Source organism: Clostridium sp. Ade.TY (assembly GCF_000498355.1).
Taxonomy (GTDB): domain Bacteria; phylum Bacillota; class Clostridia; order Clostridiales; family Clostridiaceae; genus Clostridium.
Genome location: NZ_AVSV01000003.1, coordinates 288,358 through 346,028, shown reverse-complemented (window position 1 = coordinate 346,028; position 57,671 = coordinate 288,358). Strand labels below are relative to the sequence as shown.

Sequence of the window (57,671 nt, the reverse complement as noted above, 5' to 3'; positions counted from 1 at the left end):
TTAATTATATAACACAATAGTCCAATATGCATATAATATATTTTTATGCATATTTTTCACGTTTTTTTGCTGTTTTTTAAATTTTTATGTAAAAATAATTGCATAATTATGCATTAGAGTATATAATGCTATTATATTTACTTAAATATAAGGGGGCAATTTATTATGAAAAAATATAAAAAGGTAGTTTTAGCATATTCAGGTGGGCTTGATACTTCTATAATTATTCCATGGTTAAAAGAAACTTATGGATCTGAAGAAGTCATTGCAGTTGTTGGGGATGTTGGACAAGAAGATGAACTTTATGGATTAAAAGAAAAAGCTTTAAATACTGGGGCATCAAAAATATATATTGAAGATTTAAAAGATGAATTTGTAAATGAATTTGTAATTCCAACTATACAAGCTGGGGCAATTTATGAAGGAAAATACTTACTTGGAACTGCTTTTGCAAGACCTATTATAGGCAAAAAATTAATAGAAATAGCAAAAAAAGAAGGGGCTGATGCTATTTGCCATGGATGTACTGGTAAAGGAAATGATCAAGTAAGATTTGAACTTGCAATAAAAGCATTTGATCCTAATATGCCAGTTATAGCACCTTGGAGAATATGGGATATAAAATCTCGTGAAGAAGAAATTGAATATGCTTTAAATAAAAATATTCCTATAAACATAACTTATGAAACGAACTATAGTAAAGATAAAAATCTTTGGCATTTAAGTCATGAAGGCTTAGATTTAGAAAATCCTTCAAATGAGCCTAACTATGAAAAAATATTAGAACTTTCAAACACATTAGAATCTGCACCAGATTATTCAACTTATATAACTATTAATTTTGAAAAAGGTATTCCTACAAAACTTAATGGTAAATCTTTAAATCCAATTGAATTAATAAAACAGTTAAATAAAATCGGTGGAGAAAATGCTATTGGAATAATAGATATGGTGGAAAATCGTTTAGTTGGAATGAAGTCTAGAGGTGTATATGAAACACCTGGAGGAACCATATTAAGCTTTGCACATAAAGAGCTTGAATCAATTTGTTTAGATAAAGAAACATCTCATTATAAAGAGATAATTTCATTGAAATTTGCTGACATTGTTTATAATGGTCAATGGTATACTCCTCTTAGAGAAGCTCTTTACGAGTTTGTAAAAAAAACTCAAGAAGATGTAACTGGAGAAGTAAAATTAAAATTATACAAAGGAAATATAGTAACTGCTGGAATTAGTTCTCCATATTCTTTATATAGTGAGGAATTTGCAACATTTGGTGAAGATTCTGTATATAACCAAAACGACTCTGCTGGATTTATTAATTTATTTGGCTTACCTATAACAGTTAAAGCTAAACTTAATAACTCTAAGGAGGAAATTATATGAAGCTTTGGGGAGGAAGGTTTAAAGAAAGTACTAATACATTAGTAAATGATTTTAATTCATCAATAAAAATTGATAATAGATTAATAAAAGAAGATATATTAGGAAGCTTAGCTCATGTAAAAATGTTAAAAAAACAAGAAATAATTTCAAAAGATGCTTGTGAAAAAATTGAGCTTGGCTTAAATGATATTTTAAATAAGTTAGAAAATAATCTAATTAATATTGATGAAAATTCTGAAGACATACATAGTTTTATAGAAGGTTTATTAACTTATAATATTGGACCATTTGGTAAAATGCTTCATACAGGAAGGAGCAGAAATGACCAAGTAACTCTTGATTTAAAACTTTATTTAAAATCCTATGTACCATTACTTATAAAAGATATTATTGATTTTTTACAAGTACTTTATAATAAAGCAAATGAACATATAGATACTATAATGCCAGGATATACACATATGCAAAAAGCTCAACCAATTACCTTCTCTCATCATGTTTTAGCTTATTGTGAAATGTTTAAGCGCGATATATTAAGACTTAAAGATTTTTTAGTTAGATTAGATGAAATGCCACTTGGAAGTGGAGCTTTAGCTACATCAACCTATCCTATTGATAGAGATTTTGTTGCAAGTAATCTTGGATTTTCAAAAATAACTTTAAATAGTTTAGATTCAGTTTCTGATAGAGACTATGTTTTAGAACTTTTATCTGCTTTATCAATTATAATGATGCACCTTTCTAGATTTTCAGAAGAAATTATTATTTGGTGCACAAATGAATTTAATTTTATAGAACTATCTGATGAATATAGTACCGGAAGCAGTATAATGCCTCAGAAAAAAAATCCTGATGTTGCAGAGCTTGTTCGCGGTAAAACTGGAAGAGTATATGGAGATTTAATTACATTACTTACTGTTATGAAAGGTTTACCTTTAGCTTATAATAAAGATATGCAAGAAGATAAAGAAGCCTTATTTGATGCACTAGATACTGTCTGTTTATCTCTTAATACTTTTAAAGGTATGATAGATACTATGAAAATAAATAAGGATATTATGGAATATGGAGCACTTAAAGGCTTTACTAATGCGACTGATCTTGCAGATTATTTAGTAAAAAAAGGACTACCTTTTAGAGATGCTCATGAAATTGTTGGTGAAACCGTTCTTTATTGCATAAAAAAAAATAAGGGACTTTCTGATTTATCATTATCAGAACTAAAAATATTTTCTAACATTTTTGAAAAAGATGTTTATAAATCTATAGATCTCTTAACTTGCATTAATGAAAGAAATATTATTGGAGGACCTGCTAGAGAATCTATAAAAATTCAACTTAAATATTTAAATCAATTTATTGAAGATAATAAATAATACTATTATAAGTAGCTAATAAATATTTTTATTAGCTATTTTATTTTATAAAAATATTTTCGATTTTCCATTTTTAAATATTATTATATAATTTCATGACTATAAGTGTTAAAATATTAAAGTATGTCATGAGACAAACTAAAGATAACGATGAAAATATAAAATATTTAAAACACAAAATGTAATCTTATATTAAATTTTGTCAAAACTAATACTTAAATTAGAAAATATAATTTGATACATAATTACAAAACTTAAATAAATTATATTCTTATCTAAGAAAGACGGTGTTAGTTTTGAAATTAAACTTTTTTATGCCAAAATATATGGTTGACTTTAAATGTGTAGGTCCAAACTGTCCTGATACTTGTTGTGCTGGTTGGGATATAAATATAGATGAATGTACTTTCAATAAATATGAAAATAGTAATGATGAACTAAAAGATCTAGTTCAAAATAAATATATAAAAAATATTAAAGATAATGATTATTTTAATTACGGGTTCATGATTATAAAAAATACTAATAAATGTCCTTTTTTAAATGATAACATGTTATGTGATATACATGGTAATTGTGGTGAAGAAAATTTATCTATAACTTGTAGAAGATACCCTAGAGTATTTAATATAGTTGATGATATATATGAAAAAAGTGGCCTTCCTTCTTGTAGAGAAATTTGTATGAAGGCATTTTTAAATAAGAAAAAAATGGAATTTATAGAAACATCTGAAGTTTTAGATGAATCTTCTGTTGAAATAAGAAGAATGATAGATAGTGAAGCTTTTGTTGGAACTGATAGTTTACTTCAATATTTTTGGGATATTAGAGTTATATCTATAAATATTATGCAAAATAGAAATTTTAATATTGAAGAAAGACTTAATATTCTTAGAAGTTTTTATTCTAAACTTGAACTTTTTAGAGATACTGATGATTTTGATAATATAGAATTACTTATTGACGACTTAAATAGTGAAGATTTTAGTTTTGACCCTCTTAAAGGTAATGAATTTATTGAAAATAACTCTTTTTATAATTCAATTTTAGGGGATAATATATTTAATAATGTAATTGGAGTTAAAATCAAATCATTTTTAAAAGATTTAAGAAATGACATATTAAACATAGAGACGGATTTTAAAAGTATACATTTAAATAAATTAAATTTAAATAATTATGACTATATTTTTGAAAATTACTTAGTAAATCAAATTTTTAAAGATATAATCCCTTTTAATAAAGGAAATAGTTTAAATAATAGTATAACTTTTCTTATAAATACTTATAGAGTAATTAAAGCTTATATTTTATGTTCATGCACATATTCTAAAAAAGCTTTAACAGAAACTCATATAATAAAAATTATTCAAGCATTAAGCAAAGATACAGAACACAATAAAGTTTTTAAAGAAATTTTAGAAAATAGCTAAAAAAATGGTTTTATCATATTATTTTATTTTCTTTTTTGATTTTAAAATTTTATAAATTAAGAATATAAAAATTTATACTATATTAATTTTATACTTTCATATACATAAAAAAGAGTAAATACTAAGTATTTACTCTAATTTTTTAAACTAATTCTTTTGCTCTATCATTTATTGATTTATTATAATTAATAACCATATGGTCATATTCTTCGTTCATATATTTAGATGTTATCATAAAATCTGCTGTAGCTTGATTGTTAGCTATTGGAATATCATATAAAACTGCTATTCTAAGTAAAGCTCTAACATCTGGATCATGTGGTTGTGCTTCTAATGGATCACAGAAAAATATTACAAGGTTTATATCTCCTTCTACAATTTTTGCTCCAATTTGTTGATCTCCACCTAATGGTCCACTACTATATCCCTTAACATTAAGTCCTGTTTTATCTGAAATTATTTTAGCTGTTGTACCTGTTCCACATAAATTATGTTCTTTTAAAATATCTTTATTTTTCATGGCCCAATTTAATAATTCATTCTTTTTATTATCATGTGCAATTAATGCTATATTCTTTTTCTTTCCAATTATACTATTAATTAAATTATCATTTAACATAATATCACTCCAATCTTAGTTATATTATAATTGTTTAAAAGCTTTATAGTAAAACAAATAATCTTTGAATAATATTATTTCTTTTTAATAATATAAGGAATTTTATTTTCATTCATATAATTTAAATTAATTTCATCTCCAATTTCACTATAAAAACAAATAGATATTTTACCTAGATTATATTTTTTTAAAAATGGAGTTGTAATAAATTTTACAGCTTGTATATCTTTTTTATCTAATAAATACTTTATTTTTAAAAATCCTCCACTTACTGCTTTTATTTTATCTTTTTCAATTTTTAAATTTAAATTTTTGCCTTTAAGTATTGAATTTGGAATAGTAAAAACTAAAAGCAAATTTAATAAAAATACATATGGAGTTTTAAAAATAAAATAAGCTATAAAAGATATTAAAATTATTATAATTAAAGGTTTTAACACTAACATAACCTTTCCCTTTTTTATTCCTTCTCCACTACCTTCTATTGCGAATTTAGGTAATATTTCTTTTAGTATGTTAAAAAGTTCAGCTTCTGTTCCTATTGGATATATAATTATTTTTTCATTTCTACTATCATTGTATCCTTTTACATTTACAGTCATTTCATATGATTTAATAATTTGTCTAAAAATATTTGCTTTTAATTTTACATTTTTTACATTATTACAATCAAATGAAAATTCTCTACTATTTATAAGCCCATATTTAACCTTTATATTATCTCCATCTTTTAAAATTGTGAAATCATAATATTTAATTATGTAATAAATAATAGCCATAATTTTAAGTAAAATAATTAAAACTATAATTCCAGCTATACCCATTACTAAATTAAATCTTTCTGTTAAATATACAGTAGAGCTTGATATAAGGTCATTTATAGTGCCATCTATAATTATATTTTCTAAAACTGAATAACCTTTCATAATTACAACTATTATTATTATTATATTAAAACTAGTTATTCCATACTTAAATAATTCTTTAGTTTTTACTTTTTTTACATATACATTTTCTAATCTATTTACATCTTCTTTTCCATTTTCATCTAAAGTTATATATTCTTTGTTTATACTTTCTTCATTACACCCACTATTAAAAGCAAAGTTTTTAAGTTTATCTATATCTTTATTTGATAAATATAATTTTATTTGATCTAAATCTGCTCCTTTTACTGGACTTTCAATTTTTACACTACTATACCTTAAAATTCTTTCTAAAATACTTATAGATATATCCATAGACTTTATATTTTTTTTAGGAATTATCATAGTATTTTTAGAAAAAATCCCATAATGGTATCTTGCTTCATTATCTAAAAGTAATATATATTCATTAATCCATGATAAAAAAATATAAATTAAATCAAAAATTATCATTAACGAAATTGTTATAAAAGACCACTCTTTTAAAAATATAACCATAGGAATTATTATTGCAATATTGCTTATAATTTTTGAAACAAACTTATATAAAATACTCTTTATATTATTTCTAATTTTAACTGCATTATTTAAGGAGTTTGCCTCGTTATTTTTGTTATTTTCCATAATTAAGATAACAACTCCTCTTTAACATTTTCATTAATCTTTTTTCTTAAAAATTCAATTATTTTTTCTACTTCACTTTTATTAAGATTAGGAATTTCAAATTCTCCCCCAGCAGTTCCAATTTTAACAGATGCTAGATTAAACATTCTATTTATTGGGCCTTCTTTTAATTTTATGTTTTGTATTCTAACTATTGGTATAGTTACACTTCTAATAAAAAACACTCCTTCTTTAAAGAATATTTCTTCTTCATTAATTCTATAGCTCCACTGTTTATACTCAAAAAAAGGCTCTATGTAAGCACCACTAATTAATAATAATATTATTATTATGAAAATTATGTTTATAATTTTTATGTTATTATCCAAAAAATTATTAAACCAAAGAATATTAAATTTAGGTGCTAAAAATATTAATCCCCAATAAATAATTAACACCACAAATAAACCTATAGTTCTTGAAATCATCCAAGATTTAATCGCATTATTACTTAATTTATTTTCTTTATTCATTTCTTTCCCCCTTTTGTTTACTATATTAAAGCATATATACCATTTTATTGTATAATATAAAATAATACCAATTATTTATTAAAAATTCCTTAAACTATGACAAAAATATTATGTTTCTTTAGTTATTCAAAATAAAAGTACTTTTTTTAAAATTACTTATCAATAATTAGTCTATAAATTTCAAATGACTACCTCGTTTACATTAATTTTACATTTTTCTAAAATTAGCTTATCTCTAACTTATCATTTAATTTACAGAATACTTTGACTATTTTTTAACAATTATTTATTGTAATAATAAGTTATGCCTTGTACAATTTTCCTTGTAAATATAAGTTAAATATAGTTAGTATACTTTAATGTAACTAAACCTTTAAAATATTTATCTTATATATAAAAACTTTCAACTTATATCCAGTTTGGAATGAGAATGGAGGAGATTGATTTGGAAAAATCACAATTAAAAAAATCTACTAAAGTAAAACATTTAACTATTACAAGTATGTTATCAGCATTACTGATAGTCCTTGGTATAACTGGTCTTGGTTACATACCAATCCCACCTTTTGACACCACAATTATGCATATTCCTGTAATTATAGGCTCTATTTTAGAAGGGCCAATAGTAGGAGGAATCTTAGGATTTATATTTGGATTAACTAGTATGTTTCAAGCTATAAAATCACCTACACCTGTATCCTTTATATTTTTAAACCCATTAGTTTCAATATTACCAAGAATACTAATAGGTATAACCCCTTGGCTTATTATGAAATTTTTTAAATTTTTAAAAAGAGATTCTTTTAAAATAAGTACAGCTGCATTTATAGGATCTTTTACTAATACTATAGGTGTTCTTTCTATGATATACATATTATACTTTCATGAATATATTAAAATTCTTGGTGTTAGTGAATTTTCTGCAAATTCTACCTTTATTGCACTAGGATTAAATGGATTTATATCAGCTGGGGTCTCTATAGCAATTTCATTACCAGTTGTATTATCTATAAAAAAATATAAACATAATCATTCCTTATAAAGTTAATAAACTTTTTTAATTTTAAAACTATCTTTTAGCTAAAACTTAATTTATATCACTATTTATAAAATTTTTATTATATATAGGTTCATTTTATGGTAAATTGATTATATATAATTATTTATTTTATATTTCTAAGAGGTGATAATATGACACTTACAGACTTTACTATAAGAATATTAGTCGCTATAGTTTTAGGATTTGTTATAGGTTTAGAAAGACAATATAGACAAACACTTGCTGGAGGCATAAGAACAAATGTATTAGTATGTGTTGGTGCTTGTATTTTTGTAATGTATTCTTATATAGCTACAGGTGATAATAGTCCTCGTATTGCAGGTCAAGTAGTAACTGGAGTAGGATTCCTAGGTGGGGGTGTTATTTTAAGAGATGGTTTTAATGTTAGAGGTTTAAATACAGCGGCCACACTTTGGTGTACAGCAGCTGTTGGTATACTTACAAGTACAGGTAACCTAACATATGCTATTGTTGCAGCCATTGCAATAGTTTTATCTAATATAATTTTAAGACCAATTGCTAAAAAAATGTATCATGTAAAAAATTCTAATACTGATGGTGAATATTTATATGGAATAAGCATAAAATGTCTTGAAAGTGAAGAATTCAATATTAGATCATTACTTATGCAAATGGTTGGTGAAGAAAAAATTTTACTTAAAAAGCTTGAAAGCACAGAAATTGAAAGCGAAAGTAAAGTTAGAGTTAAAGCTGAAATTATAAGCATAGAAAAAAGCGATATGATAATTGAAAGAATTATTGGAGTTTTAAGCTTAGAACAAGGTGTAATTTCAGTTGGTTGGAATGTTTTAAATGATTAAAAATAAGCCAAATTAATTTGGCTTATTTTTATTTTAATTTTTTTATAATAAAATTTGGTATTAACTTATAAAATTTATTAGGAATAAATGATAAATCCGATTTCTTTATACCACCTATTGCTACCATAAAATAAACATAAATTAAAGAACCTATAAGAACTAATATTATTGTATATACAAGAATAAATTCAAAATTATATCCAATAAATATTTTTTCTAATATTTTAATAGGTTGTTTAAATAATATAATTACGCCTCCCATAATAACAGAAGCAATTATAGGCTTAATTGACATTTTTACTAAAGAAATTTTATAATTTATGCTTTTATAAATTATTTTATTATTTATAACTACAGGAACAAAGAAACATAAAAAGTTTCCTATTAAAACTCCCAAAATATTTATTGATGTAATTCCAACAAAAATATAATTAGCTATAATTTTTAATATGATTCCTATAGTAAAAGAAATAATCATTGAATAAAACCTACTTATTCCTTGAAGTATTACACTTTGAAGTTGGGCGATAGCTGTAAATACTAATATAAATGAACCATAAAAAGTTATATAAGAGTGATTATCCCCTTTAAAAAGTATTGCATAAACATCCTTATGTAAAACAGTTAATCCTACAGCTGCTGGTATTGTTAAAATAAGCGCTACTCTAATAGAAAAATTTATATTATTTATTATTGTTTCTCTATCTCTTAAAGCATATGCTTTTGATACTGCTGGTAATACAATTGTAGTAAGCGCTGTCACTATTATAAGAGGAACTCCAATTAATGTTTTATAATTGTATAAAGATCCATAAAGCGCATCTGATTGAATACTTGTAAATCCAGCATGTATAAGTCTTCTGCCTACATTCATCATATCAACTAAGCCACCTAAGTTCTGTATACCAGCACTTAATGTTATTGGAAAACCATATCTAAATAATTTTCTTAATATAACTTTTGTGGTAACTTCTCTTTTTTCTTTTGCTCCATTTAAGAAATTTTCTTCTTCTTTCTTTTTATTATAAAAATAAAAAAGATATAAAATGGCAATTATAGCTCCAACAGAAGTACCAATAGTACCTCCTGCTGCTCCCATTTGCAAGCTTATTTTGGATAAGATATATGCACACAATAAACTTATAAATACATTTAATATTTGCTCTATAATTTGTGAAATAGCAATACCTGTCATTTCATTTTTTCCTTGGAAATAACCTCTATATGCTGATAATACAGAAGTAAAAAATACACTTGGTGCTAAAAACATTATTGCATATGTAGAGTTAGTTATTTTTCCTATTTTAGCTATTGGATAAGCTAAAACTACAAGTAAAATCATAAGCGTTAATCCTATAATCCCATAAACCAACCTTGAAATTTTTAATGTTTTCTCTGCACCTTTTTCATTATCTCTAGCCATAAATTCTGCTACAACTTTTGCAACAGCTGGTTGGCACCCCATACTTGTAATAGCATAAACAAACATAAATACATCATAACTTCTGGAGTACATTCCCATTCCTTGAACTCCAATAATTCTATTTAATAAAGGAGTATTAAATACTGCTAAAATTTTAGCAAATATTCCTGCAAAGGATAATATCATAAATCCTTTAGCTGAAGACGTTCCTTCTTTCATTTCTAATCCTCCATATATTCTAGACTTTTTATTTTCGCAATTATTTTCATTATATAAAAATTTTAATAAATGATAGTTATTTTTTAAAAAAGTTTATATAATTTTAAAAATATTTATTTTTATATAAAATTCTAACATAATTTACCTTTTATTAAGTATATATTGGGACAAAAAAATACTCCTCTATATAAGAGAAGTTTACAAAATTAAATTAATTCTTTTATGACTGTATAAATTAAAAATAACATGCCTGCACCTAATACAATCCAGGCCCCTTGAAGTAGTTTTGTATTAATATTATTACCATCTTTTTCACTTTTACTCATAATTCTAATTCCTTTTTATACCTTTCTAAAATTTCTAATAAAAATTTAACTGTCTTTATTGGAGCCTTTCCAACTGATGTTTCACCAGATAATAAAAAGCCTTTTGCTCCCCTTTTTATTAAATTATATAAACTATCTACTTCTGCAAGTTCAGATGCTTTACCTTGTTTCATACTATTTAATATATGTGTTCCAATTATTAATTCACCATTATAGTTTTTTAATAGGTTAAATACTTTATCTTGATATATTGGAGCTTCTATTATTCCGCTTTCTGGAACTAAATCTCCTCTTCCAAGTATTATTCCATCACTTACTTTAGAAATACTAACACAATTTTCTATTCCTTTTGGTGTTTCTAATTTTGCAAATATTTTTATTTTATTATATTTACTTAATGTTTCTATATAATTTTTAAGATTTATTACATCATCTGTATTCTCAACAAAAGATTGACTTATTATATTTACTGAATTTTCAATAGCCCAATTAATTGCAATTTTATCTTTAAGAGTTAATCCAATGGTTTCTCTGTTGAAATTTTTAATATTACATCCCTTACCAGCTCTTACTATTCCACCACGCTTAACTTTGGCTCTAATTCCTGAATTATCTATATTTAATATTTTAAAATTCATTGTTCCATCTTTCATTGATATAGAATTAATATTTTTATTTATAAGAAACTCATTATTTATATTTAATGGAATAATTCTCATTTTTCCTTTTTTTACCGAATACCCATCATTTACATATGTATCCTCTCCACAAAATATTAATTCCTCACCATTATAAATTTTATATATATAAGGTAATTTATCAGAAATTCTTATTTTACTTCCTGGTAAATCTACCATAATTTCAACTTTATCATCTATATCTTTTATTATCTTATACTTTTCATTAAAATCCTCCATTGAACCATGAGAAAAATTAAACCTAAATGTATTTATTCCACTTGATATAACTTCTTTCATTATCCATCTCTCACTTATACTCGGCCCTAAAGTTGCTATTATTCTCAATATAATCCCCCCAGAAAATGTTATCTGTATTCCCCCTCTTTTGTTTATCACTTCCTTAAATATAATATGTTTTAAACTAGTGTTGATTTTAATATAGTTTTTTAATTTAAATAGTATAAATGCTATATTAAAATCAACCTTCACTTAAAACACACCAAATATAAAACTTAAATTTATTTTCCCTTTATGCATTTTATGCAATAAAGTATACTTTTTATTAATTCATCTTCTTGTATTTTTTTATTTAATATATTTATTTTTACAATTACAGTAGGTGCTTTTACATTTTGTATTAAATAAAACTCTTCGCCCTCAAAAATATTTAAGTTATCAAATCCAAGTCCTTTTAATGAATTTATAAATTCCACAGAAAAATTCTTTGACAAAATATTATTTTTGTAATAAACATTAATACCTTTTTGGCTACTATCTGTTTTAATTAATAAAAAAAAATCTAATTTTGCTGAGTTTGCTAATATAGTTTTTTTAAAAACTTCTTCTCCTACTGGTTCATTTTTATCTAAAGTCATATTTACTACATAATATCCTTCGTTTTTTAGTTCATCAATTACTGCCCTGGAAATATGAAGTTTATCTATATCTATACCAACTTTCATGAAAATACCTCCAAGGATTAAAATTTATTATATTATATTCCTTAATTTATAAAATGTTCTAAATTTACATAGATTAGAATAAGTTATTAAAGAATAAAGTTTTATACTTTTACATAAAAGGTAAAGGAGGTATTTTTTTGTTAAAACCTTTTAAATTTATACTATTATTTTTAAGTTTATTAATTTTGCAAGGTTGTACTTATAGCTTTTCTCCAAGATATTTTCACTTTGAAGAAAATCAAAGAGGAAATTATTACTATACAGAAATTAAAGAAAAACTATCTAATAAAGAAAGCTATACTCTTCAAGTTTTTGATACAAATCTTTATAAATATTTTCCTGTAGATGAAGAAGATAATATAATAATTAAAAACTTTATTAACTCTTTAAATAATAATAATTTCTTAGAAGAAGCACCAAATGATTTCAAATCAAAAGAGAAATTTAGATTAATAATTACATTTAAAGATAATAACAATAATGAATGTAAATATATTTTTAAAATATATAATAATAAATTTACTAAATTACACCCATTTGATGGTAGAGTAAGTGAAGATATAATTAACATGGAAGATATACCTCTTCACTATAATTTATATGATTTTTGTACGTATGTCCAAAATAAAAAATAAGATGCAAAGAATTAACTCCTTGCATCTTATTTTTATAAATCTTCTAACATTTTAAATATTCTTTTTTTAGATAATGGATGTACTTTGTTTGGTGCTATTTCTGAAAGTGGCTTAAGTACAAATTCCCTCTCTTCCATTCTTGGGTGTGGAATTGTTACATATTCATCATCAGTTACTAAATCATCATAAAGAATAATATCTAAATCTATTATTCTTGGTCCCCATTTAACTATTCTCTCTCTTTTCATAGTTTTTTCTATATTTAATAATACTTCCATAAGTTCTCTTGGAGAAAGTATAGTCTTTATTTTTATAGCTCCATTTAAAAACTCATCTTGCTCTTTAAGCCCCCAAGGTTCTGTTTTTATGAAACTTGAAACTTTATCTATAATAATACCTTTTACATCTTCTAAATTATTAATTGCTTCTATTAAATTTTTTTCTTTATCTCCTATATTGCTACCAATTGAGATATAAGCTTCATGCCATCCCCTATTTATTTCAATAGCTGCATAATTTAAATGTCTACCAATAGGAGCCCAAGGCTTTTTAACCTTAACTTTTGCATTTTTAATCATTCTATATTCCATTAATATATATTCACAAACTTTTTCTCCAACAGTTTCTATTAAATCATAGCTTTTCTCTGAAACTATCTTTTCAATTTCATATACAAGCTCTCCATAATGAACTGAAGATTTTAAATCTCCTGTTTTTCCAGCTAAAGAAAGATCTAATTCAAGTTCTACATCAAATATAAATTTTTGTCCTAATCTTTTTTCTTCTTCAAATACTCCATGATTTGCAAATATCTCTACATCCTTTAAATATATTTTATCCATATAAATTCCTCTTTTCTATTTTGCCTTAACTATGGCATCAGTCATTATACAGGCTCTTTTATTTTCTAATACATCGTGAACTCTAACAAATTCACATCCTTTCATAATACCAATTACAGTTGTAGCAATAGTACCCTCAACTCTTTGATCTTTAGGTAAATCTAAAGTTAATCCTATCATAGATTTTCTTGATGTTGCTAAAAGAACTGGGTAACCCATTTCCTTTATTTTTTCTAAATTATTCATAACAATTAAATTATCTTCTAAAGTCTTTGCAAAACCTACACCTGGGTCTAATATTATTTTTTCATCTTTAACCCCAGCATTTTTTGCTATTTCTATGCTTTCATTTAAGTCATCTATCATATCTTCCATTATATTTTTATAATTCATATTTTCTCTATTATGCATTAAAATACACGGAACATTATATTTTGCTGCAACTTTTGCCATATTTTTATCTTTTTTAAATCCCCATACATCATTTATTATATCAGCACCAGCTTTTATTGCAGCTTCTGCAGTTTCACTTTTATATGTATCTATTGATATTGGAATATCAAACTTTTCTTTTATTGCTCTTATTACGGGAACAACTCTTTCTATTTCCTCTTCAACTCCAACAAACCTTGCACCTGGTCTTGTTGACTCTCCACCAATATCTATAATATCCGCACCATCATTTATTAATTTTTCTGTCTGCTTAAGTGCTGTTTCTATACTATTAAACTTTCCTCCATCTGAAAAAGAATCTGGAGTAACATTTAATATTCCCATAACATATGTTCTTTCACCTAAATTAAATTCTCTATTTCCAAGTTTCAATTATATCACTCCTAAAATTTAATACTTTATAATATGATTCTTTTTATTATAATCCCAATAACATTTATCATAAGCTTTGCAGTTATAACAATTTCTTGATAACTTATCACTTATTTGTATTATACTTTGAAAATCATTTTCCGCTAATTCTTCTCTATGCTCCTTTATAGCATCAATAATTATATCTTTTTCTTCCCTACTAAAAGATGTATCCTTTAATATTTCTTCACTTATTATTACACTACCTTTATGATGAGGAGTTCCATCCTTATATTGAAGAACTCGTCCTATATCATGTAATAAAGCAACTGCATATATAACTTCTTTTGAAATGTTTATATTTTCTTCTAATACCTTTATATATGCAATTCTTGCTACATCTAAGCTATGTTCCATATTATGCTTACAAAATTCCCTATCGGTTTCTAACGTTTCTAATTCTTTTATATACTTTTTAAATAAATCATTATTTAATATTTCATTTACTTTATTCATTTAAAGCACCTCTATTTCATAAGTGAAAGAGCTTCACTTCTAAGTGCTCTATCTTCTTCAAATACTCCTCTATATGATGTTGTTATAGTCTTAGTTCCTGGCTTTTTAACACCTCTCATTGTCATACAAGTATGTTCTCCTTCAATCATTACAATAACACCTTTAGCATCTAAATATTTCATTATATCATCTGCTACTTCTGAAGTTAACTTTTCTTGAAGTTGAGGTTTTTTTGAATGTATATCAACAGTTCTTGCAAGTTTTGAAAGTCCTGCAACTTTTCCTTTTGGTATATATGCTATATGAGCCTTACCAAAAAAAGGAACTAGGTGGTGCTCACACATTGAATAAAATACAATATCTTTCTCTATAACTAAATCATCATTTTCAACAGTAAATGATTTTTCTAAATATTCTTTTCCATTTTTATTAATTCCTGAAAATATCTCTTCATACATTCTATATACTCTATCTGGTGTTTCCAACAATCCTTCTCTATTAGGGTCTTCTCCTATACCTTCCAATATAAGCCTTACCCCTTCAATTATCTTTTCTTTATTCATAATATACCGTATCCCCCATCCTTATCTAAAATTTCACTTTTATATTTATCACTTATTATATCTATAAATTTATCTTTATCAAAGTTAAAATTATCTATTCTATTTACTCTTATTATTCCAACTAAACTATTAGTTAAAAATACTTCATCCATATTTTTTAATGATTCTAAATTTATATTTTCCTCATAAACTTTAAAGTTTTCAATTATCCACTTTCTAACAGTACCATTTAAGAGACCATTTTCTATTTTAGGTGTATATATTTTATTATCTTTTATACAAAATATATTTGCCACTGCTGTTTCACACAAAAAACCTTTTTCATTAAAAAATAATGCATCATTAAAACCTTCTTTTATTGCATTTCTTTTTTCTAGTATATTTTCTATATAATTTATTGATTTTATTTTAGGCATTATAGATGTTGAATTTCTAAATACACTTGATATCTTTAAACTTAAACCTTCTTTATAGATTTCTTCTGTATATGTATTATCTCTTATTGTTATAATTATATTTTTTTCTGTAACTGTTATTTTTAAAGCCTTGTTATTACAACTTAAACTTTTTATATATTTATATATATTTTCTTCTTCTTTTAAAGAAAGTTCTTTTATATTTAAAACTTTAAGTGCATTTTTAAGCCTTTTCATATGGAAATCTAAAAATTTAACTCCATTATTTATTAGTATTGTTTCAAATACTCCAGCTCCAAAAAATATTCCATTATCTATTTCTAAACATCCATCATATGTTGTTATGTTTCTCATTTAAGCACCTTCATTAAAGCTTTAGCTTTTTGAATAGTTTCCTCATATTCATCTTCTTCATTAGATTCATATGTTATTCCTCCACCTACACCAAAGTAAGCTTTATTATCCTTTTTAATTATAGTTCTTATTACTATATTAAAGTCACTATTACCTCTTAAATCAAAATATCCTATAATCCCTGTATATAAATTTCTTTTAACTCCCTCAAGTTCTTCTATTATTTCCATAGCTCTTATTTTGGGAGCTCCAGTTATAGAACCACCTGGATATGCTTCTTTTATGCACTTAACAGCTGAATTTCCTAATTTTAATTGTCCTTCAATTGTTGAAACAAGATGAAATACAGTTGCATACTCTTCTATTTTGAATAATTCACTTACAATTACAGAATTTTTATCACAAACTTTGCTTAAATCATTTCTTTCTAAGTCAACAATCATTAAAAGCTCTGATTTATCTTTTTCACTATTTTCAAGTTCTTTTCTATAAAATTTATCTTCTTTTTGATTTTCTCCTCTTGGTCTTGTTCCTTTTATAGGTCTAGTTACTACTCTTCCATCTTTAATTTGTATAAACCTTTCAGGTGAAGAACTTATTACTTGAAAATCATCATAATTTAAATATGCTGAAAATGGTGCCTTATTTATTTTTCTTAAATTACTATAAATATCAAAAGAATCTTTTGTACACTTACAATAAAATCTCTGAGTCATATTTGCTATGTATATATCACCATTTACTATGTAATCTTTCATTTTTTTAACAGCTTCTATATATTCATCCCTAGTAAAGTTTGAATAAAATTTATTATTACCTTCTATAAAAGATTTTTCTTCTACCTTACTTCCATTTAATATTTTTTCTTCTATTTCTTTTATTGATTGCTCTCTATTTTCAAGTGCTGTTATAAAACATTTATTATTTATTAAATCAAAAATTATTATATTATTATAAAGTATAAACTTCATATCAGGAATATAAAAATCTTCCTTTGCAGTATTCGGTAACTTTTCTATTAATCTTCCTGCATCATAAGATATGTATCCTATATATCCACATACAAGTGGTATATCGCTTGTAAAATTGATTTTTTTATCATTTATATTTTTTTCTAATTCTAAAAATGGATCATTCGAATTTTTAGGTTCAAATATTTCAAGTGGATTTAAACCTATAAAAGAATATTTTGATAAATTTTCATCTTCTTTTGAACTATCTAAAAAAGCACTATTTTTTTCATTTTTAAATAAATTATATATATCAAAAGGAGTAAGATTTGTTTTTATTTCTTTAATTTTAAATTTCATCACACATTCTCCTCCTTACATAATTTTATAAAATTATTCAAAACCTCATATCCATATTCAGTTAAGACTGCTTCTGGATGATATTGAACTCCATATATTTTATAATCTTTATGTTTAATCCCCATAATAGCTCCATCTGTAGACTTTGCTGTTATTTCTAATTCTTCTGGTAAACTTTCTTCTTTTATTACTAATGAATGATATCTAGTAACATTAAATTCTTTAGGAATATTTTCAAATATACCATTGCCATTTGTAATTATTTTTGATATTTTACCATGCATAGGTATTTCACCTTTTATAATTTCAGAGCCAAAATATTCTCCTATACTTTGATGTCCTAAGCATATACCAAGTATAGGTAATTTACATTTAAATTTATCTATTATATTAAGTACTTCCCCTGCATCTTTTGGTGCTTTAGGTCCAGGTGATATAACTATACCATCTGGATTTAAATTTTTAATTAAATCTTCATTTATTTCGTCATTTCTAAAAACAAGGACTTCTTCATTTAACTCATTAAAATATCTAACTAAGTTATAAACAAAGGAATCATAATTATCTATCATTATTAACATATTATAACCCCCATTTTCATATTTTTTATTACATTTATATTTCCATTATGCTACAATACTTATAATATTTATTTTAAATTATAACACAGCTTCTTATATGAAAAAATATTTTAGATTGAAGGGATTTGAATTTTATGAAAAGAACTGATTTCCATGTACATACTAATTTTTCCGATGGTATACTAAGTCCTAAAGATATTATTGATAGAGCTAAAGAAAATAATGTTTCAATACTTGCAATAACAGACCACGATACTATAGATGGAATTACTGAAGCAATCTCTTTAGCTAATGAGAATGATATTAAATTAATTCCTGGAATAGAACTTTCTTGTAATTACAATAATGAAAGTATTCATTTGCTAGGATTTTTTAAAGATAATAGTTACACATCTGAAAACTTATTAAAACTATTAGATGAAATAAAAAACAGAAGAATTATAAGAGCTAAAAATATGGTAAAAAAACTTAAAGAAAAGTTTGACATAAATATAGATTTTAATAAAGTTTCAGAATTAGGTGGAGAAATTATTGCAAGACCTCATATTGCTAGAGCTATAATAGATGCAGGTTATCCATATAGCCAAGATTATATATTTGATAATTTTATTGGTAAAGATAAACCTGCTTATATACCAACTACTAAAATTACATTAGAAGAAGGTATTGAAATTCTTCATAAATTCAATGCTATAGCAATACTTGCTCACCCTATATTAATTAAAAATACTCCATTAAAAGAATTTTTAAAATTTGACTTAGATGGAATTGAAGCAATATATTATCTTAATTCTAAAGAACAAGAAGAATATTTAATAAACTTTGCTAAAGAAAACAATCTTTTAATAACAGCAGGTTCTGACTGTCACGGTGACTTTATAAATGATGATCGTCACGGCGATATAGGTGACATGCCTCTTCCTGAAGAGCATTTATTAAAATTTTTAGAAGCTTTAAATTCTAATTAAATTAAATGAGCACCTACTCTTTATTCAAGATGTAGATGCTCTTATTTAATTTAAGAGGTGCCTTTTTATTATTTATTCTTTGTTTTCTATTTTCCTTGTTTCTTTATCATCTATATACCATTTTGATTCAGTATTTGGGTTGTTTAAAATTCCTGCCATAACTAAAACTGAAAGTATTGCATTAATTATTTCTTGATAGTTTTCTGGTAATATATTTAAACCAAATCCTTGTAATACCATAGGAATTAAAGCTGCTACAGATACCCATAACCCATAATTTTTAAAACGTGTTTTGTCAATCATAATATATCACCTACCTTATAATATATTGTATGATTAACCCTTTAATTCCGAACCTAGGTAATAAAAAAAGCACAAGTTATTTTTATAACTTGTGCTTTTTTGTTCTATGCTTCTTTTAAAAATGCTACATATCCTTTTTTTGTTTCAAAAATATCAACCTTTGAAGCAATTTCCCATGGAGCATGCATGTTTTGAAGAGCAACTCCACAATCAATTACATCCATATTATATTGAGCTAAAATATAAGCGATTGTTCCACCGCCTCCTTGGTCTACTTTACCAAGTTCTGCTGTTTGGAATGATACATCATGCTTTTCCATAATAGCTCTAAGCTCTGCCATATATTCAGCATTTGCATCATTACATCCTGATTTCCCTCTAGCTCCTGTATATTTGTTAAATACAATTCCTTTACCAAAATATGCTGAGTTTTTCTTTTCCATAACTGATGGGTAATTTGGATCAAATGCAGCACTAACATCTGATGATAACATTTTTGAATTTGTTAAACATCTTCTTAATTTTATATCAGAATAATCTCCCATTCTATCCATTACTTCAGCAACTACATTTTCAAAGAATCTTGAATGCATTCCTGTAGCTCCAATACTTCCAACTTCTTCTTTATCAACAAGTAAACATACACAAGTTTTATCTACTTTTTCAACTTCTGTTAACGCTAAAAGTGATGTATATGAACATACTCTATCGTCATGTCCATAAGCCATAACCATACTTCTATCTAAACCATAATCTCTAGCACGTCCTGCTGGAACAACTTCAATTTCTGCTGATAAGAAGTCATCTTCTTCAAAATTATATTTTTCTTTAAGTATTTTTAAAATATTGGCTTTTACTGCATCCTTTTCTTCACCTTTTAAAGGCATACTTCCTATTAATACATTTAAATCTTCACCTTCAATTACATTAGAACCTTTTTTAGTCATTTGGTCAGCTGCAAGGTGAATTAAAAGATCAGATATACCAACTACAGGATCACTTTCATCTTCTCCTACTACTACATTTATTTTAGTTCCATCTTTTTTAACTACAACTCCATGTAGTGCAAGTGGTAATGTAACCCATTGATACTTCTTAACTCCACCATAATAATGAGTATCTAAGAAAGCTAAATCTGTATCTTCATATAAAGGATTTTGCTTTAAGTCTAATCTAGGTGAATCAATATGAGCACCTAATATTTTAAGACCTTTCTCCATCTTTTCTTCCCCAATTACAAATAATGCTAATGCTTTGCCCATGTTATTAGCATATACTTTATCTCCTGGTTTTAAAGTTTCATTTGAATTTATTACATATTCTAAATCTTTAAATCCATGTTCTTTTGCAATTCTTATTGATTCATCAACACATTCTCTTTCAGTCTTACATTTTGACATAAAGTCCTTATAACCTTCATTAAATTCAAATATTTCCTTTATGCCTTTTTCATCATATTTTTCCCAAGCATTTTTGCCCATTTTTGTGCCTCCCTTTTTTTATAATTTATGCCTATATAATATTATTATCTACTTAATAGATTTAATACTAATCTTAATCACTAATTTCACTCATTCTACTTTCAATTATATCAACTGGTGTCTCATTAGACATAAGTGCATATCTAAAGTTTACAGCCGCAGCTTCTATTATTACTGCTATATTTCTTCCTGGTCTTATTGGTACAGTTAACTTTCTAACTGGCACTCCTAAAATATCCATAAACTCATAATTTGTTCCAAGTCTATCGTAATCACCATCATTTTTCCAATGCTCAAAATGCATTACAAGTTTTATATCTTTTTGTTGAAGTATTGAACTTAATCCATATAAAGCTGATACATCAATTATTCCTATACCTCTAACTTCAAGCATTCCTATAGTTATTCTTGGTGATGAACCTATAAGTTCACCGTCAATTTCCTTTATATCAACAGCATCATCAGTTACTAATCTATGTCCTCTTTTTATAAGTTCAAGTGCAACTTCACTTTTGCCAATTCCACTTTCACCAGTTATAAGTATACCAATCCCGTAAACGTCTACCAAAACTCCATGCAATCTAGTTTCAGGTGCAAGTTTATCTGACATATATATAGTAAGTTTACTTATAAATTTTGTTGTAACTAAATCACTTCTTAAAACCCAAATATTTTGTTTTTCTGCATATTTTATAAGTTCTTCATGAGGTTCAATTCCTCTTGTTATAACTACACACTTCATATTAAAACTAAAATATTTTTTTAATCTTTTTCTTCTTAATTCAACTTGCATATCATCTAAAAAGCTCCACTCAGCTTTTCCGATAACTTGTATTCTTTCAGGCGTAAAATAATTATAAAAACCTGATAATTGAAGTCCAGGTCTATTTACATCACTTACACTTATTACTTCTTCCGGATTTCCTTCTACTAAAACTTCTAAATTAAAATCTTTAATTAACTTTTCAACAGTTACCGCCATTAAAATCACCCTTTTATTTCTTTTTCTTAGGCTCTATCCCACTCATTTGAGCCTTAAAGTTAGCTTTAACACTATCTATATATCTTCTTCTTAATCTTTGTTGTAATTCTTTCTCTTCTTCTGTTAATCCTTCTTCTTTACTCTTTTTATATATTTCATTTATTTTTTCTATAACATCATCTATTTTCATCTCATCTACATTTATATCTTTAATATCCATTATTTTGTCACTCCTTAAAAACCTTTTAAATTACACTTATGTTTATTTTACATATAAATACCTCTTTAATCAACTTTAATCATCAATGATTTAAAGTTTTCAACAACTTGTTTACATTTTAGAAATGGTTTTAATTTTTCTTTTTCGACAAATTAAATTTTATTCAATCAAATTAATTTATTTTATCCTTATTTTATATTTTTTTCTAATTATAAATGGGTAGTTTTTGTAAATATTTGTACTTTGATTTCAATTTACTTATTTCCAATAAATGTTATAATATGACTATAAAAACATTTATTTTACAGATGAGGTGTTATTTATGACAACAAAAAGAATGAAAAAAAGAATACAACATAGAAAAGCATTATTGAATTTATTACTAAAATTTATAAATCCTTCAAATAAACTAATGGTTATGCTTTCACAGAATTTGGACAAGGATATAAGTAGATACCAATGTCATCTTTATAAACTGCATAAAAGAAGCTACAAAATAAAAACTTTTAATAAACTAGCAGCTTAAAATATATTTTCTAACTAAGTGGAGAATAAACCACTCCACTTGCTTCTTAAAAAATGTATAAAAAAAAATACCTCAAACGAGGTATTAATTTCTTAATTGTATAGCACCCCAACATGCCGTTTGCTTATATATTCAAAACCTGCTCCTCGCAGGTGGGTTCTGTTCATATTACCTCTCTGCCTTCTTCTGTCATAATAATGAAGCTAAAGCTTGAAGCCCGACATCAATAATAATATCACAAATCCCGAATCTCATATGTAGGTTGAATACGATAAGCTTGGCGAACATCTCAGGTATGTTATGTTTTTATTATAGCACAATTTTTTTTGAATTCAAGTAGTTTTTACATATAGTTAAAAACCTTTATTTCATTATAAGTAATCGTTTAACACTTCTTCTAGTTCCATATCAAAATCATCTGTACAGAACGCTGCAATAAATTTTATGTAATCATTGTTGTTTCCATCTATCTTTAATTCATGGAATACTCCTGAAATTTCTAATTCATCACTTATTTCTTCTATTATGTTTTCTATATTATCTCTTGCTATATCTAATAAGTATGGTATGTACCAATCTACTTTCCACTCATTGCTATCTTCTTCTAAATCACTTTCTTCATTAGCATAAGCTCTTGCAGCATTAAGCTCTTCTCTATCAAAATCATAAAAGAATTCTAAAATAACTTTATCATCTTCTACTAATACTTCTTCAATTTCAGTTAATCCTTCTTGTTCTAATCTTTGTGATATTTCAAAAGCATTCATTTTCATAACACTCCTTTTAGTATAAAAGCTTCTTATATTCTTTCTTTACAGCAATAAATTCTTTATCATCTTCTACAAGATTTAATTCTTCTTTATCGCCTGTTTTATCTATTCTAAATATAAATATATCTTCTGCTTCTTCTTCTACTGGTGTTAATAGTAAATATTCTTGTTCTTCAAGGAATATTCTAGCTACCGCTTCAAAATCAACTTTATTTCCATCTTCATCTCTAAAAGACATTATCTCTTTTTCTTCCATTTAAATTTTCCTCCTAATATTTATTCTTTTCTTATTATAAATACATTTTATTATAAACACAAACCTAATATAGGTAATTTTAAAAAGGGTTAGATATTTTTTTATTCTAACCCTTTTATATTTAATTTAGACTAATTATCTTTTATAAGTTTTGTAATTTCATCTAATTCTAATATATATTCAGTATGAAGTGCTCTAGTTAAAGAAACATATAATAACCTTTGATCTAATGTACTCTCTTCAGTATATTCTTTACTACTTGGATTATAAATTATACTACAATCAAATTCTAATCCTTTTGTTAAATAAGATGGTATTATAATATTATCTGATTTTGTTTCTTTTTCTTTTCCTTTTATTCTTTGAAACTTATTTTTACTTTTTTTCTTTAGAATTTTTTCAAGCTTTTCGGCTTCTTTTGAATCTTTTGTTATTAATGCAACAACACTTTTTCCTTCTTCATGTGTCTTTTTTATTATTTCATCAACATTTTCTGAAATTTCTACATCGTCTTTTACTTTTACTATTTTAGGTACCATACCATGTCTTAATACTGGCTTAGCATCTTTAAGTCCTAATTTTTGTGCTTCTAATGCACCTTTTGCAAAATCTATAATTTCTACTGTTGAACGATAACTTTGAGTTAAGCTTATAAAAGTTGCCTTTCCATTAAAAAGTCCTTCTGTTATGTCTTCCCATCTTTTTAACCCTTTATAATAATATATACCTTGGGCTAAATCTCCAACTAATGTTAAGGAATTTCCTCTTGCCAATTCATTTACTAAATATATTTGAAGCGGACTATAATCTTGCGCTTCATCAACAACTATATGTTTAAATTTTTCTGAATCATCTATTCCCTCTAGTAATACTCTTATATATAATATTGCAGCTAAATCATCTTCATCTACAAATCCATCTTCGTATCTTTTATTAAATTCTTCTTTCATAAATTCAGCAAGAACTTCTGGAATTTTACCATCTGTTGCTATGTCAAAAAGATCATCATCATTAAAGAATCCTTTATATATATCAGTTGAACTTATGCCTCTCCATGCTTTAAAATATTCATTTAAAGCATTCTTTCCATTCTTTCTAACATTTTCTTTAACCTTATCTCTTTCATCATAAACTTCTATAAGCTTTTTTCTTCTTTCTTCTGAATCAGCTTCTTCCATTTTTATGTTCTTTATCTTTAATTCCCAAAGGTTATCAACCTTCTGTATAACTGCTTCTATTCTTTCTTTAAGTTTTAAACTTAAATATCTTTTTATTTCATCTTTTCTTTTATTTATTGGATATGCTTTTAAATCTTTTAAATACAGCTTCATTATTTCTTTTCTAGTAAAAATAACTTGATCTGCAATTTCTATATCCTTTATATCTAATGCTTTACTTTCTAATAAAGTAACATATCTATCAAGCATTGTTTTAAAAGCTAATGAACCTCTAAGTTTTGCGGAATTTGCTATTAACTTTTTCTTAAGTTCATCATGTTCTTCCATTATACTTTTTATTTTTTCATCTTTATTATATATTTTCCTTTTAATTTTAGCTTTTGTTTTTACTAAATCTTCAAATGTACTTTGTTTCACTTCATGTGCTCCAAGGTTTGGTAATATTTCAGATATATAATCTAAAAATAATTTATTTGGAGCAAGCACTAATATATCTTCCCCGCTCATATTCTCTTTATATCTATATATTAGATAAGCAAGTCTATGAAGCGCTATTGTTGTTTTACCTGAACCTGCTGAACCTTGAACAATAATTGGAAGATTTCTTGGCCATCTTATTATATCGTTTTGCTCCTTTTGAATAGTTGCAACAACGTCCTTAAGTTTTTTTCCTCTACTCTCTTCAAGGTTTATTTTAAGAAATTCATCAACAAGACCTTGCCCTTCTTCACCATTTATCATTATTTCGTTTATACTTTCATCAAAGACTCTCTCTAACTCGCGCTCTTCATTAAATAAGAACTTTCTTTTTAGAGATAATTCTCCATCTATTATTCCAGCTGGTGCTTTATAATAAGCCTCTCCACCTGTTCCACTATAATAAAGATCTGCAACAGGAGCTCTCCAGTCAACTACTACCTCATCTCCAGTTTCAGAACTGTTTATTCCATGTTTTCCTATATATATATGTTCTACATCTGCTGATCTTTTTTCTCTAAAATCAACTCTACCGAAGTATGGTGTATTATAAGCTTCCTCATATTTTTCTATATCTTTTTTTGCTAGATTTAAAGCTCTTTCAGTTGTATCTTTTTCTGCATTATATTTTCCCTTTAGTGCTTTACTAAGTTCTGTAAACTTTTTATTTACGCCTTCTATATATTCTTCTTTTAGTGTAAGCTCTTCATCTATTAACTTTCTTTTTTCTATTAAGATATCTCTTTCTTCATCTAAAATAATATTACTCACAATAACTACCTCATACTAAATTTTATTTACTAAAAAAGTATCAACATTCATTATATACTTAATTATGTATATTTTTAAAGTAAATTTATTATTAATATCCAAATTTAACAAAAATATAGACTTTTTATATGTTTTTAAATTTTTCTTCTTTATGATGTTTATTTAACTTAATAAATTAAAATCAAAAATAATTTACTATAAAAAAGAACCACTTAAAAAGTGGCTCTTACATTACTACTTGTTTTTTTTCTTTTATATTATCAAATAAAGTATATATATTTTTATTTCTACCTTTAGCCATAACATTAACAAGCCCATATCCTAAAGTGCTATCAGCTAAATGATGAAGAATAGCTCCAACACCAGTTACTATTATTAATTGATAAATATCAAATCCTATAAATGGTATTACAACTAACGCCTCAAGACTTCCATGAATTATTGAAGTAAATAATGACATTTTTAAATAGGATTTATGTTTTTGAATATATTTTGCTCCAACATATCCAACAACTATATGAGTTGCTGCTCTGAAAACTACAGGCATTGGCATTCCTGCTATCAAAAATCCAATAGTTGATCCTATCCCAGTAACCACTGCAACCATTGGTGATATTAAAATTGCTACAAACATAGGTACATGTGCAAAAAGTGTAGCACTAAATGGTGGTATATATATCTTTAAAAAACTAAACTGCACAGGAATTATAATAGCAAGAGCTATTAAAAGTGCAGCATATACCATTTGCTTAATTTTATTGTTCATAAATATCCCCCTTTATACTAGTGTATATACACTAGTATAAATTAAGTGTTTACACTTGTAAATATATTCTTATAAAATTTCTTTTAAGTTATTTATTAATGTTTCATTTTCTTCATGTTTAAGAACACAAACTCTAAAAAACTTATTATTAAGTCCTTCAAAAGACTCACAATTTCTTATTATTATTCCTTTATGGGCTAATTTTTCATAAATATCACTTGATGTTATATCTTCTCTTTCTATTTTACATAATATAAAATTGCCTCTACTTTCATACACTTTTATATCCTTTATTTTTTTAAGTTCTTTATTTAAATAATTTCTCTCATTAGTCATATGTAATATTGTTTTTTCTATATACTCTTCATCTTTAAACATTGTTTCTCCAAGTATTGTTGCAAAAATATTTACATTCCATAAGTCTAACTTATCTATTATGTTATTTCTTACATCCTCTTTTGATATTAGTCCATAACCTAATCTTATTCCTGGGGTTGAAAAAAACTTTGATGTTCCTCTTATAACAAATAAATTTTTATATTCATCAATTAAGCTATCTACTGAATATTTTTCTGTATTTGTAAACTCTACATAAGTTTCATCAACCATAACAAATGCATTTGTACTTTTTAAAATCTCTTCTATTTCTTCTTTTGTAAATGCAAATCCTGTTGGATTATTAGGATTACAAATAATAATTAACTCAGCATTTGAATTTTTTATTTCTTTTTTTAAATCTTCTATATCAACTTTAAAGTTGTTTTCTTCTTTTGCAAAATATTTTATTATATTACATCCTGTTTTATTTAATTCCCTTTCATACTCTGAATATGATGGAGATAAAAGTATTGCATTTTTAGGATTAACATCTTTTATAAATGATGATATTAACTCAGTTGCTCCACTTCCTAATATAATATTTTCAGAATTACACTTACAGTAACTTGAAATTACACTTCTAAGTTCTTTATATTCTGGATCTGGATATATTGAAACCATGTCTATATTATCTATTACAGCTTGTTTTGCCTTTTCTGATGCTCCAAAAGGATTTATATTTGAACTAAAATCTAAAAAATCTTCTTTTTTTATTCCTAATTCATTTGCTAAATCAAATAAATTAGCACCGTGTTTAATTGCCATAACAATTCCTCCTAATTATCTTTATACATATTATTATAGTAAAGTTTTTAAAAATTAATAGAGACTGTATCAAATACTATAACTTTTAATTGATACAGCCTCTTATATTAACTTTATCCTTTATCTAAGTTCTGAATGATTTTTTCCATATGCAAAGTATATAATTAATATACAAACTAAAATTATTCCAAATATTACCCAAGTAATCATTGTTAAATTAATCATTAAAATTACACAACATAATGCTCCTAATATAGGTACAAATGGAACTAAAGGCGTCTTAAAACTTCTCTTTATATTAGGATATTTCTTTCTAAATACTATTATTGAAAGAGAAACTATTCCATAAACAACTAAAAATGCAATACTTGCAAAATTGGCTAAATCTTTTAAATTAAAAAATCCAGCAAGAATTGAAGATACAATTCCTATTGACCATAGTGATATGCTTGGAACACCTTTTTTATTTTTCTTACTAAATACTTTAGGTAATAATCCATCTTCACTTATTTTAAGTAATATTTGTGATGTTGCAAAACCTCCAGCATATATAACTGCAAGTATTCCAATTACAGTTCCAAGTGATACTATAAATGCAATCTCTGGTCTTCCAGCAACTTTTAATGTATATGAAAGTGCATCTGGAACATTTAAATTTGTATATGAAGTTATACCAGTTAATACTAATGATACTCCAATATAAATAATTGCACATATAAATAATGATGTTAAAAGTCCAATTGGTAATGCTCTTTTAGGATTTTTTACATAAGGTGCAGCTGATGCTGTTGCATCAAATCCACAATAAGCAAAAAATACTGAAGCTGCTCCAGTCATAACTCCAGATGCTTTATATGGTGCAAAAGGAACCCAGTTTGATACTGACATATGTCTTAAACCAACTATTAAAAACAATAATATAACTCCTATTTTTATTATTACCATTATATTGTCTACAATTTTACTTGAACCAGTTCCTCCTGATATAACAAATGTTATAAATAATATTGCTAATATTGCAGGTAAATTAACTATTCCTCCTTGAGAAGGTATGTTGATTAAAGCATTAGGTAAATGTATATTTACTACATCAAGTAAACTTAATAAATAACTTCCCCATCCTGATGCAACTGTTGCAGTTGATAATATATATCCTATTACAACGCACATTCCAACTACGAAGGCTATTATTTCTCCAAAAGTTACATATGTAAATGTATATGAACCTCCAGAACTTTGTATACTAGCACTAAGTTCTGCATAACAAAGAACTATAAGTGCTGCAGCAATAGCACCTAATGCAAATGAAATAGTAACAGCTGGTCCTGCTTCTTTTGCAGCAACTATCCCTGTAAGAACCATTACTCCAGTACCAATTACTGAACCAATACTCATAAGAGTTAAGTCAAGAGTTCCTAAATGTTTTTGGGAATCTTTTATGTTAGCAGAAAATTTATCAATATTCTGCGTTCTAAATATATTCAAAATTATTCACCCTCTTTTATTTTAAAAAAATTAATCTTATATTTGCTTTATTGTTAATAAAATAAAAAATATATTATACAATTTTCATTAATTATTATATCAACATTTACAACTAATTTATTATTAACTTTTTTTCTAAAGAGTAAATATTTATTTCTTTTATTTTATAATTTATATACACTTTTCTTTATATTATGTATATACTATAAGTTATGACTATTTAACATAGGAGGATAAATTTATGAAAACATTTCAAGAATTGAATTTAAGTAATGATATAATAGAAGGATTAAAAAAACAATCAATCGATACGCCAACTGAAATACAATCTTTAACTATTCCAGAGGTTTTATTAAATAAAGATGTTATTGGTGAAGCACATACTGGAAGTGGTAAGACTCTTGCTTTTTTAGCACCACTATTTCAAAAAATAGATACTAACATTCAAGGTGTTCAAGTTCTAGTTCTTGCTCCAACTAGAGAACTTGTTATGCAAATTGAGAGACAATGTAAGCTTCTATCAAAAAATTCTAATATCAATATTAATTCAACACCAATTATAGGTGATGTAAATATGGATAAACAAATAAAAAAATTAAAGGAAGATAAGCCTAATATAGTAATCGGAACTCCTGGCAGAGTTTTAGATTTAATAAAAAAGAAAAAAATTAAAGCTCATACTATAAAGACTATAGTTCTTGATGAAGGTGATAACTTACTAGATAATACTCATTTAAAAACTGTACAGGACATAATAAAAAGTACAATGAGAGATAGACAACTTTTAGTATTCTCTGCCACTATAAGTCCAAAAGCAATGGATATACTTAAAGATTTAATGAAAGAACCTATTATCTTTAAAAACAAAGAAAAAATTTCTTTAAATCCTAATATTGAACACATATATATTGAAGTTGAAGAAAGAGATAAGCCTGAGGTAATAAGAAAACTTATTGCAGCTGAAAATCCTTCAAAAACTTTAGTATTTATTAATCGTGGTTTTAATGTTGAACTTATAGCTGATAAACTTAATTATCACCATAAAAATGCATTTGCTATGCATAAAAGAATTACTAAAGAACAAAGACAACAAGCTCTTGAGAAATTTAGAAATGGATCTATTGATATATTAGTTTCTTCTGACATTTCTGCAAGAGGATTAGATATTCCAAATATATCTCATATTATTAATTTAGATTTTCCAACTAATGCTAACGAATATTTACATAGAGCTGGAAGAACTGCTAGAGGTTCTAATAAAGGAATTACAATATCTTTAGTTACACCTAAAGAACTTAAAAATCTTAAACAGTATGAAAAACAATTTAAAATTAAATTTAAAAAGATGAAATTATCTCATGGAGAACTTATTTAAAATATAAGTTTATATTTTAGTGACTATTAATTTAATATAACTAAATATAGAAAGTGGTGCTGTCTAAAAGTGCAGCCCCACTATAATTATTCTAATTAAATAATAAATATTTCTTCAATCAAAATACTAATATATATATAAATAAAATTTTTAAAATTCTGCTAGCGCAAAACTTCTTCCTTCCCAACTTCTCTTCTTCCATCTTATTAATACAAGTATTGCTCTAAACCATTCATCTAAAGCAAATCCAATCCATATACCTGGAAGCCCAAGGCCTAGCTGTACTCCTAATATATAAGCTGTACCTACTCCAAATATCCACATTGAAAATACTCCTATATAAACTGGAAACTTAACATCCCCTGTAGCTCTTAGTGCATTTATTCCTACTATATTTATTGCCCTTCCTGGCTCTAAAAATATTTCAATTAATAAAACACTACTTGCTATTTTTATTATGTCTTCATTATTTGTTATAAGCCCCATTATCCCATTTCTAAATAATGCAACTGAAGCACTTATAGCTATTGCTACAACAACTGCTCTCTTTAAGCAATATATACAAAGATTATATGCTTTATCATTTTCTCTCTTACCAATCATTTGACCTATAAGTATACTAGCACCTTGTCCTAATGCTACTGAAAATATAAAAGCAAATGAAGCAATAGTCGTTAAATAACTTTTAGCTGACATACTATCTATACTAATCATATTTATAAAAGCTGTTATAACTAATTGTGATGCACTATATGATATTTGTTCTGCTGCAGATGGTATACCAATTTTTAATATATTTCTTAGATGTTCAAATGGAAATGGCTTAAGAACAGAAAATTTAAATTTATTAAGTATTAATTTATATACTTGAAGACCAAGTATAATTAAAGCAACAATTCTACTTATAACTGTTCCAAGTGCTGCACCACTTGCACCAAGCTCTGGCATACCAAATTTTCCAAATATAAGTGCATAATTGCAAACCACATTTACTATGTTCATAACTAAAGTAACATTCATACAAACTCTAGTTAATCCATAAGATCTTAAAATAGCTGTAAATGTCATAAGTATAGCTTGTGTAAATATTGTTCCACCAACTATATTCATATAAGAAGTTCCAACTCCTATAAGCTCACTTGATGCATTTAACATATTAAATAAAGATACTGAAAATATAGATACCACAAGACTTATAACTACTCCAATAATAAAATTTACTCCTATTGATATACCACATACTTGAAGTATAGTTTTCTCTTCACTTTTAGCTCCAATATGCTGAGCAAGTAATATAGCTGTTCCCGCTGTTATTATTCCAAACATTAAATTTATCATCCAAATTAATTGATTTGCTATACCAACAGATGCAACTGCTAAATCTGAATATTTTCCAAGCATTAAAGTATCTAATCCACCTAATAATGAAAATAACAAGCTCTCAACAAATATTGGCCAAGTTATACTTTTTAATCTATTATTTTTATTTATAGTATTCAAATTTTAAAACCCCTTACAAAATATTAAACCCTTTTTAACTATTCTAATTATTAAAATATAAAAAATCCATCATTACTGGAAATCTTTTATTCCACTCTAATTCATTATGTCTTGCACCTTCATCTATTAAAAATTTAATCTCCTCTTTACTTTCTGAGAACCCACATTCTTTCAATAAATAAAAGGCCTTTTTATTTGATTCTAAATAATATTTTGGGAAATCTTTAACATCATTATTACTTGTTTCCGCTGTCCCTACATCCATATAAATTTTCATATTATATTCTTTTTTTATATTACTTAAAAATTTCATCATATCATTTTCTGCAAAAAATAAGGCAGAAGAAAAGGCACCTATTTTAGAAAATATATTTTGATATTTAAGTCCTATTACTAATGATATTAATCCTCCCATAGAACTTCCACATATAGATGTATTTTCTCTATTTTTAAGAGTTCTAAAGTTATTATCTATATAAGGCTTTAAAGTATTTACTATAAACTCCCCATACAAAAATCCATTTCCTCCTGGGTTGCCAGTTTCTTTTACATGTGGCATTATACTTTGAATTTTTTCATCTCTCCAAGGAGAGTATTCATCATATCTAAATTCATTTCCATTATCAATTCCTACAACAATAATTCCGTCAGTTTTTTTATCATCATAAAATTTATCCATAAGAGTTTTTACATCCCATATCATACCAAAAGAAGATAACTCTTTATTAAATAAATTTTGTCCATCATGCATATACATAACTGGATAATTTTTATTACTATATTCATAATCCTCTGGTAAATATATTCTGATAGTTCTACTTCTATTTAATTCCTTCATATAAAATTCTTTTATTATTTTTATTGTTCCTTTCACAAACCCCTTCTCCTTTATTCATTTATTAATTTCATCCACCATATTATACTATTTAAAAATACATTAAATTTTATTTTTAAATATTTATCTTTTTTCTTTTATTAAACCTTTTCTATATGCTTCTAAAAGCATCTTTAATTCTTTTATTTGATTTTTAAGTTCCATTCCTATATCAGTGTCCCCAACTCTCTTTCTATCAATTTTTCTTTCAACAACTATACTCGTAGATAAAATATCATTTTCTTCTGTAATAGCATTCTCTATTGATTCAAAAGGTTGATGTGACACTAACTGAAGCCCATATGAATTATATATTAAAGTATAACCTGCAATTCCTGTATCTTTTCTATAAGCCTTTGCAAAACCTCCATCAATAACTAAAACTCTTCCACCACATTTTATTGGGCTTTCGCCAAGTTTTTCTTTTACAGGAACATGACCATTAATTATTTTTGACTCCTCAACATCTAAGTCAAATTCTCTTAATATTTTTGAAACTACCTCTTCATCATTTCTATATGCATAATATGGATTTTTAGCCTCTCTATGTGTTTTTTTATCTTCTATAAAGTATCTCTCAAATGTAGTCATTTCCTCTTTTCCAAATAAAGATGATACAGGGCCTGTCCATAAGTACCACATAATATCCATCCCATATAATTTTTCTTTAGTTCCAACTTTATTAAAATATCCTTCCCTTGCTAATGAATCAAATTTTTCTAATAGTTTTCTTCCATAATACTTTTTACCATTTATAGTAAAATTTTTAAATGTTCCATCATCATTTAAAGGTATACATCCATGTAGTAATAAATTTTTATTGTAAGTTAAATACATACTTCCTTTAGAAAATAAAAATGTTATATGACGTTGCAATTTATCACTATTTACAAATGATACTCTTAACTTTTCAACTAACTTTTCTTCTTCATCTGTAAGCTTAAATGGATTTTTATAATCTATAGTTGGAAAATAAGAATCCTTAAGCTTATATTCTTTCCCTTTTATAATTATTGTTCCTTTTTCATAATCTATTTTATCTAAAAGTAATCTATGATCTAATTTAAATTCTGGTCTTCTTTTTATTATTTTTTCCTCTAATTTAAATTGTATTATTGATATTGCTTTATGCATTTTAGCTGTTAAATCAAGTTCAAATTTTCCATATCTACTAATATCATTAACCTTCGGTATAAATTCTAAGCAAGGATCATCTTTATAATATTTAAGGGCAAATGTCGCAAGTGGCATAATATTTATTCCATAACTATCTTCTAAAGTATCTAAACTTCCATATCTTGTTGCTATTCTAATAACATTTGCCATACAAGTTTTTTCTCCTGATGCTGCTCCCATCCAAAGCATATCATGATTACCCCACTCTATATCAACAGAATGATGTTCCATAAGTTTTTCCATTATTATATCTGCTCTAGGACCTCTATCATATATATCACCTAATATGTGTAACCTATCTATAACTAATCTTTGTATAAGATTTGATAAGGCTATAATAAATTCTTTTGCTCTACCAATATCTATAATTGTTGTAATTATTCCATCATAATATTCTTGCTTATTAATCCCATAAAATTGTTCATGTAATAACTCTTCAATTACATAACTAAAATCTTTTGGTAATGCTTTTCTTACTTTTGATCTAGTATATTTTGATGATTCACTTCTACAAAGCTCTATAAGTCTATATAAATTTATTTTATACCAATCATCTATATTTTCTTGTTCTCTTAGAACAATATCAATTTTCTGTTCTGGATAATATACTAATGTTGCTAAACTCCTTTTTTCGCTATCCATAAGCGAATTCCCAAATACACTATCTATTTTTCTTTTAATGACTCCTGAGCCATTTTTAAGTACATGTACAAAAGGCTCATACTCCCCATGTAAGTCAGTTAAAAAATGTTCTGTTCCTTTTGGTAAGTTTAATATAGCAGCTAAATTTATAATTTCTGTTGAAGCTTCTGCAACTGTTTTATACTTTGTTGACAATAACTTTAAATACTTAATATTCTTTATAATTTCATCATCATTTATAACCATATCTCAATCCCCTTATTTGTAATCGTTTAATAAATTATATAACATTTTTCCTTTTTATCCAAATTTATAATTTTTGTTACAAATATTCTATGCTAATTGATAATTTATTCCTTAAGGGGTAAAATACTAATAAGAAATATTTTATTTTAAGGTATAAAGGAGAGAAAAAATGTTAAGTGAAAATTTATTAAATAGTCTTAATGAACAAGTTAATTTTGAGTTTTATTCATCTTATGTATATTTATCTATGGCTGCATATGCAGAATCAGTTGACTTAAGTGGGTTTGCAAACTTTTTTAGAGTTCAAGCACAAGAAGAGTTAGCACATGCAATGAAATTTTATGATTACATATTCCAAAAGAATGGAACAGTTAATTTAGAAGCTATTGAAAAACCAAAAGCTGATTTTGAAAGTATTATTGATGTTTTCCAAAAAGGATATAATCATGAGCAGTTAGTTACAAGCAAAATTTATAAACTAGCTGATATTGCTTCTGAAGAAAGAGAACACGCTACAATGAGTTTACTTAACTGGTTTATTGATGAACAAGTTGAAGAAGAAAATAACTTTAACTCTCTTTTAAAAAGAGTTAAAAGATCAGAAGGAAATCCAGCAGCTTTATATATGATGGATGATGAACTTGCAAAGAGAGTTTTTGTTCCTATAAATAATAATGCACAATAATAAAAAAAAGCTACTACACTATATTAGTGGTAGCTTTTTTTAAATTTTCTATTCTATATCCAATATCTTTATTAGCTAATTTATATCCTTCTTTTATCATTTCTTCATCAGTCATTGCTGTTCCTAGAAGTGAATCAATTGTTAATTGATTTCTATCTTTAAAATATTTTTCTAATAAAGCCTTTTCTATATCTTTTTGTGATGCAACATCTAAACTATCTAATATGTGATTAACATTAAATCCATTATTATCTAGATATCTTCCTACTAAAATACCTCTTTGGCATCTTATAGGATCTTGCATTGCACCAAGTATTGCTATTCTATAACCTTTTTCACAGCCAACTCTAAGTCTATTAATTCCATTTTGAAAGTCTTCTTCTTCTATAACTTTATCAAAATCTGCATATCCTTCACTATTATATGAAGATTTACTAACCCTTCTCGCTGCTAATTCTTTTCCCATATAAATATAAAAAAAGCCTTCATTTTTTAATATTCTTTTTATATTTTCTTTATCAAACTGTTTATTATATTTAGAATATGGAGTAGCTCTAGTATCAACTACACAATTAATATTAAACTTTTTTAATATTTCTATAAGCTTTTTCATACTATAATTTGAGTGACCTATTGTGTATATATCCATATTCATCCCCCTTTTTTTCTTATAAATTTAATTATAATATATACATAGTATATCAGTTCCATTATGTATTACAAATGCTCTAAAATGCTTGTTTGAATAATTATGTTCATAAATTTTATCTTTTAAGAAAAAAAACATATAGAAACACCTCCTTTTAAGAAGTATTTCCAACTTTTATATTAAATATATTATTAATTAATCTATAAATATAATTTTGTTTCAAGCCTTCTATCATATTCTGACCATGAATTTTCTTCTGTTTCTAATTTTAACCTAGCTATTTTATTCATAGTTGCATCTATTGAATCTGCATAGTTTATTATAAATGCCTCTTCAAGCTTTAATTCTCTTGGTGAACCATATTCTAACTTTCCATGATGTTGTACTATACAACCTTTTATTCTTCTAATAAAATCTTCTGAATAAATCTCTCTATTTGAGTTAATTGCTTCATTAAGCATTTGAACCCCTATTACTATATGCCCTTCCATTTCACCTCTAAGTGTATACTTAAATGGTCCATCATAATATAATTCATAAATTTTTCCTATATCATGAAGTTTAGCCCCAAGTACTGCAATTTCTTTATTTCTGCAATTATATCTTTCTGATAAAGTAATAGATAAATACATAACATTTAAAGTATGTTCTGCAAGACCTCCTATATAATTATGATGCATTGACACTCCACCTATTCCTCGTTTAAACATTTCTAAAAATTCACTATCTTTAAAAAAGTAATCATTTAGAGCTTTTCCTTCTTCTGAAACAACATATTCATTTGTATAATATTCTATTTCTTTCATAATATCATCAATAGGTCTATCTACACTTTTTAAAAATTCATCAATATTATACTCATTTAATATTTTAAAATTTTTTATATCAATATTACCATCTTTCTTACCATCAATCTCTAATATAGTACCTTCACTTATATTTTTTAAATTTTCTTCCCTATGTTGCATTGTAACTTTCATTTCTTCTGTTTTATCACCAAGTATACAAACTATTTTATTTTCGTCTTTAAATATTATCTTCATAACCATTAAAGGTAATTTCATTGTGCTTCCACTTTTTATATCTTTTAAAAACTTTCTATTTTTCTTCATAATTTCCTCCATAATATATATTTAAATTGCTTACTTAAATATTATATGCAAATTATGAAATATTAAAAAAGGTTACTTAAAAAGTAACCTTAAATATTTTTAACTATAAAATTCTTGTGTTGCATACACAGTATTTCCTGATTTATATACTCCAATACCTATACCTGTAAAATTAGGTGATAAAATATTTGCTCTGTGTCCAGGTGAATTCATCCAATTATTCATAAATTCACTAGCTAATTTAGATGCTGATTCTCCTCCAATATAAGCTATATTTTCTCCCCAACTACTATATTTTACTCCATCATTTTTCATCTTTTCAGTAATTAAATTACCTTGTGGATCTCTATGATCAAAATATCCTCTAGTTGCCATATCCTCTGACTTTATTCTTGCATATTTTTGCATAGTTGTACTATAACTTAAGGTTTTAACCCCTGCTTTTTTTCTTTCAACATTAACTAATCTAAATATCTCTGATTCAACCTGTGACATAAAGTTACTACTATCTGAAGCTTGTGTTACAGATTGATGTTTCTCATTTAAATTTGTATTTTTACTTTCATTTGAATTATTATTAATTGTCTTTTTTTGAGTGTTATTGTTTACCTTAACAGTACCTTCTGATTTTCTACTGCTTTCATTCTTATTACTATCTTCTTTTTTAATTGTAGACTTGCTATTATCGCTTGTCTCTTTTTTCGCATTAGATGTAGATGTAGTATTTAATTTATTTAAATCTTTCTGTTCCTTTTTAATATTTTTATTTTTCTGACTCTCATCACTTTTAGTATTATCAACCTTATTTCCATCTTCAGCCTGTACAACTTCTTTGTTACTACTCTTTTCAGCTGAAGAATTTAAACCTACTCCTGAACACCCAACTAATGATGAAGATAGTATAAGCATTGCTATTAATCTGTATTTCATTTTTACAACTCCTTTTTTTCTTTTCATTATGTTGTTTCATCTGTCAATACATTTATACCATAAATATTCATCTTTTCTTATGGTAGATTAATAGCAATCATACATATTTACAACTTTAAAATAAATATTATCCTAAACTGGAATGTATAGCAATTATAATTTTTACAGTATTACTAGCCTAAAGCGGTTATTACATAATTTTACTTGTATAAATTTACTAGGTATATTTTTTCATTTTTATTATTATTTTTATTGTATTTATTCAATATTTTATATAACTTCTAACAATTTTTGGGATAAATATTTAAATTATATAATAAACTACTATCTTTACATTTATCTTTATTATTATTTTTATATACTTTTCCATACTTACTTAATGCATTTATAACTTGTTTTTGTCTCTTCTTAGCTAGTCCATTATTATTACTTAGTGCATAAATACTTGGTGCTTGAGGAATACCTGCAAGAATAGTTGCTTCATCAAAAGTTAAATTACATGGTTTCTTTAAAAAATATCCTTTTGAAGCATTGCTAATTCCAAAATACCCATCTCCAAAGCATATTACATTTACATACATCTCAAGTATTTGTGATTTAGTATATTTTCTTTCTAACTGTATAGCAATAAATAGTTCTTTTATTTTTCTTTTAAAACTTCTTTCATTTGATAAATAAATGTTTTTAGCTAACTGCTGTGTTATTGTACTTCCACCTTCTACAATTTTTCCAGCCATAATATTATTAGCTGTTGCTCTTATTATTGCTATAGGATCTATTGCACCGTGCTCATAAAACCTATGATCCTCTATGGCTATTACTGAGTTTAAATACTTTTCATCTATATCCTCTATTTTTACATAATTAGGTTTCTTTTTAATTTCTTGTACTTTTTTCTCTATTATTTTACTATCAGATAAATTTCTATATTCTAAATAACTTGCTCCAATTGCAACTAACAATATTAAAACAAGAATAATCTTTAGTATATTTCCAAATCTTAAAACTAAGTTCATATTATCATAAACCTTTCTTAGAAAAATATTTCTTATACTTTAATTATAGAATTATACTTTCATTTTTAATATTTAAGTTTATTACTTTTTCCTTTCAATTTTGCAAGAAAAGATTTTCTTAAGTACAAAAAATAATTATAAAATTATAGGGCTACTTAAAGTAACCCTACAAATTTATATTTAAACTAATGTTTTTTTCTTTGTCTTTAAGTTTAACCCAATAACTTAAAACTTCTTTTTCCTTAAAACCTCTTTTTTTATACATATTGTATGCTATTTTATTTACCTCTATAACTATCAAATATATATTTTCTATTTTTTGTTCAACTAAAAATTGTATTGCTGTTTCTAGTAATCTTTTACCATAGCCTTTTCCTCTAAATTCTTTTGATAACCCAATATCAAAAGTTGCATTATTTGCTTCTACATATACATTCATTACTCCAATTTTTTCATCACCATTTAAAACTATAAAGTAATGATTTCCAGTATAAGATTCATTTAAATACTCATTTAGCTCATTTTCATCAAGAGATGCTCCATGGGGCATTTGACTAAATGATCTATTATATAAATCCATATATTCAAATTTATTTTCATCATCTAATTCTTCTAACTTTAAAGTATCTTCTTTTAAAGTTTTATCATCTATTTCCATTATTTTTGCTGAATAAGAAACTTTTAAACCTAACTTTTTAATTATCTCCATAGTTTCTTCTTTTCTAAATCCTAATAAAATTTCATCAGCATTATTTTTATCACATATTAAATATAATTTCTTAATTAAACTTTCTATAATATATTTCTTATCACTATAGCTTTCCAAAATGTCTAATGAATATATATATGCTATTCCTGTTATAGGTATCTCTTTAAGTATAGCTCTTCCAACCCCCAATACTTGGTTATCATCAAATACTATAGCTATTCCTTCTCCATAATTGTATGCTTTAGTATTAAACATATTTTCCATATCTGAAAGAGATACATATTCTTTTTTATTCATAAATATAAGTAATTTATCTTTTTCTTTTGAATTTAAATCACAAAAACTTTTAATCATATTTACGCCTCTTTCCTCTTATATTATATCTTTATTTACATAATATAATTAGCATCCTTTTACTTTATTTTTTGATCCTATTATCTTTTTAGATAATAAAACACCAGCTATAAGTATAATAATAGGTAATATAAATTCAATTGACCACGGATTTAAGAAATTTTCTCCTATAATTGAATAACACATAGTTTCAGGTAAAACACCAATTAAAGATGCAATAATAAAATCCTTATATCTTATCTTTGTAAGTCCACAAGCATAACTTAATGGATCATATGGAAGAATTGGTGGTAATCTTAATAAAAATAAAATTCTAAAACCATTTTTCTCCATATTGTCATCTAGCTTTAAAAGTTTATTACCTATTATTCCATTTACAAAATCTCTTCCTAAATATCTAGATACAAAGAAAGCAATTGTTCCTGATATAAAAAATCCAATCATAGTAAAAATAAATCCATATACCGGTCCAAATAATATACCACTAAACACTGCTAATATGTTAGTTGGTATAAACACAAAAAATGGTTTTATTATATAAACACCAATATAGGCTAAACTAGCTAATCCTTTATTTTCTTTAATAGATTGACAAACCTTCTGAATATTTAATGTTTTTAAATATTCAGCATTAATAGCAAGTACTGTTAATCCACATATAAGTATAATTATAAAAATACAAAACTTTATTTTTGACAAATTATTTTTCAACGTAAAATCTCCTAAAATTAAATACTAAGTAATTTAACTTAAACATATAAGATAAATAATGTAAAGATTAAATTTATATATTTCACTTTTGTTTAAAAAAACAAAGATATCCTTAAGGATATCTTTATTTTTTATTAAGGTTTTTATATAATTCACTTATAAATTCAGGAGTTGTTCCACAACAACCACCAACTATATTTGCACCACTTTTAACTATATCTTTTATATATTTTAAGAACTCTTCTTTTGTTATATCATATACTAATTTATCTTCTACAACTTTTGGTTTTCCTATATTTGGCATAGCTACTATTGGTAATTTAGTAATACTTCTTGCTCTTTTTACAAGCTCTACCATATCTTTAGGTCCTGTTGAACAATTAAACCCTAAGGCATTAACACCTAATTTTTCTAATTCATTAACCATATCATTAATCGTATATCCAAAAATTGTTTTTAAATCATTATTAAAAGTCATAGTTGCAAATATAGGCTTATTCGTAATTTCCTTTGCTGCAATTATAGCTGCTTTCATTTCTTCTAAATCCATCATAGTTTCAATCATTATTAAATCTACACCTTGATCTACTCCTACTTTGATTTGCTTTTTAAATATCTCTACAGCATCTTTATATTCTATATCTCCCTTTGGCTTTATAAATTTACCTAAAGGGCCTATATCAAGTGCTACCAAACAATCAGTTCCATAAGTAGCTTTTTTTGCTACTTCAACAGCACTTTTAACAATTTCATAAACATTAAAAGAACTTGTTTCTAATCTTACATCATTTGCTCCAAAAGTATTTGTAAGTATTATATTTGAACCTGCATCAACATACAGTTTATGAATTTTTTCTATTTTATCTTTATTAGTAATATTATAATCTTCTGGATTTTTACAAATTTTAAGCCCAACATCTTGAAGCATAGTTCCCATAGCCCCATCTAATATCACTATATTATTTTCAAAATTATTAATTACATTCAATATATAATCTCCTTTTCAAACTATTTATTTTCATTTAAATAATCTTCTTTAAATATTGCCATAACTATTTCATCATAATACTTACCATATCTATATATCTCTTTTTTAAGTATTCCTTCTTCTTTAAAGCCTAACTTTTTATAACAATTTCTTGCTCTTTCATTAAATGAAAAAACTCCAAGCTTTATTTTTTCAATATTACATTCTTCAAATATAAATTTAATTAATATAGAAAGTGCATCATATCCATATCCTTTGCCCCAATAATCTTTGTCTCCTATCATTATTCCAATAGTACAATTTCTATTTTTTATATTAACTGAATTTATACTACAACCACCTATACATTTGCCACTATCTATTTCTTCTATTGCAAAATCATAAGTTAAATCATTTTGCTCTCTAATCTTCTTTATCCATCTTTCCTCATTCCATTTATTTATAGGAAATGGTATGTTTAAATCCAAAAAGCTTTTTACTTCTGAATCATTTACAAATTCTAAAACCTTTTCGATATCTTCCTCTTTATATGCTCTAAGTAATACTTTCTTTCCTTTATACATTATAATCAGCCCCTAAATTATATTTTTAATTTATATTATATATTTTATAATATAAAAATAAAAGCACTACTTTAAAGTAATGCTTATAACTTCTATGGATGATTATAAAATAATAATATTATTGATAAGAATGAACAAACTATGCTTATTCCTACAATAAAATGCACTATTTGTGGTTTTGTTAAGCCTTTTTCTTCTAATCTAAAATGCATTTGACTTCTATCAGCTTGATATACTGGCTTACCTTCATTAAACCTTTTAAATATTACAAATAAATTATCAAATATAGGCACTGCTAACGCTAATATAGGTAATAAAAGACTTAATACTGTAGCTTGTTTAAACGCCCCATCTAAGGCTATAATACTTAATATAAATCCTAAAAAATTTGCTCCAGAGTCTCCCATAAATACCTTTGCCGGATATCTATTATAAATTAAAAATCCTGCTATTGCCCCAGCTAATGTTATTGATATACTTGCTGAATATTCTTGTGATAATATTATTGCTGCAACAAAAAATGTAGCTGAAGAAACTAATGATATTCCTCCTGCAAGTCCATCCATACCATCTGACCAGTTTATAACTGTTGTAACACCGAATATCCAAGTTATACTTAAAACAAATTGTAAAAAAGTATTCAATTCAACATATACACCTGTAAATGGATTTGTAAAACCTTTAAATGCTATACCTGCATTAAAGACTATTATTGCCGCCAGTATTTGTATTATAAGTCTAGGTAATATTGGAAATTCTTTTCCTACTGATTTATAATAATCATCTACTAGCCCTATAACTAATATAAGAAATGACGCTAAAAATACCCATATTCCATGAGTACTTTCAAATCTATTAGCTATAAAATAATAAACTACAAAAAATCCTATAAACATAGTAAGTCCACCACAAAGAGGTGTTACCTTTTTATGTTTCTTTCTTTTTGTTGGCTTATCTGTAAAACCTATTTTATGTGATAGCTTCATTATTAATGGCATAAGTATAGCTACTATTAGAAATGAAACTATAAATTCTATAAAATAATTCATTTTTTTCATTCTCCTAAATCTCGTTAGACTATAAACTCTTATATATGAATTTATAACCTAATAAGAATTATACTATTAATATACTATATTATCAATTGTATTGATTCAAAATTAATTTTGTTGTAAGGTTTTCAAGGAATATCACCCAATAATTTCATAATATAGTTATATTAAATTGTAAAATCCTAACTTTAATAAATAATTACACCTTAGAATATTCTAAGGTGTAATAAATTTAACTTATCCTCTTTGCTCTATCATGCTCTTAACTTTCATAAGTCTTGTTAAAGCACTTCTTTCATTTTCATCAAGTTTCATTCTTATATACTTGATAGTTTCTTGAAGCTGAGGAATTGTCATATATTCAAGAGCATTAACTCTTCTTCTTGTTTTCTCTATTTCATCCGCCATAAGTTGACATGACTTTTCTACTTCTGCTAATTCTAAAAGCTTTGGTAATATTCCATAAAGCTTTGTTATAGCATCATCAAGTTCTGATGATGTGTTCGCAAATCCATATGGGAAGATACTACCTTCATCTCCTTCAAGCTGTCTTTTAAAGTTCATAACTGGAACATTAACACTCATTATGTTTTTGTTTCCAACGTCTACTGAGATGCTTTCTTTTGGATAAGCAATTGCTTCCTCTAAGAATTCTGAACTCATTACAGCTCTAGCCATAACAAAATCCTTTAATGAACCTTCAAGTTCACCTTCAACTTCTTTTCTTAAAGTATTGTTATATTTAACAAGATTAATGAATTGTCTCATTAACTCATCTTGCTTATCTTTTAAAAGCTTATGACCTCTAGTAGCTGTAGTTAATCTCTTCTTCAGCTTTGTGAGTTCCATTCTAGTAGGATTCACATTTAATCTAGCCATAGCCTATTCTTCCTCTCTTGGCATATATTTTTCAAGGTATTCATCTCTAATTCTCTTAAGCTCAGTTCTAGGAAGTAATGCTAGTAGCTTCCATCCTAAATCTAGAGTTTCAGTTATAGTTCTATTTGTAGTGAAGCCTTGTGAAACATATTCATTTTCAAAAGCTTCTGCAAATTTAGCAAATGCTTTATCAGTATCTGAAAGAGCTGATTCTCCTAAGATTGCTGATAATTCTTTTGCTTGCTTACCTTGAGCATATGCTGAGAATAATTGGTTCATTGTATCTGCGTGATCTTCTCTAGTTTTTCCTTTACCGATACCTTTATCTTTAAGTCTTGAAAGTGATGGCAATACATCTATTGGAGGCATAATACCTTTTTTATAAAGTTCTCTTGAAAGTATTATTTGTCCTTCTGTTATATATCCAGTTAAGTCTGGAATTGGATGTGTTTTATCATCTTCAGGCATTGTAAGTATTGGAATTTGAGTAATTGAACCTTCTTTTCCTCTAAGTCTTCCTGCTCTTTCATATAATGTAGAAAGGTCAGTATATAAGTATCCTGGATATCCTCTTCTTCCTGGAACTTCTTTTCTAGCAGCTGAAACTTCTCTTAGAGCTTCTGCATAGTTTGTTATATCTGTCATTATTACAAGAACGTGCATTCCTTTTTCATATGCTAAATATTCAGCAGTAGTAAGAGCCATTCTTGGAGTAGCTATTCTTTCGATAGCTGGGTCAGAAGCTAAGTTCATAAATAGAACTGATCTATCTATAGCTCCTGTTTTCTTAAATTCATCAACGAAGAATTGAGCTTCTTCGAATGTTATACCTATAGCTGCGAATACAACAGCAAATTTTGAATCAGAATTTAAAACTTTCGCTTGTCTTGCAATTTGTGCTGCAAGTTCTGCATGTGGAAGTCCTGATCCTGAGAAAACTGGAAGCTTTTGTCCTCTAACAAGAGTGTTAAGTCCATCTATTGCTGATATTCCTGTTTGAATAAATTCTGATGGATAATCTCTAGCAACTGGATTTATAGCTTCTCCATTTATATCAAGTCTTTTTTCTGGTATTATCTTTGGACCATTATCTATTGGTCTTCCCATACCATCAAAGACTCTTCCAAGCATATCTTCTGAAACACCAAGTTCAAGTGGTCTTCCTAAGAATTTTGCTTTAGTTCCTTTTAAGTTAATTCCTGAAGAACCTTCGAAGATTTGCACCATAGCTTTTGAACCATTAACTTCTAGTACTTTACCTCTTCTCTTTTCTCCATTTTGTAATTCTATTTCAACTAATTCGTCGTATTTAACTCCTTCAACACCTTCAACAGCCATTAAAGGTCCTACTACTTCAGTAACTGTTCTATATTCTTTAGGCATTTAGAACCCCTCCTTCGCTGATAAGTTTGTTCATTTCAGATGTTAAATCTACTCCGATTTGATCAATCTTTGCTATATCTTCTTCTGAGATGTACTTAGCTCTAGCTATTCTATCTCTGATTTCACTCATACCTAATATTTTATCTAAGTATACTCCATTTTCTAAAGCTCTATCTGCTTCATGTTTGAATTGAAGTATAAGTTTTAACATTTTGTGTTGCTTATTTAATGAAGTATATGTATCAACTTCATGGAAAGCATTTTGTTGAAGATAATCTTCTCTTATTGACTTAGCAATTTCAAGTTTTAATCTATCTCCTTCTGAAAGTGCATCTATACCAACAAGTCTTACGATTTCTTGAAGGTTTGCTTCTTCTTGAAGTAAAGCCATAGCTTCTACTCTAAGTTCTGACCAATCTGATGCAACCTCTTCATCCATCCATTCACCAATTCTATCTGCATATAATGAATATGAATTTAACCAGTTAATTGATGGGAAGTGTCTTTGATAAGCAAGTTGAGCATCTAATCCCCAGAAAACTTTAACAATTCTTAGAGTTGATTGAGTAACTGGCTCTGAAATATCTCCTCCTGGAGGTGATACTGCACCGATTGCTGTAACCGCTCCTTCTCTTCCATCTTTTCCAAGACATACAACCTTACCAGCTCTTTCATAGTAATCTGCAAGTCTTGATCCAAGATATGCTGGGTAACCTTCATCACCTGGCATTTCTTCAAGTCTTCCTGACATTTCTCTTAATGCTTCTGCCCATCTTGATGTTGAGTCAGCCATGATAGCTACTGAGTATCCCATATCTCTGAAATATTCAGCTATTGTAATACCAGTATATATTGATGCTTCTCTAGCAGCAACTGGCATATTTGATGTATTAGCTATAAGAACTGTTCTCTTCATTAAGCTTTGACCTGTTTTTGGATCTTTAAGTTCTGGGAACTCATTAAGAACGTCTGTCATTTCATTTCCACGTTCTCCACATCCAACGTAAACAACTATTTCAGCATCTCCCCATTTAGCAACTTGGTGTTGAACAACTGTTTTACCAGCTCCGAATGGACCTGGAACTGCTGCAGCTCCACCTTTAACAACTGGGAAGAATGTATCTATAACTCTTTGTCCTGTAGTAAGTGGCGCAACTGGGTTTAACTTATTTGCATAAGGTCTTCCCTTTCTTACTGGCCATTTTTGCATCATTTTAACTTCTTTGTCTCCATCTTTAGTTTCAACAACGCAAACTATATCTTCAACAGTAAAGTTTCCTGATTTTATATCTTTTACTTTACCTTCTACTCCAAAAGGAACCATTATCTTATGAAGTACTACTGCTGTTTCTTGAACTGTTCCTATAACATCTCCAGCTGATACTTCATCTCCAACTTTAACTATAGGATTAAATTCCCAAGTTTTTTCTCTATCTAATGATTTAACTGAAACCCCTTTTGTTAGGAAATCTGAACCCGCTGCCTTCATGAAAGCATCAAGAGGTCTTTGAATTCCATCAAACATAGCTTCAATAAGTCCTGGTCCAAGTTCAACACTTAGTGGCTCTCCAGTTGTAACAACTGGGTCTCCAGGTCCTATTCCTGAAGTTTCTTCATATACCTGTATAGATGCCTTATCGCCTCTCATTTCTATGATTTCGCCGATAAGACCTTTTTCTCCAACTTTACATACGTCAAATATATTAGCTTCATCCATACCTTCAGCAACTACTAAAGGTCCTGAAACTTTGATTATTTTTCCGGTCTTCACCTTACAAAACCTACCTTCCTATAAGATATTAACGCCAACAGCTTTTTCTACATTATCGCTAATTCTTTGCATTCCTATATTTAATGATCCTTGATTGCTTGGAATTAATATTACAGCTGGAAGTGTTGCCCTATTGTATCTTTCAATAGTTTCTTCTATTTCTTTTGCAACTTGCTCTGTTACAAAGATAACTGCGTAATCTTGCATAGCTAATCTATCTATAGTTTTTCTTGCTTCATCAGATTCAACAACTGGAAATACATCGATACCTAAAGCTTTAAATGCTAAAACTGAATCTTTGTCTCCAACTACACCGATCTTTTTATACATAAATATCACGCAGCCTTTCTCTAATTACTTCCCCTGAGATATTATTGAGTTTACCAACCATTATAATTCTAACTACTTTTATTTCTGTTTCTTTTGCATATATATAAGCTAATACTGGTTCCACACCAAAAGGTATGAATTTAGCTTCTTTCATCATATTCATAATGTAGTTATCAATTAATTTTTCTAAAAGACTTGCTGAACCAGTCTTCGTATAATCTTCAATTCCAAATCTTATAAGTTCACTATAATCAGTGAAAGATAACTTATTTGATATGTTCTCTGGTGCATCATTTAAAAATCCTACTATTGTATCTTTATCAATAGCTCCACCAGTAATTATAACTTCTTGTAAGAAATCTCTATTTTTGTTTTGCTTCTTAACTCTTAATAAAGTTTTTATGTTAGTTAAATCTATTAAAGCTTTAACATATTTATCAACAAACATATCATTTAATTCTTTAGCAATATCCTTCATTTCAGCAAACATAGCATTATCTAAAATAATATCAATTTCTTGTGGATCTTTATTTGCTTCAAAAGTTTCTTTAGCTTTTTCTATAGCTTCTCTCATAACTTTTGGAAGTTCTCCTAAACTGTTATTATTTACACTTTGTTTTAATGTGTGAATATCAATTTTACCAACTGATATTAACATTTCACTAAAATCTTTTTGAAGGAACATTCCTTTTAAAAGAACTTTTATATTATGATAATCATACTTTATACTCATTAAATCTATTAAAGCTTTTGATGGTGATGCATCATACATAAGCTCATAAACTCTCTTAAGTTCTTTTGATAGTATTATTTCATAATCTTCCGCTCTTTTAACACCTGTCATAACATTGGCATACTCAGATTCTTGAAGCACTTTAAGTGCTTCATTTGCAGAATCTCCATCAATCATTCTATCGATTTTCGCTTTATCAAGGAGTCTTGTTTCTAATACTCTAAGTCTTGGTATAACTTGAGTAAATTCCATTGAATTCATTCTTTTTCCTCCTTAATTAAAATAAAACTTGAGCTACTTCGAATTCTAAATCATCTCTTGATGAGTTTACTAAATCTTCGAAAGTATTATTTATTTCTATGCCATCCTTTTCTAAGATAAATCCACCTCTGAAAGTTCTTAATTCATCACTGATTTTAAGTTCTCCCTTTTTACCTTTTCCTTTTAATTCACTATTTATTTCTCCAAGTAGTGAATTATCTAGAACTGATTTACCTTTTTCATTTAATATAATATTCTCATCCCCAGCAATATCTGAGTTAACTATCATATTTTTTATGAAGCTTTTTAAATCTTCATCTGACATTTTACATAATTCATCTATACTTTTTTCAAAAACTGAATCTATAACTTCTTGTTTAGCTTTTAGCTTTTCATTTCTTGCTTTAAGCTCTGCACCTGAAACTATTCTTTCTTGTCTTGTTTTTGCTTCAATTTTTGCCTTTTCTAGCATAGAAGCCTCTTCTACTTTAGCTGCACTTTCTTTTTTAGCAATTATTTTTGCTCTTTCTTCATTTGCAGCATTAAGAATACTTTCCTTTCTCTCTTCCGCATCCTTTAAGATTTTAGAAGTAAGATTTTTTACGTCTGACATAACTTCACTTCCTCAATATTAAAACTTGAATACTAATAAGATTGATACAACGAATCCTAATAATGCATATGTTTCAACCATAGCTGCAAATATGATACCTTTAGTTGTTTGTTCTGGCTTTTTAGCTAATATTTGAATACCAGCTGCTGCTGTTTTACCTTGAGCAATACCTGAGAATAATCCTGCTATAGCAATTGGTAAACATGCAAATAATAAGTATAATCCGCTTTGGAATGACATATCTGGTGTAATCTTTAAGAATACTAATAATCCGATAACGAATCCGTATAAACCTTGTGTACCTGGTAATAATTGAAGTACTAACGCTTTACCAAACTTCTCTGGTTGTTCTGTCATTAATGAAGCTGCTGATTCCCCAACTAGTCCAACCCCTTTAGCTGAACCTATTCCTGATAATCCTACTGCTAATGCAACACCTATTGCTGCAAATACAAATCCTCCGTTTTGTGTAAAAAATTCTATCCAAGTATTCATTTTAAATTCCTCCTGTTTAATAACATTAAATCTCTTTTTTTATTTTTATATATTTATCTAGTGTCTTAAATGGTTTAAATGGCTTTCCGCCACCTTCATAGAATTTTGAGAAGTATTCAACATACTCTAATCTACATGTGTGAACGTAAGCTCCTAATAATGATAATCCAAAGTTGAATATTTGACCTAAGATAAATACTAATGGTCCAAATATAAAGAATGCTACTCCTGGGAACATACTTATAATAAGGTTAATTGCTCCAGCTATAGATCCTCCAGCTAATCCTAAGGCCATTAATCTTGTATATGAAACTAAGTCTCCTATATATCCTGTTATTCCATATAAAGCATATAAACCTTCTCCTAGCTTACCTCCAACTGATTCCATGTGTCTTCCTTGTGTTAATACAATAAGTATCATACCGATTATCATACACCACATACCAACAGTTTTTACAACTGGATTTCCTGCATATGCACCAAATCCAAATGCTCCTATTGATACTAATGTTATAACCCATGATCCTACATCACAAAAAGCATCAAATGGTTTTCCATTTCTTATTAATACGTAAGCTTTTATTCCAAGTCCAAAGAATATTTGAACTACACCAAAAACTACTGACATAATAAGTATTGTAGTAACATCTTTGTTAGTATCTATAAGTGCAGGTAACTTTATTAAATCACCAAATACTGCTCCATATATAAGTCCAAAGATTATTGTTGGAAAACTTAAATAGAAGAAGAACTTAGCAAATTGTCTTTGCCCATCATCTAATTTTAATACTTTAAGTGCTACAATTGATCCTATAAGTAGTAATACTCCATATCCAACGTCTGCAACCATCATTCCAAAGAATAATAAGAAGAATGGTGCTAAAAGTGGTGTTGGATCTATTTCATCATATCTTGGTAAACTATACATTTCTGTTATATTTTCAAATGATTTATTTAAATCATTATTTTGTAATCTTATTGGGACTTCACCCATTTCTTCTTCCTTTACATCCTCAAATGCAAGATAATAATCTTCTCCAAGCGTATCTTGAATTAATTTCTTGAAGTCATCATTATCAGAAACAGCAATCCATCCTTGTATTAAGCTTACCTTTTCAGTTTTTAAGAAGTTATTTTTAGCTGTTTTTCTTGAATATACATTTGAAAAATATTCAAATGCTAACTCTAAAGTTTTTACTTCTTCTTCAAGAGTTGCTAATTCTTCTTTTATAAAAAACTTTTCAGATTCTATTTTTTCAATTCTATCCATGCTTTGGTGGATAACTCTTATTGGAGTTTCATTTTGCTCAGTCTTAAATGAACTAAATCCAAGACCTCTTAAAATCTCCTCAACTTCTTCTTCATTATCTTTATAAACTAAACATAAGAAGAAAATGTCGTCGTTAGTTTTTGATATTATCTCTAAGTAATGATCTTTTAAACTAGATTTTAGTTCTTCTTCATATTGCTTAGAAACACTTCCTAAGAAGTAAGGTGTCTTCATACTCTTTAAATCTTCAAAGGATACATCTAATCCTTCTAATGGTTTTAAAGATTCTATGACGCCTTCAAGTTTTGTCTTCTCATTTTCTAGATTTGCAAGGTGAACTTCTTTTTCTTTAAGCATTGAATAAATATCATTCCAATTGCTATTATTAACAGTATCTTCAAGATCTGTTAATGTTAAAGTTCTCTTTCCTTCACGCATTGCTTTTAATCCTGATTTTTGAGGTACATAAGCCCTTAAAAATTCTAGGGCAAATCTAGCTTTTGATAAGTCTTCTTCACATTTTGCAAATTCTGAATCAACTTCATCTTTTAATAATCCTTCTAAAGCTTCTTTGCCTTGGATGTATTCATCATTTTGAAGGTTTATAAATTCAACCTCCCTAAAGCCTTGTAGCTTCTTTAAAAGATTATCTTTTTGTGATTCAAAGCTAAGCAAAGTGAACTTATTCATCTTAACTATTGCCATGAATCTTCACAATCCTCTCAATCACTAATTTTACAGCATTATTTTTTTTATCTTCTTTAATGTCATAGATATCTTTGGCTTCTTGCTTTCCCTTATTTAATATAGGTTCAGCTTCTTTATTGCCTGCTTCAACAGCATCATTCATTATACTATTGCACTTGTCCTTAGCACCTTCTAAAACTCTATTATAATTTTCAGTAGCTTCAACGGTAGCTTTTTGAACGATATCTTTTGCTTCGGCGTTTGCAGACTTTATTAATGCTTCCGCTTCTGCTTCTACTCTTTTAATCTCTTTAATTGCTTCTAATGCCAAAATCTCACCACCTTTGCACTTAAATGTGTAATAATATATGAATTAATACTTTATATAGTATTAATTACTTTTTATTCATATTTTTAATTATACACTTTTTGAGGATAATTTCAATAAATTTATTGATATTTGTCCATATAAATATTAATTCCATGTTAATTTTTTAAACTGTAGTTTAATATGTATACATTTTCTACACTTTATATTAACTATATATTAATTATTTATTCAATATAACAAAATTTTTGTCATTATCTAACAATGCATAATTTTCAAGCTCTAATATTTTATCCTCTTCAATAAATTTAATTATATCTATATAGAATTTTTCTACACTATAATCTCTAAATGAATACTCTTCTCTTAATTCATCTTTTATTTTTTTCTCTTCTTCCTTTGTTATATTGCTTTTAATATAATCTGGTATACCTCTTCTTTTATTATGTAGCAAATAATCATATCTTATTATTTCTCTTAAGATAAAATTATCTTCCTTTAATACTTCTTCATTAAAATCTAAGAAAAATTTATAATATTCGTTATTTCCTATACTTCTATTAAAATATCCTTTTTCATCATAAAACTTAGAAAGTTCATGAAATAATACAAAAGGCTCTTTAAATTTAGGATAAAAATAATTCAATATATTATTAAATTTCTGACTATTATAATATTTATCAACCATATGTTCAACTTTTTTCAAATCCATAAGTTCAGAATAACTTATTTTATTTGTACTTAATATTTCATAAGGTGGATATGGTGAATATTTCATATCATACTTATCACTTTCTTCTCTCATTGAAGAACCTTTAAGTAATTTTAAAAATCCTAATTGAATTTCTTCTGGTTTTATTGAATGAACATCATTAAATGATCTTCTAAATGAAGCATAATCTTCTCCAGGAAGTCCAGCAATAAGATCAAGGTGTTGTTTTATATTTCTTATTGAAAGAAGTTCTACAACTTTTTCCTTAATGTCTGTAAAGTTAACAAACCTATTTATATTAGATAATACTTCATCATTTGTTGTTTGTACTCCAACTTCAAATTGGAATCTACCTTCTGGAGCTTCTCTTAATAATTCAATTTCCTCATCTTTTAATATATCTGCAGATATTTCAAAGTGAAATTGTGTTTCTGTATTGCTATCTATTAAAAACTTCCATATCGCCATTGAAAATTTATGATTACAGTTAAATGTTCTATCTACAAACTTAACTAATTTAACTTTCTTTTCTATAAAGTAATTTAACTCTTCTATAACTCTATCAATTTTATGAAACCTTACTCCATGTATAGTTGATGATAAACAATATTTACAATTAAATGGACATCCTCTTGATGCCTCATAATAAACAATCTTATTATTTAAATCTTCATCCTCTTCATATGGAAATACTAATTCATCCATAGACATAAGTGGTCTACTACCATTAAATTTAACTTCCCCGTCCCTTTTGTAAAATAAACCTCTTATAGATTCAATATCTCTCATATTTAGTTTATATTCAACAAATTCTCTAAAAGTTTTTTCTCCTTCACCTTCTATTATGTAATCTCCTGAAAATTCTTCTAAGATTACCATACTATCATATGATACTTCTGGACCTCCATATAATATTTCTATATTAGAATCAACTTGTTTTATAAGTTCTGAAAGTCTATTTACCATCTCAACATTCCATATGTAAGTTGAAAAACATACTACATTCGGCTTCTCTTTTATAATTTCTTCTAATACCCTCTCTTCCCTATCATTTATAGAGAATTCTCTTATTTTACATTCAGCATCCATATCTTTAGTAAATGCTTTTAAGTATCTAACAGCTAGATTACTATGAATGAATTTTGAATTTATAGCTGTAAGTAATATCTTCATGAAATTCTTCCTCTCTAAGATTAAATTTTTACGCCTTTAATAAAATATACATCTTCCCAAACTTTAGTTTCTTCTATAACAAAAGTTTTTTCAAGTATACTTTTGGTTTCTTCATAATTTGATGAAGAAAAAATATTATTATTTTTTATATTATATTCATCAATTTTTCCATTAGGTAATAAAACTCTAAGCTTACTATCTACCAATTCACCTACATTTTTATTTATATCCCATATATATATTTCTCCATTATCTTTTAAACATTCTGATACTTCATCAATTAATGCTTCTTTTTTATTTAAAGTCCATAAAGAATTTAAATTAAAGAAAAAAGTGCATGCATCATATTTTTTATCTTTTATAGATTCTATATCATCATAAGCTTTATCTAAGGCCATTTCTTCTTTAGCTTCTTCAGAAAAACTACATACTATACCAGAATTTTCACAAGCAACATCTAAAATATCCCCTTCAATTTTTATATTCTCAAGATTTAAAATTATAGTTTTTTTCATAAAAACAACCCCTCTACCCATAACTTACCTATATATTATCATTTATTTATATGTATATCAAAGATAAAATACATATATAGATATTATTTCATTATATCTTTACAATATAATGTTTTTGTCTTTTAAATAAAAATAGTTAGCGAAAAAATTGCTAACTATTTTTTATTTAAAATATTATATCTTTTTAATTTAATTACTATTACTCCTAAGATTATTAATATTATTATTGATACTAATATAATAATAACATTTGGAATATTTACACCTATGAATCCACTGTCCTTTATAGCTTTATAAATATATCCATTTTCACTATCTAATAAGAATAGTGCATTATTACAAATTGTTAAATCAAGAACTTTACTTTCTTTATCTAACTTAATCATCTTTTTTAAAACATTATTTTTAGTTAAACAATATATAGTATTCTCTTTTTCATCATATAATATTATCTCATCCTTATTAATTATAACCCCATCTTTATCCACAACTAATTGCTTTAATGAATTTATATCATTATGTTCATAATATGGAGTCTGCCCTCTCTTTTCTGGTGGATTTTTTATTAATTCACTTATTTTATCCGAATCCGTAAACCTAGGAGAAGATATTGGATTTCCACCACTAAAATCCGGCCACCCATACCACAACCCTTTTTTAATATTATATACATAATCAGAATCTCTAATTACAGCTCTTTCTCCTTTATTTTCAATTCCGCCCACTATTCCATAAACTTCGCCTTTACTATTTATATCATAAGATTCTATATTTCTAATTCCAGATGCAAATAATGTAGTTTCTAAAGATTGTATATTAAATTCTATTATAGATGCATTACCTATCTCCTCTCCAACTATCACTTCATTTTCCTTTGTAAATTCTCCATAATTTTTAAATGCTCCAGTTTTTATCTTTCCATAATTTATATTGTTTAACTGCAAGTTTATAGGGGATATATCTTTAATGCCATCTTTTTCTGCTATACCAGAATTAGTTGCAGCACCAATTGATATTAATAAACTATTTTCCTTTATCAATAAATTTCTATCTATATTTTCACCTTTATATAAAAGATTATCTTTAAGTATCTTTTTATTTCCTTCTTTATCTATAGAAATCAAATTCTCATTTGATAATATATATATTGTTCCATCTTTATAAATTAAATCATCAATATTTAAACTATAATCTTTAAGTACCATTTTTATTTTATTTTGACTATCTACTTTTACTATTTCACTATTATAAGCTATGTATAATTCATCCTTTTCCCCTTCGCTAATAGCCACGGCACCTTCACAACCTTTAATAAATAACTCTGTTTTTATATCTTCCATCAAAACATCAACCGTATGATTATTAGAATAAGTATACATACTGATTGCTATAGTTACTATCACTATTGAAGTTATAAAAAACTTTAAAAATCTTGCCATAACTAATCCCCCTTTCCCCTTATTAAATTTATATTTTATAACATTCCTATAATATTCCTATTATTTAAATCCTTTAAATAAAATATTTAATATGTTAGGTGCATATATTTAATATTATTCACTTTAGCTTATATAAAAGGGGGTTTAATTTTGGAAAAGGATAATTTTTTTAAAAATTCTTTTTTACTTACAACATCAAATATAACGACCGGCCTTTTAGGTTTTGCTTTCTCAATATATTTATCAAAAATATTAGGTGCAGAAGGTATCGGTCTTTATAATATAATAATGCCAGTGTATAACTTATTTATATGTCTTATGACTGCTGGTGTGGTTGCTGCACTATCTAAAGTTTCAGCAGTTTATTATGAAAAATCTCAAACTAATAATTTAACAAAAACAATAAATACAGTTGCTCTATTTAATATCGTTTGGTCTTTATTAATAGGTATTGTAGTATTTTTATTATCCCCATATATAGGGAAATATGGAATAAATGATGCTAGAACAATAAATGCCATAAGAGTAACTTGTCCAGCAATGGTTTTCATTTCTCTAAGTAATATTTTAAAAGGATATTTTTTAGGAGTATCTAAAATTGTCGTTCCGGCAATTGTTGATATTTTTGAAAAAGCTATGAGAATTATTACAATAACTTTATTAGTATATTCCTTTGCATCAAACAATTTATCAACTTTAGTAACATTAGCTTATGTATCTTTAGCAATTGGAGAATTACAAAGTTTAATTTTATTGTTTATATATTATAGAAGATGTGTATCT

At 26.4% G+C, this 57,671-nt stretch carries 58 protein-coding genes and 1 other RNA gene (1 of these 59 running past the window's edge); 11 read left to right on the top strand and 48 right to left on the bottom strand.

Going from position 1 to position 57,671, the window contains the following annotated elements; translation table 11 throughout:
* Positions 1–165 precede the first annotated feature (165 nt).
* The 3 genes from O212_RS0102345 (at position 166) to fliB (ending at position 4,198) form a co-directional block, all read left to right on the top strand.
* A complete protein-coding gene (locus tag O212_RS0102345; RefSeq protein WP_024613562.1) occupies positions 166–1,389 on the top strand; it encodes an argininosuccinate synthase in 1,224 nt (407 codons plus the stop codon).
* Positions 1,386–2,765: an argininosuccinate lyase gene (gene argH, locus O212_RS0102340; RefSeq protein WP_024613561.1), complete on the top strand. Its 1,380-nt coding sequence runs from the start codon at positions 1,386–1,388 to the stop codon at positions 2,763–2,765. Before O212_RS0102345 ends, argH begins: the two co-directional genes overlap by 4 nt.
* Positions 2,766–3,061: 296 nt before the next feature.
* Entirely contained in the window at positions 3,062–4,198 is a 1,137-nt protein-coding gene (gene fliB / locus O212_RS0102335) for a flagellin lysine-N-methylase (protein WP_024613560.1), read from the top strand.
* Positions 4,199–4,340: 142 nt separating this feature from the next.
* Here fliB and O212_RS0102330 read toward each other — a convergent pair whose 3' ends face one another.
* The 3 genes from O212_RS0102330 to O212_RS0102320 form a co-directional block, all read right to left on the bottom strand.
* Positions 4,341–4,817: a methylglyoxal synthase gene (locus O212_RS0102330; protein ID WP_024613559.1), complete on the bottom strand. Its 477-nt coding sequence runs from the start codon at positions 4,815–4,817 to the stop codon at positions 4,341–4,343.
* 74 nt (positions 4,818–4,891) lie between these two features.
* Positions 4,892–6,367 (bottom strand): PH domain-containing protein, encoded by a 1,476-nt coding sequence (locus O212_RS0102325; protein WP_024613558.1) that lies wholly within the window; start codon positions 6,365–6,367, stop codon positions 4,892–4,894.
* A gap of 2 nt (positions 6,368–6,369) precedes the next feature.
* Positions 6,370–6,879 carry a PH domain-containing protein gene (locus tag O212_RS0102320; protein WP_024613557.1) on the bottom strand — a complete coding sequence of 170 codons (510 nt, stop codon included), beginning with the start codon at positions 6,877–6,879 and terminating at the stop codon, positions 6,370–6,372.
* A 445-nt stretch (positions 6,880–7,324) separates the two neighbouring features.
* Between O212_RS0102320 and O212_RS0102315 the strand changes: the two genes are divergently transcribed.
* Positions 7,325–7,921 carry an ECF transporter S component gene (locus O212_RS0102315; RefSeq protein WP_024613556.1) on the top strand — a complete coding sequence of 199 codons (597 nt, stop codon included), beginning with the start codon at positions 7,325–7,327 and terminating at the stop codon, positions 7,919–7,921.
* Between the two features lie 149 nt (positions 7,922–8,070).
* Complete coding sequence (locus O212_RS0102310) at positions 8,071–8,760, top strand: MgtC/SapB family protein (protein WP_024613555.1); 690 nt, start codon at positions 8,071–8,073, stop codon at positions 8,758–8,760.
* A 28-nt stretch (positions 8,761–8,788) separates the two neighbouring features.
* Here the strand turns inward: O212_RS0102310 and O212_RS0102305 are convergent, their stop codons facing one another.
* The 3 genes from O212_RS0102305 to O212_RS0102290 all read right to left on the bottom strand — a co-directional run bounded on the left by O212_RS0102305 (position 8,789) and on the right by O212_RS0102290 (position 12,370).
* Positions 8,789–10,402, bottom strand: a complete 1,614-nt coding sequence (locus O212_RS0102305) for a polysaccharide biosynthesis protein (RefSeq protein ID WP_024613554.1) — start codon at positions 10,400–10,402, stop codon at positions 8,789–8,791.
* A gap of 322 nt (positions 10,403–10,724) precedes the next feature.
* The gene (locus O212_RS0102295; RefSeq protein ID WP_024613553.1) at positions 10,725–11,753 is read right to left on the bottom strand and encodes a pyruvate kinase; all 1,029 of its coding nucleotides are present in this window, start codon (positions 11,751–11,753) and stop codon (positions 10,725–10,727) included.
* Between the two features lie 173 nt (positions 11,754–11,926).
* Complete coding sequence (locus tag O212_RS0102290; protein ID WP_024613552.1) at positions 11,927–12,370, bottom strand: N-acetylmuramoyl-L-alanine amidase; 444 nt, start codon at positions 12,368–12,370, stop codon at positions 11,927–11,929.
* Between the two features lie 137 nt (positions 12,371–12,507).
* On the opposite strand from O212_RS0102290, the gene O212_RS0102285 reads away from it, so the two are divergent.
* Positions 12,508–13,005, top strand: coding sequence for a DUF4883 family protein (locus O212_RS0102285; RefSeq protein WP_024613551.1), 498 nt, complete (start codon positions 12,508–12,510; stop codon positions 13,003–13,005).
* A 32-nt stretch (positions 13,006–13,037) separates the two neighbouring features.
* Here the strand turns inward: O212_RS0102285 and folK are convergent, their stop codons facing one another.
* From folK to O212_RS0102250, 7 genes are read right to left on the bottom strand one after another with little or no spacing between them, the layout of a single operon-like run.
* Entirely contained in the window at positions 13,038–13,847 is an 810-nt protein-coding gene (gene folK, locus O212_RS0102280; RefSeq protein ID WP_029699114.1) for a 2-amino-4-hydroxy-6-hydroxymethyldihydropteridine diphosphokinase, read from the bottom strand.
* A gap of 15 nt (positions 13,848–13,862) precedes the next feature.
* The gene (gene folP / locus O212_RS0102275) at positions 13,863–14,672 is read right to left on the bottom strand and encodes a dihydropteroate synthase (RefSeq protein ID WP_024613550.1); all 810 of its coding nucleotides are present in this window, start codon (positions 14,670–14,672) and stop codon (positions 13,863–13,865) included.
* An 18-nt stretch (positions 14,673–14,690) separates the two neighbouring features.
* Positions 14,691–15,167, bottom strand: a complete 477-nt coding sequence (locus tag O212_RS0102270; RefSeq protein WP_024613549.1) for an HD domain-containing protein — start codon at positions 15,165–15,167, stop codon at positions 14,691–14,693.
* Between the two features lie 11 nt (positions 15,168–15,178).
* Positions 15,179–15,733, bottom strand: a complete 555-nt coding sequence (gene folE, locus O212_RS0102265; RefSeq protein WP_024613548.1) for a GTP cyclohydrolase I FolE — start codon at positions 15,731–15,733, stop codon at positions 15,179–15,181.
* Positions 15,727–16,500: an aminotransferase class IV gene (locus tag O212_RS0102260; protein ID WP_024613547.1), complete on the bottom strand. Its 774-nt coding sequence runs from the start codon at positions 16,498–16,500 to the stop codon at positions 15,727–15,729. The genes folE and O212_RS0102260 overlap by 7 nt, the downstream gene beginning before the upstream one ends.
* Complete coding sequence (pabB, locus tag O212_RS0102255; protein WP_024613546.1) at positions 16,497–17,810, bottom strand: aminodeoxychorismate synthase component I; 1,314 nt, start codon at positions 17,808–17,810, stop codon at positions 16,497–16,499. The genes O212_RS0102260 and pabB overlap by 4 nt, the downstream gene beginning before the upstream one ends.
* Entirely contained in the window at positions 17,810–18,391 is a 582-nt protein-coding gene (locus O212_RS0102250; RefSeq protein WP_024613545.1) for an aminodeoxychorismate/anthranilate synthase component II, read from the bottom strand. Before O212_RS0102250 ends, pabB begins: the two co-directional genes overlap by 1 nt.
* A gap of 134 nt (positions 18,392–18,525) precedes the next feature.
* On the opposite strand from O212_RS0102250, the gene O212_RS0102245 reads away from it, so the two are divergent.
* Positions 18,526–19,359 (top strand): PHP domain-containing protein, encoded by an 834-nt coding sequence (locus tag O212_RS0102245; RefSeq protein WP_024613544.1) that lies wholly within the window; start codon positions 18,526–18,528, stop codon positions 19,357–19,359.
* A 72-nt stretch (positions 19,360–19,431) separates the two neighbouring features.
* On the opposite strand, the gene O212_RS0102240 is transcribed toward O212_RS0102245, so the two are convergent.
* The 4 genes from O212_RS0102240 to O212_RS0102225 all read right to left on the bottom strand — a co-directional run bounded on the left by O212_RS0102240 (position 19,432) and on the right by O212_RS0102225 (position 22,345).
* Positions 19,432–19,662 (bottom strand): phage holin, encoded by a 231-nt coding sequence (locus O212_RS0102240; protein ID WP_029699113.1) that lies wholly within the window; start codon positions 19,660–19,662, stop codon positions 19,432–19,434.
* 104 nt (positions 19,663–19,766) lie between these two features.
* A complete protein-coding gene (locus O212_RS0102235; RefSeq protein WP_024613542.1) occupies positions 19,767–21,143 on the bottom strand; it encodes an aminopeptidase in 1,377 nt (458 codons plus the stop codon).
* Positions 21,144–21,216: 73 nt separating this feature from the next.
* Positions 21,217–22,125 carry an HPr(Ser) kinase/phosphatase gene (gene hprK / locus O212_RS0102230; RefSeq protein WP_024613541.1) on the bottom strand — a complete coding sequence of 303 codons (909 nt, stop codon included), beginning with the start codon at positions 22,123–22,125 and terminating at the stop codon, positions 21,217–21,219.
* Positions 22,126–22,138: 13 nt separating this feature from the next.
* Positions 22,139–22,345 carry a DUF896 domain-containing protein gene (locus O212_RS0102225; RefSeq protein WP_242829547.1) on the bottom strand — a complete coding sequence of 69 codons (207 nt, stop codon included), beginning with the start codon at positions 22,343–22,345 and terminating at the stop codon, positions 22,139–22,141.
* 322 nt (positions 22,346–22,667) lie between these two features.
* On the opposite strand from O212_RS0102225, the gene O212_RS0102220 reads away from it, so the two are divergent.
* Positions 22,668–22,871 (top strand): hypothetical protein, encoded by a 204-nt coding sequence (locus O212_RS0102220; protein ID WP_024613539.1) that lies wholly within the window; start codon positions 22,668–22,670, stop codon positions 22,869–22,871.
* Positions 22,872–22,973: 102 nt separating this feature from the next.
* Here O212_RS0102220 and ssrS read toward each other — a convergent pair.
* The 7 genes from ssrS to O212_RS0102190 form a co-directional block, all read right to left on the bottom strand.
* Positions 22,974–23,170: non-coding RNA, 6S RNA (gene ssrS, locus O212_RS16350), on the bottom strand.
* Between the two features lie 72 nt (positions 23,171–23,242).
* Positions 23,243–23,638, bottom strand: coding sequence for a hypothetical protein (locus O212_RS0102215; RefSeq protein WP_024613538.1), 396 nt, complete (start codon positions 23,636–23,638; stop codon positions 23,243–23,245).
* 16 nt (positions 23,639–23,654) lie between these two features.
* Entirely contained in the window at positions 23,655–23,897 is a 243-nt protein-coding gene (locus O212_RS0102210; RefSeq protein ID WP_024613537.1) for a DUF1292 domain-containing protein, read from the bottom strand.
* Between the two features lie 131 nt (positions 23,898–24,028).
* A complete protein-coding gene (helD, locus tag O212_RS0102205; RefSeq protein ID WP_024613536.1) occupies positions 24,029–26,323 on the bottom strand; it encodes an RNA polymerase recycling motor HelD in 2,295 nt (764 codons plus the stop codon).
* A gap of 226 nt (positions 26,324–26,549) precedes the next feature.
* Positions 26,550–27,089: an ECF transporter S component gene (locus O212_RS0102200; protein ID WP_024613535.1), complete on the bottom strand. Its 540-nt coding sequence runs from the start codon at positions 27,087–27,089 to the stop codon at positions 26,550–26,552.
* A gap of 69 nt (positions 27,090–27,158) precedes the next feature.
* Positions 27,159–28,232: a histidinol-phosphate transaminase gene (locus O212_RS0102195; RefSeq protein WP_024613534.1), complete on the bottom strand. Its 1,074-nt coding sequence runs from the start codon at positions 28,230–28,232 to the stop codon at positions 27,159–27,161.
* 120 nt (positions 28,233–28,352) lie between these two features.
* Positions 28,353–29,717, bottom strand: coding sequence for an amino acid permease (locus tag O212_RS0102190; protein ID WP_051372978.1), 1,365 nt, complete (start codon positions 29,715–29,717; stop codon positions 28,353–28,355).
* Positions 29,718–29,958: 241 nt separating this feature from the next.
* Here O212_RS0102190 and O212_RS0102185 point away from each other — a divergent pair, with 241 nt between their 5' ends.
* The gene (locus tag O212_RS0102185; RefSeq protein ID WP_029699112.1) at positions 29,959–31,092 is read left to right on the top strand and encodes a DEAD/DEAH box helicase; all 1,134 of its coding nucleotides are present in this window, start codon (positions 29,959–29,961) and stop codon (positions 31,090–31,092) included.
* Between the two features lie 150 nt (positions 31,093–31,242).
* Here the strand turns inward: O212_RS0102185 and O212_RS0102180 are convergent, their stop codons facing one another.
* The 3 genes from O212_RS0102180 to O212_RS0102170 form a co-directional block, all read right to left on the bottom strand.
* Positions 31,243–32,592 carry an MATE family efflux transporter gene (locus O212_RS0102180; RefSeq protein WP_024613532.1) on the bottom strand — a complete coding sequence of 450 codons (1,350 nt, stop codon included), beginning with the start codon at positions 32,590–32,592 and terminating at the stop codon, positions 31,243–31,245.
* 43 nt (positions 32,593–32,635) lie between these two features.
* Complete coding sequence (locus tag O212_RS0102175) at positions 32,636–33,466, bottom strand: alpha/beta hydrolase-fold protein (RefSeq protein ID WP_024613531.1); 831 nt, start codon at positions 33,464–33,466, stop codon at positions 32,636–32,638.
* Positions 33,467–33,550: 84 nt separating this feature from the next.
* Positions 33,551–35,530 (bottom strand): fructose-1,6-bisphosphatase, encoded by a 1,980-nt coding sequence (locus O212_RS0102170; protein ID WP_024613530.1) that lies wholly within the window; start codon positions 35,528–35,530, stop codon positions 33,551–33,553.
* Between the two features lie 169 nt (positions 35,531–35,699).
* Between O212_RS0102170 and O212_RS0102165 the strand changes: the two genes are divergently transcribed.
* Entirely contained in the window at positions 35,700–36,215 is a 516-nt protein-coding gene (locus O212_RS0102165; RefSeq protein ID WP_024613529.1) for a ferritin, read from the top strand.
* Positions 36,216–36,228: 13 nt separating this feature from the next.
* Here the strand turns inward: O212_RS0102165 and O212_RS0102160 are convergent, their stop codons facing one another.
* From O212_RS0102160 to O212_RS0102055, 21 genes are all read right to left on the bottom strand, one after another.
* The gene (locus O212_RS0102160; RefSeq protein WP_024613528.1) at positions 36,229–36,864 is read right to left on the bottom strand and encodes a DUF488 domain-containing protein; all 636 of its coding nucleotides are present in this window, start codon (positions 36,862–36,864) and stop codon (positions 36,229–36,231) included.
* 200 nt (positions 36,865–37,064) lie between these two features.
* Positions 37,065–37,976: a 3'-5' exoribonuclease YhaM family protein gene (locus O212_RS0102150; protein WP_024613527.1), complete on the bottom strand. Its 912-nt coding sequence runs from the start codon at positions 37,974–37,976 to the stop codon at positions 37,065–37,067.
* 99 nt (positions 37,977–38,075) lie between these two features.
* Positions 38,076–38,906, bottom strand: coding sequence for a CAP domain-containing protein (locus tag O212_RS0102145; protein WP_024613526.1), 831 nt, complete (start codon positions 38,904–38,906; stop codon positions 38,076–38,078).
* Between the two features lie 281 nt (positions 38,907–39,187).
* Positions 39,188–39,922, bottom strand: a complete 735-nt coding sequence (locus O212_RS0102140; protein ID WP_024613525.1) for a biosynthetic peptidoglycan transglycosylase — start codon at positions 39,920–39,922, stop codon at positions 39,188–39,190.
* 166 nt (positions 39,923–40,088) lie between these two features.
* Positions 40,089–40,985, bottom strand: coding sequence for a GNAT family N-acetyltransferase (locus tag O212_RS0102135; RefSeq protein WP_024613524.1), 897 nt, complete (start codon positions 40,983–40,985; stop codon positions 40,089–40,091).
* A 48-nt stretch (positions 40,986–41,033) separates the two neighbouring features.
* Positions 41,034–41,696 carry a TVP38/TMEM64 family protein gene (locus tag O212_RS0102130; RefSeq protein WP_024613523.1) on the bottom strand — a complete coding sequence of 221 codons (663 nt, stop codon included), beginning with the start codon at positions 41,694–41,696 and terminating at the stop codon, positions 41,034–41,036.
* Positions 41,697–41,820: 124 nt separating this feature from the next.
* A complete protein-coding gene (locus tag O212_RS0102125) occupies positions 41,821–42,684 on the bottom strand; it encodes a homocysteine S-methyltransferase family protein (protein ID WP_024613522.1) in 864 nt (287 codons plus the stop codon).
* A gap of 20 nt (positions 42,685–42,704) precedes the next feature.
* Positions 42,705–43,247: a GNAT family protein gene (locus O212_RS0102120; RefSeq protein ID WP_024613521.1), complete on the bottom strand. Its 543-nt coding sequence runs from the start codon at positions 43,245–43,247 to the stop codon at positions 42,705–42,707.
* A 92-nt stretch (positions 43,248–43,339) separates the two neighbouring features.
* Complete coding sequence (locus O212_RS0102115; RefSeq protein WP_024613520.1) at positions 43,340–44,296, bottom strand: MraY family glycosyltransferase; 957 nt, start codon at positions 44,294–44,296, stop codon at positions 43,340–43,342.
* Positions 44,297–44,536: 240 nt separating this feature from the next.
* Positions 44,537–45,178 (bottom strand): V-type ATP synthase subunit D, encoded by a 642-nt coding sequence (locus tag O212_RS0102110; RefSeq protein ID WP_024613519.1) that lies wholly within the window; start codon positions 45,176–45,178, stop codon positions 44,537–44,539.
* A 3-nt stretch (positions 45,179–45,181) separates the two neighbouring features.
* Positions 45,182–46,561, bottom strand: coding sequence for a V-type ATP synthase subunit B (locus O212_RS0102105; RefSeq protein WP_024613518.1), 1,380 nt, complete (start codon positions 46,559–46,561; stop codon positions 45,182–45,184).
* Positions 46,554–48,332, bottom strand: a complete 1,779-nt coding sequence (locus O212_RS0102100) for a V-type ATP synthase subunit A (RefSeq protein ID WP_024613517.1) — start codon at positions 48,330–48,332, stop codon at positions 46,554–46,556. Before O212_RS0102100 ends, O212_RS0102105 begins: the two co-directional genes overlap by 8 nt.
* 18 nt (positions 48,333–48,350) lie before the next feature.
* Positions 48,351–48,662, bottom strand: a complete 312-nt coding sequence (locus tag O212_RS0102095) for a V-type ATP synthase subunit F (protein WP_024613516.1) — start codon at positions 48,660–48,662, stop codon at positions 48,351–48,353.
* Positions 48,655–49,656, bottom strand: coding sequence for a V-type ATP synthase subunit C (locus tag O212_RS0102090; protein ID WP_024613515.1), 1,002 nt, complete (start codon positions 49,654–49,656; stop codon positions 48,655–48,657). Before O212_RS0102090 ends, O212_RS0102095 begins: the two co-directional genes overlap by 8 nt.
* Positions 49,657–49,672: 16 nt before the next feature.
* A complete protein-coding gene (locus O212_RS0102085; RefSeq protein WP_024613514.1) occupies positions 49,673–50,269 on the bottom strand; it encodes a V-type ATP synthase subunit E in 597 nt (198 codons plus the stop codon).
* A gap of 18 nt (positions 50,270–50,287) precedes the next feature.
* The gene (locus O212_RS0102080; protein WP_029699107.1) at positions 50,288–50,764 is read right to left on the bottom strand and encodes a V-type ATP synthase subunit K; all 477 of its coding nucleotides are present in this window, start codon (positions 50,762–50,764) and stop codon (positions 50,288–50,290) included.
* Between the two features lie 25 nt (positions 50,765–50,789).
* Positions 50,790–52,739: a V-type ATP synthase subunit I gene (locus O212_RS0102075; RefSeq protein ID WP_024613512.1), complete on the bottom strand. Its 1,950-nt coding sequence runs from the start codon at positions 52,737–52,739 to the stop codon at positions 50,790–50,792.
* Positions 52,726–53,052: an ATPase gene (locus O212_RS0102070; RefSeq protein ID WP_024613511.1), complete on the bottom strand. Its 327-nt coding sequence runs from the start codon at positions 53,050–53,052 to the stop codon at positions 52,726–52,728. Before O212_RS0102070 ends, O212_RS0102075 begins: the two co-directional genes overlap by 14 nt.
* Positions 53,053–53,272: 220 nt before the next feature.
* Positions 53,273–54,934, bottom strand: a complete 1,662-nt coding sequence (locus tag O212_RS0102065; RefSeq protein ID WP_024613510.1) for a B12-binding domain-containing radical SAM protein — start codon at positions 54,932–54,934, stop codon at positions 53,273–53,275.
* Between the two features lie 20 nt (positions 54,935–54,954).
* Positions 54,955–55,449, bottom strand: coding sequence for a hypothetical protein (locus O212_RS15845; RefSeq protein WP_051372976.1), 495 nt, complete (start codon positions 55,447–55,449; stop codon positions 54,955–54,957).
* Between the two features lie 155 nt (positions 55,450–55,604).
* Positions 55,605–56,888, bottom strand: a complete 1,284-nt coding sequence (locus O212_RS0102055) for a hypothetical protein (protein WP_024613509.1) — start codon at positions 56,886–56,888, stop codon at positions 55,605–55,607.
* Between the two features lie 150 nt (positions 56,889–57,038).
* Here O212_RS0102055 and spoVB point away from each other — a divergent pair, with 150 nt between their 5' ends.
* Positions 57,039–57,671 carry the 5' portion of a stage V sporulation protein B gene (spoVB, locus tag O212_RS0102050; RefSeq protein ID WP_024613508.1) on the top strand. The gene runs 861 nt beyond the window's last position, so the window shows 633 of its 1,494 coding nt (coding positions 1–633); the start codon lies at positions 57,039–57,041; its stop codon lies beyond the right edge, outside the window.

Bases quoted from the DNA above. Each gene is read 5' to 3' on its own strand.
- O212_RS0102345 (WP_024613562.1), top strand. From the start codon at position 166: ATGAAAAAATATAAAAAGGTAGTTTTAGCATATTCAGGTGGGCTTGAT.
- argH (WP_024613561.1), top strand. From the start codon at position 1,386: ATGAAGCTTTGGGGAGGAAGGTTTAAAGAAAGTACTAATACATTAGTA.
- O212_RS0102330 (WP_024613559.1), bottom strand. From the start codon at position 4,817: ATGTTAAATGATAATTTAATTAATAGTATAATTGGAAAGAAAAAGAAT.
- O212_RS0102325 (WP_024613558.1), bottom strand. From the start codon at position 6,367: ATGGAAAATAACAAAAATAACGAGGCAAACTCCTTAAATAATGCAGTT.
- O212_RS0102320 (WP_024613557.1), bottom strand. From the start codon at position 6,879: ATGAATAAAGAAAATAAATTAAGTAATAATGCGATTAAATCTTGGATG.
- O212_RS0102310 (WP_024613555.1), top strand. From the start codon at position 8,071: ATGACACTTACAGACTTTACTATAAGAATATTAGTCGCTATAGTTTTA.
- O212_RS0102305 (WP_024613554.1), bottom strand. From the start codon at position 10,402: ATGAAAGAAGGAACGTCTTCAGCTAAAGGATTTATGATATTATCCTTT.
- O212_RS0102290 (WP_024613552.1), bottom strand. From the start codon at position 12,370: ATGAAAGTTGGTATAGATATAGATAAACTTCATATTTCCAGGGCAGTA.
- folK (WP_029699114.1), bottom strand. From the start codon at position 13,847: ATGGATAAAATATATTTAAAGGATGTAGAGATATTTGCAAATCATGGA.
- O212_RS0102270 (WP_024613549.1), bottom strand. From the start codon at position 15,167: ATGAATAAAGTAAATGAAATATTAAATAATGATTTATTTAAAAAGTAT.
- O212_RS0102260 (WP_024613547.1), bottom strand. From the start codon at position 16,500: ATGAGAAACATAACAACATATGATGGATGTTTAGAAATAGATAATGGA.
- pabB (WP_024613546.1), bottom strand. From the start codon at position 17,810: ATGAAATTTAAAATTAAAGAAATAAAAACAAATCTTACTCCTTTTGAT.
- O212_RS0102250 (WP_024613545.1), bottom strand. From the start codon at position 18,391: ATGTTAATAATGATAGATAATTATGATTCCTTTGTTTATAACTTAGTT.
- O212_RS0102245 (WP_024613544.1), top strand. From the start codon at position 18,526: ATGAAAAGAACTGATTTCCATGTACATACTAATTTTTCCGATGGTATA.
- O212_RS0102240 (WP_029699113.1), bottom strand. From the start codon at position 19,662: ATGATTGACAAAACACGTTTTAAAAATTATGGGTTATGGGTATCTGTA.
- O212_RS0102235 (WP_024613542.1), bottom strand. From the start codon at position 21,143: ATGGGCAAAAATGCTTGGGAAAAATATGATGAAAAAGGCATAAAGGAA.
- hprK (WP_024613541.1), bottom strand. From the start codon at position 22,125: ATGGCGGTAACTGTTGAAAAGTTAATTAAAGATTTTAATTTAGAAGTT.
- O212_RS0102225 (WP_242829547.1), bottom strand. From the start codon at position 22,345: ATGGATATTAAAGATATAAATGTAGATGAGATGAAAATAGATGATGTT.
- O212_RS0102220 (WP_024613539.1), top strand. From the start codon at position 22,668: ATGACAACAAAAAGAATGAAAAAAAGAATACAACATAGAAAAGCATTA.
- O212_RS0102215 (WP_024613538.1), bottom strand. From the start codon at position 23,638: ATGAATGCTTTTGAAATATCACAAAGATTAGAACAAGAAGGATTAACT.
- O212_RS0102210 (WP_024613537.1), bottom strand. From the start codon at position 23,897: ATGGAAGAAAAAGAGATAATGTCTTTTAGAGATGAAGATGGAAATAAA.
- O212_RS0102200 (WP_024613535.1), bottom strand. From the start codon at position 27,089: ATGAACAATAAAATTAAGCAAATGGTATATGCTGCACTTTTAATAGCT.
- O212_RS0102195 (WP_024613534.1), bottom strand. From the start codon at position 28,232: ATGGCAATTAAACACGGTGCTAATTTATTTGATTTAGCAAATGAATTA.
- O212_RS0102185 (WP_029699112.1), top strand. From the start codon at position 29,959: ATGAAAACATTTCAAGAATTGAATTTAAGTAATGATATAATAGAAGGA.
- O212_RS0102170 (WP_024613530.1), bottom strand. From the start codon at position 35,530: ATGGTTATAAATGATGATGAAATTATAAAGAATATTAAGTATTTAAAG.
- O212_RS0102165 (WP_024613529.1), top strand. From the start codon at position 35,700: ATGTTAAGTGAAAATTTATTAAATAGTCTTAATGAACAAGTTAATTTT.
- O212_RS0102160 (WP_024613528.1), bottom strand. From the start codon at position 36,864: ATGGATATATACACAATAGGTCACTCAAATTATAGTATGAAAAAGCTT.
- O212_RS0102150 (WP_024613527.1), bottom strand. From the start codon at position 37,976: ATGAAGAAAAATAGAAAGTTTTTAAAAGATATAAAAAGTGGAAGCACA.
- O212_RS0102145 (WP_024613526.1), bottom strand. From the start codon at position 38,906: ATGAAATACAGATTAATAGCAATGCTTATACTATCTTCATCATTAGTT.
- O212_RS0102140 (WP_024613525.1), bottom strand. From the start codon at position 39,922: ATGAACTTAGTTTTAAGATTTGGAAATATACTAAAGATTATTCTTGTT.
- O212_RS0102135 (WP_024613524.1), bottom strand. From the start codon at position 40,985: ATGATTAAAAGTTTTTGTGATTTAAATTCAAAAGAAAAAGATAAATTA.
- O212_RS0102120 (WP_024613521.1), bottom strand. From the start codon at position 43,247: ATGTATAAAGGAAAGAAAGTATTACTTAGAGCATATAAAGAGGAAGAT.
- O212_RS0102115 (WP_024613520.1), bottom strand. From the start codon at position 44,296: ATGAATTATTTTATAGAATTTATAGTTTCATTTCTAATAGTAGCTATA.
- O212_RS0102110 (WP_024613519.1), bottom strand. From the start codon at position 45,178: ATGGCTAGATTAAATGTGAATCCTACTAGAATGGAACTCACAAAGCTG.
- O212_RS0102105 (WP_024613518.1), bottom strand. From the start codon at position 46,561: ATGCCTAAAGAATATAGAACAGTTACTGAAGTAGTAGGACCTTTAATG.
- O212_RS0102095 (WP_024613516.1), bottom strand. From the start codon at position 48,662: ATGTATAAAAAGATCGGTGTAGTTGGAGACAAAGATTCAGTTTTAGCA.
- O212_RS0102090 (WP_024613515.1), bottom strand. From the start codon at position 49,656: ATGAATTCAATGGAATTTACTCAAGTTATACCAAGACTTAGAGTATTA.
- O212_RS0102085 (WP_024613514.1), bottom strand. From the start codon at position 50,269: ATGTCAGACGTAAAAAATCTTACTTCTAAAATCTTAAAGGATGCGGAA.
- O212_RS0102080 (WP_029699107.1), bottom strand. From the start codon at position 50,764: ATGAATACTTGGATAGAATTTTTTACACAAAACGGAGGATTTGTATTT.
- O212_RS0102075 (WP_024613512.1), bottom strand. From the start codon at position 52,739: ATGGCAATAGTTAAGATGAATAAGTTCACTTTGCTTAGCTTTGAATCA.
- O212_RS0102065 (WP_024613510.1), bottom strand. From the start codon at position 54,934: ATGAAGATATTACTTACAGCTATAAATTCAAAATTCATTCATAGTAAT.
- O212_RS15845 (WP_051372976.1), bottom strand. From the start codon at position 55,449: ATGAAAAAAACTATAATTTTAAATCTTGAGAATATAAAAATTGAAGGG.
- O212_RS0102055 (WP_024613509.1), bottom strand. From the start codon at position 56,888: ATGGCAAGATTTTTAAAGTTTTTTATAACTTCAATAGTGATAGTAACT.